This window comes from uncultured Eudoraea sp. (assembly GCF_947258925.1).
In the GTDB taxonomy this organism is placed as follows: Bacteria; Bacteroidota; Bacteroidia; order Flavobacteriales; family Flavobacteriaceae; genus Eudoraea.
Genome location: NZ_CAMYKG010000013.1, coordinates 1 through 57,671, shown reverse-complemented (window position 1 = coordinate 57,671; position 57,671 = coordinate 1). Strand labels below are relative to the sequence as shown.

The window sequence follows — 57,671 nt, the reverse complement described above, 5'->3', positions numbered from 1 at the left end:
AAATAAACTAACATTAGAAGTATTTCTAAAAGTTTCATTTCCTTACCCACTCCTATCACCAGAAATAAATTCAGAGTAATAATTAAAGTATTCATCCCTGTTAAATAAAAAGAAATGGCTAAATATTCCGCCAGGGAATATCTCTTATAGAAGAATAATTTCGAAAATAAGGCCAGTGTAAATACCAAAATAAAGAGGAGATTATTGATGTTGAACAACATAAAATCACGTGCCTTGGTTAAAAGCTGCCCATCCTGAGTGCTTTCAACTTCAAATACAGTATCCTTAAAAGGATCAAAACCAATTGCCGAACGAATAACCAGATATACTACCGTTGTAATTATAAAAAAGGCAACAGGCTTATAATATTTCCTTCGTTTACCCTCAAGATACTCTCTTAGTATAATCCCCGGATTTACGACAAGCTGTTTTAATGTAATAAAAAGTGGGCCATTTAATGAGAAAGCAGCATCAATAAAATCGTGGATAGTCTCTTTAAAGCTAACTTTATATACAGAAGTGCGTTGTCCACAATTTTCACAATATTTTTTTGTAACCGGGGTTCCGCAATTTCTGCAATATTTTGATTCAGAAGTCAATACTGTTTACTTTAACCGATCTTCATTTTGTTTTACAAATGCAGACCATCCGGTATAACTTTTACCTGCATCCACTTTTCCTTCATTATAGAAATGGCAAACTGCTGCCGCCAGACCATCTGTGCTGTCCAGGTTTTTAGGGAGTGATTTTAATCCCAGGGTAGTTTGAAGCATTTTCGCTACCTGCTCTTTACTGGCATTACCATTACCGGTAATAGCCATTTTAATTTTCTTGGGCATATATTCCGTGATAGGGATTTGCCCGTCCAAGTTTTAACATGGACTGTACATTTTTACCATAAAAAGGGGCTTCAATGGCAATTTCATCCGGATGAAAAGTGTCTATAAGTTCTATAGTCCGTTCAAAAATAAGTTTGAGTTTAGTAAAAGGGTCGCTATACTTTTTAAGCATTAATTCGTTCATTTGAATAAACGTCATTTTCTTCCCTGTCACTTTGATAATCCCAAAGCCCATGATGGTCGTTCCGGGATCAATCCCCAATATTATTTTCTCGTTTTGCAAAATACTTGGTTTAGGCTGAATTTAAATTAATGGGGATTCTGAATTTCGTATTTACAGGGATTCCCCTTTTTAAAGCTGGCTGTAACCCGGGTAAACTTTTTAAACAGCGACTTATAATCCCGTCAAACTCCGGGATCTGTTCCTGTATGATACTGTTTTTTTCAATATTTAAAACAGTGATTTTTCCTTCTTTATCAACAAGGAAATCTACATATACCTTTTCATCAACAGTGGTATCCAGAATAAATTCGAATTCCTGTAAAATCTCCGAAAAATGTAACAGAAATGTATTCTCAAAGCATGCTCTCTGTTCATATTTAGATGCTGTCTCATCACAATCATCAAAAAAACAAATCACAAGAAGATAGCAGACAAAGACAAATCAAAATTAGCAACTTCCTCATATAAGCTGTATTCTTAGCGGAAAATTACGACTTTTTCGGGCAATTCAATCCACCGCAAAATGAATTTCTTCTTTTAACTCTGCTACACGTTTTCTTGCAAATTCTGAATAATAGGTTCTTTGCATACCAAACTTTTCTAAAAAGTTTTGATAGTACTCCAGTTTAATTTTAGGATTCTTATAGAGTTGATCGGCAAGAACACATATCTGATAATAAACGTGTGAATTACCAGCATCCTCCAAATATGCTTTTTTATAATAGTTCATCGCCAATTCTAATTTGTCCTGCTCCCTGGCTAATTGTGCCAAGGCAGTATATTCATTTAACAGATTTGGTTTTTGTTCGGTAATAGACTTTTTAAAATAGTAAGCAGCACTATCTAGTTTTTTTTCACGCCAATAGGTATTTCCCAAACCATTAAGTGCTTCCCTGATGGCCTGATCATAATTCAGAAGTAGAAAATAATTTTGTTTTGCTTCAGGTAATTTCCACGTCTTAAAATAACTGAATGCGAGCTTCTCAATTATATATGGCTGACTTTCTCCCATATCGATCAGTCTTTCAAATAGTGGAATGGCATTTTCAAAATCATTATCATTATATAAAGCTAATGCGTTTAGGTTGATAAGGCTTACATCATCCGGATAATACCGGAGTCCTTTTGAAACATAAAACAATACAGAATCAGGAAAATTTTGAGCCAAATAGTATTTGCTTAGCTGGAAAATACTACGCAAATGAGTGCTATCCTTTAAAAAAGCGGTTTTAAAAGATCGAATCCCCTTTTTGCTATCATCTAGTCCTAGCTGGGCCATTCCCAAATAAAAATTGTATTCAGGATTAGATGCTTGATCCAGAGTCAGATCTGAAAATAGGACAACGGCATTCGAAAATTTTTTGAGTTTAAGAAATAGTTTGGCTAGTTCGAATTTAGCGATCTGTGAAGCATCATTTTTAGATATTATATCCGAGTATTGTAATATTGCTTTATTATAACTTCCGATAGCATTGTATGATCTTGCTATTTGAATACTTGCGCTTTGTGAATTAACTTTTGCATACAGATTAATGGCCTCTGAATAAAAGCCAATGGTATAGAGACTGTCTGCTTTTTTCATAAAGGAATTCTGTGCACTGCCAAATTGGATCGAAAAGAAAAGTAGAAGAGTGACAGAAATTCTCATAAAGGTTTGAATAACAGGCCTGAATAATTTGTTTCTTTAATTCTGCAGAATTTAGTTTAATATTTATGATTTTAAAAACAAAAAATCCCTTTATTGCTAATTTACTGTAACAAATAGCCATTATCTTCGCCTTATAGGAAATAGTTTTTATGGACATAGCTTTATTCTTACTGGGATTTATCTTTATGCTAACCGGAATATTGGGGAGTTTTTTACCGGTATTACCCGGACCCCCCTTAAGTTGGATAGGCCTGCTTTTATTGGTGCTTACCAGGGCGGTACCGAATGATTGGTGGTTTTTGGGGATCACATTTGCAATTGCAGCAATTGTTTTTGCTTTAGATTATATCATCCCGGCAATTGGTACCAGGAAGTTTGGTGGAAGTAAAGCCGGAATGATCGGCACCGTGGTAGGGCTACTGGTGGCAATTTTTTTCCCAATCCTTGGGATCTTTGGCATCATTTTTTGGCCTTTTATGGGGGCGCTAATCGGAGAGTTTATTAACAAGGCCGATAATAAAACTGCACTTAAAGCAGCTTTTGGTTCTTTTATTGGATTTCTCTCAGGAACTTTTTTAAAATTCGTGGTGACCATTATTTATATGGGTCTTTTTATAGCTAAAACCTGGGAGTATAAAGAGGGGCTATTTCCGTTTTTATTTTAGGATTCAATCATACCAGGCCACTTTATCCTGATAGGGGTTTCTTGTTCCTGCAGGTATTTCTCCGCTGTAATAGCCCATATATAAAAACCCGAGGCAACTTTCCCCGTCTGCAAGATCTACGAATTCATTCATATATTTTATCAACCCGGGAGAACTCCAGTAACATCCAATTCCCATTTCGGTACAACAAAGCCACATATTCTGTACAGCCATTGAAGTTGCTGCTATTTCCTCCCATTCCGGAAGGCTTTCATTTGGATCTCTTTGCATAAAAATAGCTATAACAGCAGCAGACTTCGCCGGATTTTCCCTGAGTTTTTTAACCTTAAATGCCTTTGGGTTTGTTTCCGTTTGCTTATACTTCCCTGCAAGGAAATCCCCCAGTTCAACTTTAGCATTTCCTCTAAAAACCCTGAACCTCCAGGGTTCTGTTTTTTTATGAGTAGGCGCCCAATTTGCAGCTTCCAGGATTTTTTCAATATCTGATTTTGCTATCTCCCGGTCTGTATATTGGGCCGGAAAAATAGATCGCCTTTTTTTAATTAAATCTAATACCATTCAAAACATTTTAGTCGGGCAAAGTTAAAATTTATATTTACGATTTGGTATTATAATTAAAGTAGCGGTTCAATTCCTGTTTTCTAAAACTTAATGAATACATTTATAGTACTAAAATACTAGATAATGGTTTCATCAACTCATACATTTCTGTATGGCGAAGAAGAACTAAGTAGCAGTATCGCTCTGGCTATTGCAAAAGGGGCAATTCATGGAAAACTATCAGATACTGCCCGAAAAAGGGTTCGTAAAAGCAAGCTTACCGTTGAAAAAATCGTTGAAAATGGAGAAGCCGTTTATGGGATCAATACCGGATTTGGCCCTTTATGTACCACAAATATTTCCAAAGAAGAAACAAAAATACTACAAACGAACATCCTGAAGAGTCATAGTGTAGGTGTTGGAAAGCCAATAGCAGCTGAAATAGCAAAACTGATGCTGATCTTGAAAATCCATTCTCTGGCCAAAGGGTTTTCTGGTATTGCAGAAGAAACTTTGGAAAGAATAATTTGGCATATAGAAAATGATGCTATCCCTGTTGTGCCCTCACAAGGTTCGGTTGGCGCCTCAGGTGACTTAGCTCCCCTCGCTCATCTTTTTTTACCGCTCATTGGTTATGGCAAAGTGCTGTTTGAAAATAAAAAAATTGACACCAAAGAATTATTTAAAATAACCGGACTGAAACCACTGGAACTTGGTCCCAAAGAGGGATTAGCCCTAATCAATGGCACACAATTTATAACTGCACATGCCATTAAGGTCTTGGAAAAATTACACAATTGCCTTTCACATGCAGATATTATTGGGGCCATGATGATTGAAGGCTTGCAAGGTTCAATCAAACCATTTTACAAGGAATTACACAATCTGAGGCCGTTTAAAGGAAATATTCATGTAGCCGAAAGGGTAAAGTTACTCCTTAAAGGTTCTGAAATAATGGAAAATCATATTGATTGTGAACGAGTGCAGGATCCTTATTCCCTCCGTTGTATTCCGCAGGTACACGGTGCTTCAAGAAATTCTTGGCTACACCTCAAGGAATTGCTGCTGATAGAGCTCAATGCCGTAACAGATAATCCCATTATAATTGATGAAGAGCTAACCATTAGTGGGGGTAATTTTCATGGGCAACCTCTTGCAATGGCTTTGGACTATGCATGTTTGGCCGCTTCAGAGCTTGGCAATATTTCAGACAGGCGTATTTACCTGGCACTGGAAGGCAATAGTCCCGGGGTGCCTGAGTTGCTCATGGAAGATACAGGGATAAACTCGGGGTACATGATCCTCCAATATACCACAGCGGCTTTGGCAAGTGAAAACAAGGGGCTTTGTTTCCCTTCCAGTGCAGACAGTATTCCTACTTCAATGGGTCAGGAAGACCATGTAAGTATGGGGTCTATCGGAGCAAGAAAAGCTTTAAAGGTCCTGGACAATCTGGAAAAAATATTAGCTATTGAATTGCTAACCGCCACCCAGGCATTTGAATATAGAAAACCCCTGAAATCCGGAATACTCCTTGATGAAGTTCATAAGAAAGTTCGTGAAAAAGTGGCGTTCGCCAAAAAGGACAGGGTTTTTGCAGATGATATTGAGCAAGGGATAGCAATGGTAAGAAACCAAACCATAATAGATTGTATAAACCAGGTTTGTGAACGAAAAAACCTTTCCTTACAAACAACTTTTTCAGAAGAGTTTGAAAACTTTTAATGAATATGGAACAGCTAACTCTTATAGGACCACTAAGCCAGATAATCCCCATGACAGGAATGTCGTTAAAAGGTCCCCTCTCTGATGATAAGCTTCATATCATTGAAAATGGTGGAATTCTTTATGCTGATGGACTTGTCAAAAAAGTTGATGTTTATAAGAAACTCCTATCCGAGGTAGAAAATCTGAATGTTCATATGATTCGGTTAGAAGGTAATCATATTTGCATGCCCGGATTTGTGGATTCTCATACGCATATATGTTTTGGCGGATCCAGGGCCAGGGATTATGCTATGAGAAATGCCGGTAAAACCTATTTACAAATTGCAGCAGAAGGCGGCGGTATATGGGATACGGTAATTCAGACCAGAAAAGCTTCCCAAAAAGAACTCATTAAAGGCATTCTCAAAAGGGCTAAACAGCATCTTAAAAATGGGGTTACCACCATAGAAGTAAAAAGTGGTTACGGCCTAACTGTAGAAGAAGAACTTAAAATGTTACGGGCCATTAAGGAAGCCGGTGAACAATTTCCATTGAATTTTGTTTCCACCTGTTTGGCAGCTCATATGCACCCAAAGGATTTTACAGGGGATAAGACAGCATATCTGACTGAAATTAGTGAACAGCTTTTTCCAATTCTGGTTAAAGAGAAATTGACAAACCGGATTGATGCTTTTATTGAATCCGGGGCATTTAGTCCAACAGAAATCTCACCGTACCTTTCCAGGGCAGTTGAAATGGGTTTTGACATCACCATACATGCAGATCAGTTCTCAGTTGGGGGTAGTGAGGTTGCCGTTAAATTTAAGGCTGTAAGCGCCGATCATTTGGAGGCCAGCTCTGCCCATGAAATAGAATTGTTGGGTAAAAGTAATGTGATAGCCACAGCCCTACCGGGGGCTTCATTGGGTTTAGGTTGTGATTTTACTCCTGCCAGGAAAATTCTGGATGCCGGTTGTGCTTTGGCTATCGCCAGTGATCACAATCCTGGTTCTGCACCCATGGGCGACCTGCTTACGCAGTCGGCTGTCCTGGGTACGATGGAAAAATTGACAAATGCGGAAGTATTGGCAGGAATTACCTACCGCGCAGCAGCGGCACTGAAATTAAGCGACAGGGGTCAATTAAAAGCGGGTTTTCTTGCTGATTTTAGTTTATTTCATACCACTAACTATAATGAAGTGCTCTATAATCAGGGGGCTTTTAAACCTTGTATGGTTTTTAAGGATGGAAAATTGATTTATGACAAACATAACTCACAGGAAAGATGAAAAGCACCAAAACACATCTAAGTTTCAATGATGCTATCTTACAAGGTATTCCCAAAGATTTGCCTGCACCAAGACAACGAATTCCTGAATTAAACCATGCCCCTAAGAGAAAGGAAATATTAAGTCCGGCAGAAAAAAAATTGGCCGTACAAAATGCGCTTCGCTATTTTCCACCGGGATGGCATGCAGAGTTGTCCCGGGAATTCGCCAGGGAATTGGAAATATACGGACGGATATATATGTATCGATTTAAACCCGATTACAAAATGTACGCGAGGCCAATTACAGTATATCCGGCTAAAATCCCGGAAGCTGCCGCTATAATGCTAATGATCCAAAACAATTTGGATCCTGAAGTAGCACAACATCCCGAAGAATTAATTACTTACGGAGGCAATGGAGCCGTTTTTCAGAATTGGGCGCAATACCTGCTCACCATGCAATATTTGGCTGTTATGACGGATGAACAAACGCTGCATATGTATTCCGGGCATCCAATGGGACTATTCCCTTCTTCAAAGGAAGCACCTCGGGTTGTGATCACCAATGGTATGATGATTCCCAACTATTCCAGTCAGGATGATTGGGAAAAATTTAATGCCCTTGGAGTAACGCAATACGGTCAAATGACCGCGGGCTCGTATATGTATATTGGTCCCCAGGGTATCGTCCATGGGACGGCCATTACCATAATGAATGCTTTCCGAAAAGTTTTGGCAAAGTCTGAATCGCCTACGGGCAAAATTTTCCTGACAGCAGGTTTGGGTGGCATGAGTGGTGCTCAGCCCAAAGCAGGAAATATTGCAGGTTGTATAACGGTTTGTGCAGAAGTAAATGAGGCTGCAGCATCTAAGAGACATGTTCAGGGTTGGGTGGATGAACTCCATACCAGTCTGGATACCCTTATTGCCAGGGCCCGGGAAGCAAAAAAGAATAACGAAATTTTATCCCTTGCGTATGTGGGAAATGTAGTTGATGTCTGGGAACGTTTTTATGAAGAAAAGTTATTTATTCATCTCGGTTCCGATCAAACCTCATTGCATAACCCGTGGGCAGGAGGGTATTATCCGGCCGGATTGTCCTTTGAGGAATCGAATATCATGATGACTGAAAATCCGGAAAAGTTTAAGGAGAAGGTGCAGGAATCACTACGCCGACAGGTACTGGCAATAAATAAACATGCGGCAAAAGGAACCTATTTCTTTGACTATGGAAATGCCTTTCTACTGGAAGCTTCCCGTGCAGGAGCCGATGTAATGTCTGAAAATAAGATCGATTTCAGATACCCCTCTTATGTTCAGGATATTTTGGGTCCGATGTGTTTCGACTTTGGATTTGGCCCGTTCAGATGGGTGTGCACTTCCGGGAAGGATGAAGATCTGCATAAAACAGACGAAATAGCTCTAAGGGTGATGGAAGAAATCAGTAGCTCGGCACCCAAAGAGATTCAACAACAAATGCAGGATAATATCAAGTGGATTCGTGAAGCAGATTCTAATAATCTGGTAGTAGGTTCAAAGGCTCGCATCCTGTATGCTGATGCAGAAGGAAGGATCAAAATAGCTGAGGCTTTTAATGCCGCTATAGGTTCCGGGAAAATTTCTGCCCCGGTAGTCCTGGGAAGGGATCATCATGATGTCAGCGGCACAGATTCCCCTTTCAGGGAAACCAGCAATATCTATGATGGAAGCCAGTTTACGGCAGATATGGCAATCCACAATGTAATTGGGGATAGTTTCAGGGGAGCAAGCTGGGTTTCAATTCACAATGGCGGTGGTGTTGGTTGGGGTGAAGTAATCAATGGCGGATTCGGGATGGTTCTCGATGGTTCGGAAGAAGCCGATAAACGATTAAAAAATATGCTTTTTTACGATGTAAATAACGGAATATCACGCCGAGGCTGGGCCAGAAATAAGGAAGCACTATTCGCTATTAAAAGAGAAATGAAACGAAGTCCTAATTTGAAAGTAACATTGCCAAATCTCGTAGCTGAGAAAATATTGGATGGCTTATTTGAATGATCGAATGAATTTGTACAAACCAACAGATGAGAATATTTGGACAGGTCGAAAGACCGATCAGGATTTATATGTTTACCAAAAAGTAACTCAAATTGATCTGGAGCTTCAGAATGTACCGGTCTCAGAAGAAAAAAGTTTTGTGTTCCTGGGTTATGAATGCGATGAAGGTGTAAAGAGAAACAAGGGAAGACTGGGGACAAAAGAGGGTCCGCGCGCTGCCCGAAGACAGTTGGCCAAACTGCCGCACCATTTAAGTGAAAGCATTGCCGTTTTTGATGCCGGCAATGTAATATGCATAGGAGATGATATGGAGAATGCCCAAAGCATATTAGCTAATAAAGTAGCTCAGATTTTAAGTAATAAAGGCACGCCATTATTGTTAGGTGGAGGTCATGATATGGCTTATGGCCATTTCAACGGGATCAGGGAATTTGTCGGAAATGATCAAAAAATAGGGATTGTAAACCTGGACGCCCATTTTGATCTGCGATCTAATGAAAACGGCAATAATTCCGGCACCCCATTTTATCAAATTGGAATGGACTCTTTTAAGGATGGTAATTTGGACTTATCATACTTATGCCTGGGAATAAGAAATGATGCCAATGACAGGCTGTTATTCCAAAGGGCGCGTGAATGGGACGTAAAATATATTGAGGCCGAACTTTTTCATAAGCAGAATACATCTTATGTAATTAATAAAATTAATGAGTTCTGTAAGGAAGTAGATTTTGTTTACCTGACCATTGATTTAGACGGGTTTTCTTCGGCTTTTGCACCTGGTGTTAGCGCTGCTTCCCCTATGGGTTTTTCGATAGATATTGCTCTTGTGGTATTGGATACACTAATCACAACAAATAAATTAATAAGTGCGGATGTGGCAGAGCTCAATCCAACCTATGATAAGGATGATCAAACGGCCAAACTGGCTGCAAGCCTGCTTCATTTTATTATACACAAAGTTGCCTTACTCTAACCAGGACTGATAGTAATTTCCATCATCAATATCAAGAGCCAACTGAGTGATTTGCAACGGCTTAAACGTATCTACCATTACAGCATATTCCTCGGTTCCGCTTTTACCTATGCTGGCTTCATAAGTGCCCGGATGCGGGCCATGAGGGATCCCTGCCGGATGAAGAGAAATATATCCCTGATCAATGTTTTTGCGGCTCATAAAATCACCTTCAACATAATAAAGAACCTCATCGGAATCAATATTTGAATGATTGTAGGGTGCCGGTATAGCCTGGGGATGATAGTCGTAAAGGCGCGGACAGAAGGAACATACCACGAAGGCACTTGTCTCAAAAGTCTGATGGACAGGCGGGGGTTGATGTACCCGCCCGGTAATAGGTTCAAAATCATGTATAGAAAAAGCATACGGATAGTTATAACCATCCCAGCCCACAATATCAAATGGATGAGAAGCATAAACTAAATGGTGTAGTTGACCTTGCTTCTTTACCTTTATTAAAAAATCTCCCAACTCATCATGGGTCTTTAAATTTTGTGGAAGTCTAAAATCGCGTTCACAAAAAGGTGAATGTTCTAAATGTTGTCCAAACCAATTTCTATAGCGCTTTGGGGTATAAATAGGATGATAGGATTCCGTAATAAATAATCTATTCTCTGCACCTTCAAAAGTAATTTGATAGATCATTCCGCGAGGGATTAAAATATAGTCCCCATTGGAGAACGCAATTTCACCCAGCATTGTTTTCAGGATTCCCTTTCCTTTATGTATAAAGAGCAATTCATCTGCATCCGCATTTTTATAAAAGTAATCTGTCATAGATGTTTTAGGAGCGGCCAGAGCGATGTGAACATCATTATTAAACAGTACCACTTTGCGGCTTTCCAGAAAATCATCCTCAGGTACTACTTGAAAACCTTTCAGTAACCTGGATTTTATGTTATAAGTAACTGCGGCTTTGGGAGAAATATCCAATGTCTTACCAACCTCTTTAACCATAGTTGGTCTGTACAAATGATACATTAAAGAGGACATCCCGTCAAACCCAATAGTCCCAAATAACTGTTCATAGTGTAAACTACCATCTTTCTTTTTAAAAACGGTATGTCTTTTATGCGGTATGTTTCCTAATTTGTGATATAATGGCATGATGATATCTCTTTAAAAGTCAACCCTAAAATTACGATAAATTGAAGGTTTGGTAAAATATAGGGCGATAAATATCCGGTAATTTCCTGATGCCTTAATTAAGGGGATAAGCTAAACAAAAAAAGCCTCCCAAATTGGAAAGCCTTTCATTGGCATGAACCGAATCTATCGGTATCTACACATATGCATCCTATTAAATGATGCACAACACAACACTACAAAGATATAAAAGGATTCTAAAATAGTTGCTATTATTAGGGGTTTTATGTTTTTGACTTAAAGGGCCTGACTATTATCGGCCAATTCAAAATTCCGGAGCATTAGACTTCTGATATTTAAGGCATCTGAAACACTCTTAATGGGCATCGCGTTTTTCTCAACTGTAGCTAGTCTGAAATAGAAATTACGAAGTTTTTTTAAAATCTTCCTGATAGGATATGCTATGGAATCCGGTTCTAAACCTACGGTAGATACCTGGTACAATAGGGGTTGAAATGTATGGTGGTTGTGTTTATCAATAACAACAACCTGAAGGGGCAGTTTCTGAGTTTCTTAGCCAGGGAAATCCCGGTAAAACCGGCGCCTATAATGACAACTCTTTTTTTTGTAGAATCGGGAAGATTCATAAAATGATTTATTACAAAAATATGTAATCTATTACCGTTCGTCGATGTTTTTTAACCCTGATAAATAGACCTGGTTTAAGTCAAAAAACACATTTACAGGATTAAAGGTGCTTAGCATAGGTACTTGTCGGACAAACCTTTCATTGGTCGTAAATAAATTAAAGGCCGGTAAATGCGTATTAATTTTATGATTGGATTTCCCCAAATCCCTAAACCACTGACAACATGCTTAACAAGTTACTTTTTTATACAATCCTGGGAATTTTACTGCTCTCTTGTACAAATGATACTACTGAAGTATACGAAGATCTGATACTCATTGAAAATGGCATTGTTGATTTGCCTGAGGACAATTCAGATGGAGAATTAGTAAACGAAACTTTTCTAATAGCTGAATGGATTGAGAATATGCAACTTGTCAATGGATTACTGACAAGTTCCGAAAGAACAGATTACGTCTCATTATATGACAATTCCCTGGCGGCTTTGGCATTCATGGCGGAAGGAGAAATTGATAAGGCAGAAGCAGTCTTTGACTATTTTAATGACCGAATCTATTCAGAATTTACCCAGAATAATGGAGGGTTTTTCCAGTTAAGAAACAGTGATGGTTCCAATGGCAGGCGAACCTGGCTGGGAGATAACGCCTGGCTTTTAATAGCTCTTAACAATTATCACTATATAACCGGAAATACCAAGTATAACGAAATGAGTGAATTATTGGAAAATTGGTTCAGGAGTTTACAAGATGAAGATGGCGGTCTTTGGGGTGGGTATAATGAAGATGGAACACAAATACACAAGGTTACGGAAGGTATTTTAATGGCGTATAATGCGGTGGAGGGATATGATGATTTTCATAAGGGCATATTGAATTATCTTAGCCAGGAACGCTGGGATAGCAATGAAAATCTACTTGTGGCATGGCCTGAAAATGAAGCTCATTACTATGCGATGGACCTGCATTCACTTGGTTATTTAATTTTTGAAAACTTCCCAAAAGAAGTACTTTTTAAAGCAGACAGATATATAAACACACAGGTCGCCAGTTTTAGTGGCCAAGAAATTTCTGGTTATTGTTTTGATGAGGATAAAGATGTCATTTGGTTGGAGGGCACAGCACAAATGGCCTTAGCATTTAAAGAAGCTAACTTGGGAAATGAAGCAAATAGTATTCTTAAGGAACTACAGAAAGCTCAAATGAATAATTCAGCAGAGCTAAACTCCCTTGGTATCCCCTATGTAACTAATGCAGGTACCAGTTATGGTGCTTCGTTATTGTGGGAAGATGCTCCAAACACTCCGGCTCTTTCCTCAAGCATTTGGTATTTGTTTAATATGCTCAACTATAATCCTTTGGATCTCGGTAGACTTAAGAATATTCCTGCCGAAGATAGATTCTGGCTTCAATGATATAGTATGGATTTATAATTGTATTAACACAGTCCTTTAGTAATTTTAAATAATTTTAAAACAAAAAATGAAATCTACTGCTATGTTCTGGGTTGGTGCAACTACCATTTTATTAATTATGGTGACTATAATGGCCACTATGAACTTCTCCTTTAGTTGGGTTTTTTATCTAACGGTTCTGGGACAAATAATGATAGTTTATATGGTCTATAAAGTGCTGACGGATAACTATAAAACTTCCAAAACATTTGAAGACTTCTATGAAGACTACCCCATAAGGAAATAAATGTTAACCCTTCATGGGTAATAGGTTAACAAATATTCTTGGATTAATCCGGCAATACCAGGAGTGGAATTTGAGCATGAAAGGCAATGCGTTTTACAACGGGCTCTTTAACCAGTTCTTCTAAAAATCCATGTCGGTAGTGAGCTAATGCGAGCATTTGTATTCCATATTCCTTTATAAAGAATTCGATCACATCAGATTTACTGGCAAAATATGGCATCCTATGTAGTCTATATGGAGTGGAAGATATATACTCCAACAAAATATCCCTATTAGATTTTTGATATTTGCTCAATTTCTCTTCCTCATTGATATGCATGATATTAATTCTTGCTCCAAACTTCGAAGCTAATTGAACAACAGGTTCGAAAACTTCTGAGCTAAAATTTCTCTTAAAATCTGTCGGGAAACCAATTTCAACAGGCTTTTCAAACTTAAATTCATCGGGAACTACCAGAATCGGACAATCTCTGACAGCTTTTATTATTCTAACTGTATTGCTTCCTAAGAAAACCTCATCAAAGCCAGATGCTCCTTTGGTACCTGTTACTATAAAATCAATATTTTCTGATTCCACAAGTTCTTTGATTTCTTCAGTTAGCAGGTTAAATGAAGAAACACACCTGAAATGATGTTCCGGATTTTTGTCATAGGTATTCATTTGAATCAATAGTTCTTCCAAACCCCGTTCAGATTCTGATTTAACATTATCTTCCAGCAAGCCACCATGAATAGTAGCAGCCATAAAACGGCTGTGAACAATAGCAGGAGTATAAGTGTTTAAAAGATGAAACGTACATGCTTCCTCTTCGAAAAAATCAACTGCAAATTTTGCAGCGTTCAAGGAGTTCATTGAAAAATCCGTTGGTAATAATATATTTTTCATACACCTGATTCAAGAAATAACGGTGTAAAAATAAACCTGTGAATAGGTGGAAACAATGATATATGTCAGGTTTTTAAATCCCTTATCTGTAATGACAGGCTCCCATCTAGGCCAGGGTGGGACTTTAAAGGCGTTCAGTTAAAATCCTTCAGCAAGATCTTTTAATTTCTTTTCATCCAGGATTCCCAGTTTCTTGCCTGAACTCTTTAACAAGCCCTTCTTTTTAAATTCAGAAATTATTCGGATACAGGATTCTGTAGCGGTCCCAACCACGTTGGCTATATCCTCCCTGGATAAACTGAGGGTTAAAAAGCCCTCGGCATCCTCACCATAATTTGCTTTGAGATAAATGAAGGCTTCTGCAATACGTTGTTTTACGGTTTTCTGGGAGATATTTACAATCACATCATCCGCTTCCTTAAGGTCATGCGCCATCAGACGCAGGACTTCAAATGTAAAATCGGGATTCTTATGTAAGGTATTAACGATAACTTCTTTGGGGATAAAGCAAAGTTCCATATCATTTACGGCAACAGCACTAAGATTGGAAGTCTCTTCGGCAATGACAGAACGTTGACCCATAACTTCGCCTTTCGTAGCCAGCTTCACTATTTGATCTTTTCCATTAGAGCTTAACTTGGATAGTTTGGAAACTCCTTCCCGAACGCAAAAAACACCATTCAGTTTTTCACCTTCTTCAAAAATCGCTTCGCCTTTTTTTATCGTTTTTGAAGTCTTTGAATCCGATACCTGCTTTAACTCTTCCTTACTCATAGCCCTCAAAGAATTAAATTGACGAATTATACAATTCTCGCACCTATTTTCAGAACTCATGGATTTTAATTTAGACTAAAACAAAATTATTGAAAAGGTGACAATTATCATATATATTTTAAGTAAATTACTTGAATTTCGCATTCAGGTATAAAGCAAATGTTTTAGAATATGACTAAATGTTACCACTGTGGTGATGATTGTAACATCACAGCGATAGTATTTGACGATAAAAATTTCTGTTGCAACGGCTGTAAAACGGTTTATGAGATTTTTCAAACTAATGATCTCTCTTATTACTATGATCTTCAATCTGCTGCAGGATCTACTCCCTTGGAAATTGAAGGAAAATACGATTTTCTCGATTCCGAGAACATAGCTCAGAGACTAATTGAATTTGATGACGGAACAAATCAAATAGTAAATCTTTTTATCCCCGGAATTCACTGTAGTTCATGCATCTGGGTACTCGAAAATTTGAAAAAATTACATCCGGGAATTACCAATTCCCAGGTAGATTTTCCCAAAAAAACAGTTAGAATAACATATAACCGGGAACTGGTTTCATTAAAAGAACTGGTTATTGTTCTGGCCAGAATTGGGTATGAACCCTATATCTCACTTGATGATTATGAAAAAAGGAAAAGTAAAATAGACAGAAGTATCCTGTACAAACTCGGGGTGGCCGGTTTTGCTTTCGGGAATATTATGTTCCTGTCATTTCCCGAATATTTTGAAGTAGGGGAATTTTGGCTAGATCAATACAAAGGGTTGTTTAGGTGGCTGATGTTTGCTTTTTCGCTTCCCGTAGTTTTCTATGCAGGCAGTGATTATCTTATTTCGGCTTACAAAGGTCTTCGTTCCGGACTTCTTAACATTGACGTTCCCATTGCCCTTGGAATTCTGGTTCTGTTTCTTCGCAGTAGTTTTGAAATATTCTTTGATCTTGGATCAGGTTTCTTTGATAGTCTTACCGGTTTAATTTTCTTTCTGCTTGTGGGTCGGTTTTTTCAGCAAAAAACATATGCTTTCCTTTCCTTTGAACGTGATTATAAGTCATATTTTCCAATTGCGGTCACCAGAATAGATAATAAAAGAAATGAGGAGACCGTACAGGTATACGACATAAAAAGCGGCGACAGATTACTAATAAGGAACGAGGAATTAATTCCTGTTGATGGCATTTTAATCAGCGGCAAGGGTCAAATAGACTATAGTTTTGTAACCGGAGAATCAGAGCCTGTCCAAAAAAACTCGGGTGATAAAGTATTTGCTGGCGGGCGACAATTTTTTGGAGCCATAGAAATAGAAGCACTAAAAAGCGTTTCTCAAAGTTATCTGACGCAACTCTGGAGTAATTCTGTATTCCAAAAAGAAGGGTCTACCCCTTTCCAGACTTTAACTGACAGCATAGGAAAACGATTCACAATAGCTGTATTGATGATAGCTTTTGTAGCCGCTTCTTTCTGGATGTTCCATGATAGCAGTAAGGCCTTAAATGTTTTCACCGCGGTACTTATCATAGCCTGTCCATGTGCAATAGCCCTCGCTGCACCTTTTACTCTTGGAAATATGTTACGAATATTTGGACGTAAGAAATTCTACCTCAAGGATAGCAGCATCATAGAGAAATTGGCGCGATTAGATACTGCTATTTTTGATAAAACAGGTACAATAACCACGGCTCATTCCAATACAATCAGTTATGAAGGTATGGTGCTATCTGCAGAAGAAGAGTCCCTGCTAAAAAACACTTTGAGAGCATCAAATCATCCTTTAAGCAGATCATTATACAGTCTCTTAAAGGAGTACGACATAGAAACTCTTGATGACTATAAAGAATATACCGGGAAAGGTGTGCATGGTATTAAGGATAATAGCGAGGTAAAAGTTGGATCGGCAGATTTTGTAGGGCATCAACAGCAAACTGATTATAATAATACCTCTGTTCACATAAGTTCAAATGACACCTATAAAGGTTGTTTTGTTTTTCATAACAATTATAGGGAAGGGGTCTCAGAAGTATTTAATAAAATGGGGCGCCATATGGATTTGGCAGTGCTCTCAGGAGATAATGCCGGAGAAAAAAAGAGGCTTGAAAAGCTTTTGCCAAAGTTAACTCCTATGTATTTTAATCAAAAACCAACAGATAAACTGGAGTTTATAAAAGAACTTCAAGCCAGTGATAAAAATGTGCTTATGGTAGGAGACGGCTTGAATGATGCAGGGGCGCTGGCTCAAAGCAATGTGGGTCTTGCTATTTCGGAAGACATAAATGTTTTTTCTCCTGCATGTGATGGAATTCTTGATGCTACTAAATTTAAAAACCTTAACAATTATATTTTAGCTTCTAAGAAGGCTATAAAAATTATTAAATTGTGTTTTGTACTCTCTTTAATGTATAATATAGTGGGGCTTTATTTTGCCGTGACAGGGCAGTTAGAGCCGGTGATTGCAGCTATTTTAATGCCGTTAAGTTCAATTAGCATTGTGGCCTTTGCTACCCTCGCCACGAATGTTGTAGGAAAAAAAATTAATTAATTAATAAACCTGACATATGTCATTTTTTGAAATTTTTAACCAATGTAGTTTTACGCGAGAATTCAGGTAGGTATGAGTGTTATTTATTTATTGCTTACGATAAGTATTATTGTAGCATTGGTCTTCTTTGCTGCATTTATTATTTCTGTACGAAGTGGGCAGTATGATGATTCGTATACGCCATCAGTAAGAATTTTATTTGAAGATGAAGTTGTTAAAAATACACCCGAAGAAACTGACACCAAAATTAAAAAATCAATCCAACTAAATAAAAAGCAAAAATTGTAATTATGGAAGTACAACAGTTCTATTACGATAACAAAATCGTAAAAAAATTCCTCTACGCTACCTTATTTTGGGGAATCATTGGTATGCTGGTAGGGTTACTACTGGCATTTATGTTTCTTTTCCCTAATATAACAGATGGGATTTCATTTCTAAGTTTTGGACGACTTCGGCCTTTGCATACCAATGCTGTTATCTTTGCCTTTGTCGGAAACGCGATCTTTGCGGGAGTATATTATTCTACCCAGCGCTTGCTCAAGGCTCGTATGTTCAGTGATTTCCTTAGTAATTTTAACTTCTGGGGTTGGCAAACCATAATAGTGGCAGCTGCTATTACACTTCCACTGGGTATCACAACATCCAAGGAATATGCAGAATTGGAATGGCCAATAGATATTGCTATTGCACTGGTGTGGGTAGCATTTGGGTGGAATCTGATAGGAACAATGGTAAAAAGAAGACAACGTCATCTTTACGTGGCCATTTGGTTCTATTTGGCAACCTTTGTAACCGTTGCTGTGCTTCATATATTCAATAGTTTAGAATTACCGGTTAGTGCTTTAAAAAGTTATTCTGTTTATGCTGGCGTTCAGGATGCCCTCGTACAATGGTGGTACGGTCATAATGCCGTTGCTTTTTTCCTTACTACTCCTTTCTTGGGATTGATGTACTATTTTGTACCCAAGGCCGCCAATAGACCTGTATACTCTTACAGATTGTCTATAGTCCATTTCTGGTCCCTTATTTTTATATACATATGGGCCGGACCCCACCATTTACTTTATTCGGCTTTACCCGATTGGGCTCAGAATTTAGGAGTAGCATTTTCAGTGATGTTAATAGCTCCGTCCTGGGGTGGTATGATAAATGGCTTGTTAACACTGAGAGGCGCATGGGATAAGGTACGTACAGATCCAACGCTCAAATTTATGGTGGTTGCTATTACGGGATACGGGATGGCCACTTTTGAAGGCCCTATGTTATCCCTTAAAAATGTAAATGCCATTGCGCATTTTAGTGATTGGATTATTGCTCACGTACATGTGGGAGCCCTGGCATGGAATGGCTTTCTGGCCTTTGGTATGATCTATTGGCTTGTGCCAAAAATGTTTAAAACCAGATTATATTCAATACCTATGGCCAATTTCCATTTTTGGATTGGAACACTGGGAATCATATTATATGCTCTGCCAATGTATGTAGCAGGCTTTACACAAGCCTTAATGTGGAAAGATTTTAATCCGGACGGATCCCTGGTTTATGGAAACTTCCTGGAAACCGTAAATGAAATTATCCCAATGTACTGGATGCGTGCTATAGGTGGAAGTTTATATATTGTAGGGTTTATTGTCATGCTGTATAATATTGTGGTTACCGTGCGCTCTGGAAGCCAGGTAGAAGACGAACTTGCAGAAGCAGCGGCACTTACCAGGGTGTCCAGGAAAAGAACAGCAGGAGAAACTTATCACACCTGGCTGGAGCGGAAACCTATTAAATTAACAATCTTTGCGACAATTGCTATTCTTATAGGAGGTATTGTGCAGATAGTTCCAACTATTCTTGTTAAATCCAATATACCAACTATAACAAGTGTAAAACCCTATACCCCTTTAGAATTAGAGGGAAGAGATCTTTATATACGTGAAGGTTGCGTTGGTTGTCATTCTCAAATGGTTCGCCCTTTCAGAAGCGAAGTAGAACGTTATGGGGAATATGCCAAAGCAGGTGAGTTTGTTTATGATCATCCTTTCCTTTGGGGTAGTAAACGGACCGGACCGGATTTATTAAGAGTCGGAGGCAAATATTCTGATAGTTGGCACCTTAACCATATGTATGACCCGCAAAGCACCTCATCAGGTTCCATTATGCCGGCGTACCAGTGGATGGTGCTTGATAAGCACGACAGAAGTGGTGTACAGGCGAAAATGGAAGCCATGGTTACTCTTGGTGTCCCTTATACCGAGGAAGACATTGCAAATGCTGCCGCTTCCATGGAAGAACAGTCCATACAAATCGAAGAAAACCTCTATGCTGATCCGGATTTTGTCAAATCTTATGAAGCAGATAAAAAATACGCTGCTGAGAACGGATTGGAATTTGTAGAAATGCGAGATCGCGAGATCGTATCACTAATCGCTTACTTACAGCGCTTAGGTACAGATATAAAAGTTAAGGAAACCGACGAATTATTGTCCGAAAACAAATAGATCATGCTAAAATTTGTAAAAAATCACATGGAAAGTATGGAAGGCATTGCCACCTATCCCATGATATCGCTACTTATCTTCTTCGTGTTTTTTGCCATTCTTTTCTGGTGGGTATTTTCCGCCTCTAAGGAACATATAAAGGAAGTAAGTGAAATCCCATTAGAAGATAATCAACCAAAACAATAAGAACCATGAAAAATATGTCACCCTGGTGGATCAGGATCCCGGTAGTATTCTTTATCATCTTCGGACTGATGGAGTATTTTATAGACTCAGGAGAAAAACCTGCATTTATTGAATACCCAATAACACAATTCTTTTTATTAATGGTGTTATTGATATTAATTGCCATTGAACTTATTTTAAAATCCATTGAAAACGTTATGTTTCAAACCCTTTCTGAAGAAGGGAAAGAAAGGTATTTGGAATCTAAATCAAAACAATTGGAATGGAGTTGGGGCAAGAAAATGTACCAAAAACTATTAGGCTCCAAACCTATTGAAGCTGAAGGTGAAATAATTTTAGACCATAACTATGACGGTATAAAAGAGCTTGACAACAAGCTGCCGCCGTGGTGGGTATACCTTTTCTATGCCACAATTATTTTTGGAGTAATCTATTTGGTTAGATTTCATATTTATGGTGATTATGATCAGGATTTGGAATACGAGCAGGAGGTAGCAGCAGCGCAAGCCGAAATAGAGGCTTATAAAAAAACAGCTAAGGATTTGGTAGATGTAAATACTGTTGAATTATTAACAGATGCCTCTGATATCAGTGCCGGAAAGGCCATATTTGAAGCCAATTGTGTTGTGTGCCATATGGCAGATGGCGGAGGAGGAATTGGGCCAAATCTTACAGATGAATATTGGATATTGGGTGGTGGAATTAAAAATGTATTTAATACCGTTTCAGAAGGTGGTCGAGCGGGTAAAGGAATGGTTTCATGGAAGCAAACCCTTAAACCGGCAGAGATGGCACAGGTTTCGAGCTATTTACTGACTTTCCAGGGCACTACACCCGCCAATCCAAAAGCAGCTGAAGGCGATCTATGGGTGGATGAAAATGCGCCTAAACAAGAAGAAGCCCCCAAACAAGAATCCGATTCTACTTCGGTGGTTATGAATTAGGATTGTATTTGGGTATAAACCTTGAATAGAAATTTGCTATGGAAGAAAATTTCAGGGATAGCATTGGGACCATTAATGAAGAAGGAAAACGGGCCTGGGTATTCCCTAAAAAACCAAGTGGCCGATATTACGAATACCGAAAATGGGTTAGTTACGGCTTACTTATTTTCCTGTTTGCCTCACCATTTTTTAAGATAAATGGCAACCAGTTCCTTATGTTTAATGTTTTGGAACGAAGGTTCAATATTTTTGGATTTCCTTTCTGGCCTCAGGATTTTCATCTTTTTGTAATCTCTATGATCATAGGGGTTATTTTTATAGCTCTTTTTACCGTTGCATTTGGCCGTATTTTTTGTGGATGGATGTGTCCCCAGACTATCTTTATGGAAATGGTCTTTAGACGCATTGAATACTGGATTGACGGTGATCGTGGTGCACAGATACGTTTGGATAAACAGTCGTGGAATGCAGAAAAAATTCGGAAACGTTTGCTAAAATGGTTTGTTTTCTTTGTAATATCCTTCTTAATTGCCAATGTTTTCCTGGCCTATCTTATTGGGAGTGACAGATTAATACAATATGTCTCAGATGGACCGCTTGCCCATATGAGTACTCTGGTTTCTCTACTTATTTTCACAGCAGTATTTTATTTTGTTTTTGCCTGGTTCAGGGAACAGGTATGTATTATTGCCTGTCCCTATGGAAGAATGCAAGGCGTATTATTAGATAACAAGTCTATCGTCGTTGCTTATGACCATAAGCGCGGTGAAGGTGAAAATGGTCGTAAAAAGTTTCGGAAAAATGAAGATAGGCAAGCGCTCGGTCATGGAGATTGTATTGACTGCTTTCAATGTGTAAATGTATGCCCTACTGGTATTGACATTAGAAATGGCACCCAATTGGAATGTGTAAATTGTACAGCTTGTATAGATGAGTGTGATACAATTATGGAAAAGATTAATCTTCCAAAAGGTCTTATTCGTTACGCAAGTGAAGACAATATTGAAAAAAAGGCAAAATTTACATTTACACCCAGATTAAAGGGATATGCTGCCGTATTAACTATTTTAATTGGAGTGTTTATTGGAATGCTATTCCTGCGAAATGATCTGGAAGCCAATATTCTAAGATTGCCAGGACAACTCTATGAACATAAAGAAGGAAATATTATAAGCAATGTTTACACCTACAAGCTTATAAATAAAACTTCCCGAAACATTGATAATGTAAGTTTTAAACTCCTCTCACATAAAGGACAGATTAATCTTGTTTCATTTGACAGTTTTCAAGTCCCGGCACAAGAATTAGCCGAGGGTACGTTGTTTATTGAAATTAATAATTCTGCTTTAAGCGGGGATAAAGATAAACTGAAAATTGGGGTATATAGCGGAGATGATTTAATTGAAACAACATCTGCCAGGTTCCTGGCGCCAAGAAGTTATAATTAGGAACATTCGATATTAAGAAAAAGGAAAATATATGAAACTTAATTGGGGTACAGGAATAGTTTTGGCATTTATCGCATTTATTGCTTTTATAATGTATTTCGTCATTCTTGCCAGTACAGACAATAGTGCAGATCACGATCTGGTTACTGAAGATTATTACAAGGAAGAACTGGCTTATCAGAATGAAATTGATGCACTTGCCAATGCTAAAACTTACGCTTCCCAAATTAGCTATATTCGCGTGGACGAAGGATTAGAAATCTCCTTCCCAAAGGAAATGAATTATAATGAAATAGAAGGTAAAGTGTCCCTATACAGGCCATCCAATAAACACTTGGATTTTGACTTTCCTATAAGTTTATCCAATAAACATTTGCTCATACCTGACAAACGCTTGTTGGATGGTCGTTGGGACATAAAAATATACTGGAATTATCAAGACAAAGATTACCTGATAAAAAAAAGTATCACTTATTAATTAGTTATATGTTATTATCTGCCTTATTATTGGGCCTTTTAGGGAGTTTACATTGCATAGGCATGTGTGGGCCCATTGCATTTATGCTGCCCGTAAGTAAGGATAAGCAGTTTAAAAAAGCAGGTCAGATTTTTATTTACCACTTTGGTAGACTAATGGCATATGGTATTATAGGTTTATTATTCGGACTATTAGGTAAAGGACTTTACATTTTTGGTATACAACAAAAACTATCAATATTTATTGGTGTACTAATGATATTAGTTGTAATACTGCCTTATAAATATTTGAGCAGACTTACCTTTTCCAGACCTGTGTACCGCATTATAGGAAGAATTAAAAGCGGTTTAGGTAAAGCTCTGAAGAAGAAAACGGCCGATACTTTTCTCACAATTGGCTTTCTCAATGGGTTCCTGCCCTGCGGCCTTGTTTATATGGCGCTTTTGGGAGCAATTGCTATGGGAAATGCTGTTGAAGGGTCATTATATATGATCTTGTTTGGCTTAGGTACAGTTCCATTAATGACCGCAGCTGTTTATCTGGGGGGTGTATTAAAAGATTCGGCAAAACAAAGAATACGCAGATTAATTCCGGTTTTTGTAGTTATTATCGGGTTACTTTTTATTCTAAGAGGAATGGGTTTAGGAATACCATATGTATCCCCTAAACCAATGGGAGAAGTGGTAACTACTGAATTAGAATGTCATTAGCCTTAAACATTATGTTCACAAGGCATCTTATAAAACCTATAAAAAAACTAACATGAAAATTGTTACCGCAGCAGAAGCTGCCGCCATTGTGAAATCCGGGGATCGGATTTTTCTTCAGGGAGCTGCCATGACTCCTAATACTTTAATCAATTGTATTTGCGAAAGATATGAGGAATTAGAGGAGGTAGAGATTATTTCAATTCATACCGAAGGGGAGGTTAAATATGCGTTACCCCCGTATAATCAAGCCTTTAATATTAATAGCTGTTTTGTTGGAGGGAATGTCAGAAGAGCGGTGAATACAAATAAAGGTGATTATATTCCCATATTTCTAAGTGAGATACATTTTCTGTTCAGGCGTAATATTTTACCCCTTGATGTTGCGGTAGTTCAGGTTTCACCACCTGACAGACATGGATACTGTTCTTTAGGGGTTTCTGTTGATATTGCAATCCCTGCCATACAGACCGCTAAAAAAGTAATTGCCCAGGTTAATCCGCAGGTTCCAAGAACTCATGGTGACGGCATTATTCATAAAAGCAGAATTGATATGGCCATAGAAGTAGATGAACCTATACACGTTGCACCAATTACGCAAATAACAGATATAGAGCATAAAATTGGAAAAAATGTAGCTGAACTTATTGAAGATGGTGCTACTTTACAATTAGGGATCGGAAATATTCCGAATGCCGTTTTAACAAACTTATATAACCATAAAAGACTGGGGATACATACGGAAATGTTTTCTGACGGTCTTTTACCTTTGGTTGAGAAAGGCGTCATTACGGGAGAAGAAAAGGAAATAAAAACCGGTAAAATTGTGACTTCATTTGCCGCAGGCAGCAAAAAATTATATGATTTTGTGGATGACAACCCCGTTGTGCATTTCAAAGAAGCCGGATATACAAATGATACTAACATAATTGCGCGAAATCCTAAGGTAACTGCGATAAACAGTGCAATTGAAATAGATCTAACCGGCCAGGTTTGTGCTGATAGTATTGGCCAGCGACACTTTTCCGGCGTAGGGGGGCAGATGGATTTTATACGTGGAGCAACAATTTCTGAAGGGGGAAAACCAATTTTTGCAATTTCTTCAGCCACGCCTAAAGGAATTAGCAAGATTACCCCCACCTTAAAAGAAGGTGCAGGGGTTACAACAACCAGAGCACATGTACACTATGTAGTTACAGAATATGGAGTGGTAAATCTGTTCGGCAAAAATTTATATGAAAGAGCTAAATCACTAATCAGCATTGCGCATCCAGACCATCGTGAAATGCTGATTAAAGCAGCATATGAACGTTTTGAACGCCAGTAAAATATACTCATGCAAATAGAGCGGTTTATTGATCATACATTATTAAAACCAACGGCAACGCCGAAGGCAATAAGACAACTTTGCACAGAAGCTAAAGATTTTAAGTTTTATGCTGTTTGTGTCAATAGCTGTTATGTCCCTCTGGTTGCTGAGGAACTAAAGGGTACGGGTATTAAAATTGCGTCCGTGATTGGTTTTCCCCTTGGTGCGATGTCTTCAGAAGCCAAGTTATATGAAGCAGAATACGCTATTAAACATGGAGCAGACGAAATAGACATGGTTATAAACCTGGGGTTGTTAAAATCCGGGGAATATGAGCTGGTGAAAGAAGAAATATCTAAAATAAAACATGGAATAGGTCCAAGGGTTTTGAAAGTAATCATTGAGACCTGCTATTTAACTACGGAAGAAAAAAAGACAGCCAGCAAGCTTGTTTTAGAGGCAAAAGCAGATTATGTGAAAACTTCAACAGGTTTTGGCACCGGAGGTGCTACCTTTAAAGATATTGAATTAATTAAAAATGTAGTTCAAAATAGAATTAGAATTAAAGCTTCGGGGGGAATAAAGGACTTAATATCAGCGGAGCGTTATATAGATATGGGTGTATCCCGTCTGGGAACTTCCTCTGGAATTAAACTGGTTCAGGAGTCCAAGCAGTAATTTATGAGTTTACATATTGATGCAAAGAAAAATGAGATTGCTGAAACGGTATTAATGCCAGGTGATCCCCTGCGTGCCAAATGGATCGCAGAAACATTTTTGAAAGATCCGTATTGTTACTCAAATATACGAGGCATGCTTGGTTATACCGGAGAATATCAAAATCAGCGTATTTCTGTACAGGGAAGTGGTATGGGTATCCCGTCTGCTATGATATACTACCATGAACTTATAGAAGACTTTAATGTGAAACGTATAATCCGCGTCGGAACTGCAGGTTCTTATCAGGAGGATATAAAGGTAAGGGATATCGTTTTGGCAGTGTCTGCTTCTACAAATTCAGGAATCAATAATGCTATTTTCAATGATGTTAGTTATGCTCCTACCGCTAACTTCAATTTACTAATGAAGGCTGCTTTATACGCTCAGGAGAATAATATTCCTGTCCGGGCGGGAAATGTCCTTTCCTCGGATCAATACTATGAAGAAGATCCGGAAGCTTTCAAAAAATGGGCCAAATATGGGGTTTTATGTGTTGAAATGGAGGCAGCCGGACTTTATACTATTGCCGCTAAACATGGTATTGAAGCTCTAACTATACTTACTATTTCCGACTCGTTAGTTACCGGAGAGAAATGTAGTTTTGAAGAGCGTGAACGAACATTTAAAGAAATGGTTCAAATAGCCTTGGACATTTGCTAATTACAAATGAACACAACTTAACCGGTGATTTACAAACATATTCCTGATGTAAGAGTTAAAGCTAAATTTTCGGATTGTAAGAAATTCAGGTATCAACTCACCATAGAGAACAAGCTAATAGAAAATGGAACTGCCTTATGCGTACTAATGCAAAATCCAAGCATTGCGGATGATAAGATAGCTGACAAATCGGTCCAATTTTTAGAAACTCTAATATTTCACAAAAATTACCCTGAATTTGAAAAGGTTAGTCATTTTACGATCGTAAACCAGTTTGCCCGTATTCAAACGAAAGACTTTGAAGGTAAAGACAAGGATATTGGCCCGGATAACGACCTGTATATTCGCAAGGCGATTCAACAGTCCAATATTATACTAATTGCCTGGGGAAAGTCCAACCCGTATTCAAAACGACAACAAGACATCCTCAGCATGATAACTTCGTTTGAGCGTAAAAAGGTTTTCATGACAAAGAAACATCCATCCCGGGGTACTTATCACGATTTTTTAAGGCCCTTTAAAAACTAAAAATCCTTTCTTTTGGATTTGTATACCAATCGCCAGATCGGTAAAATGGTCCAGAGGATCAACATCAGTATTGAGACTACCAAACCCTTGTTAGTGCCAAAAAATTGCTTAAATATTGCGCCTGTGTAACCTAAAAGTGCGGAAATATCCAATTTTAAAAGAATCAGGGTCCTCGATAGATCAATTGGATTTAACAATATGGCGGCCAGGGAAAACGAATCTAAGGGATATTCCTCAAAAAGGATCAAAGACATCAAGAACAGACCGTCATATATTACGGCTAAAAAAAGCCACAACAATACGGCATATCCAAATCCCTTGATTTTGTTTTCATTAGATAGCGCAATATTGAAAGATAAAGCAACAAAAATGAATGTGAGAAATGCTCCTGTTACCAACAATAGTGAAAAATCCCATATAGCATCACTCCTAAACAAACCATATAGAATAAAAGGTATTCCCAATCCCAAAATTAAGCTCAGGGTTAAGGAACCGGCTACGCCCAGATACTGCCCCAGGAATATTGAACTCCTTTTTAAAGGCTGAGCAAGAAGTAGCTCGGTGAATTCCTTTGAATTATAGAAATACATGACGCCAAAAATGGTACCTATAAGCGGGACTAAAACAATGATAACATTCATTAAGGTAATTACAGCTTTTGAAAGATCGTTGTTAAGAAACAAAAGGACAAAGCCCAGAGCTAAATAAAATAGAAAATACACATAGCTCCATCGACTGCGCATTAAATCGTAAAAACTATATTTTAAAATCTTAAGCATCAGTGGTCTGAGTTGATATGGCCGCTATGGCATGTTCAAAATCTGTTTGGTTGGTCCTGGTCATTAGTTGCTTAACATTCCCCTTGAAAAAAATGTTGCCTTCTAAAAGATATACTATTTCATCCGACATCTCTTCAACAAACTGCATAATATGGGTTGTAATCAATATGGTTTTGCCTTTGTTTTTTTCCTGGAGGATCAATTCCTTCAACTTAATAAGTGATCCGGGATCTAAGCCGGTAGTGGGTTCGTCAAGAATTAGCAATGGGCTATCAAACATGAAAGTCAAAACAATATTTACCTTTTGTTTCGTACCACCGGATAGTGTGCTTAATTTTTTATCCAAAAAAGGTTCCAAACCAAAAAGTTTTATCAACTCTTCTTCCTTACTTTGCTTTTGACGCAGGTCTTTGATCATCCGGATTAGTTCCTTAACCCTCAGGTTACCGGGGAAGTTAGCTATTTGAGGGAGGTAATTTATTTCTTGTCTGTATTTCCAATGCTTTTTTATGGTTTTACCCTGAACTTCAATATCACCCGATGAAGGAATTACCATTCCTAAAATACATTTTATCAATGTGGTTTTACCTGAGCCGTTGGGGCCCAGCACGGCAAATATTCCACTCCCATGAATGTCAAGATCCAGATTGGTGAGCACCTTGTTTTTTCCAAATCTCTTATGCAAATTTTCTATCTGTATCATTCGGATCTTTTCATTAAAGGCATGTTATCCAATAAGTTATCAGGTGTAAAAACAGGTGATACTTTTTCGGAAAAATCAATTATATCCATAAATATGCTGCGCAAAAGTATAATCGTTTCCGGTGTGCGGTTTACAACATATGAAAACAATTTAACTGGTCGATAGGGTACATCACCTATTCCATCCTTGTCCAGATCATAGCCCGTATAATTGCTCCAATAATTTTTTTCAAATACATTATCGTTCAATTTGCTATTATAAGAAATATCAAAGGAGTTGTAAAGGAAATTATTATTGATAAATGAATTGGCATAACAGGCTCCCAATACTTTTACTGCCCACCCGTTGCTAATAAAGTCATTGTTTTTATATTCAATGCGATTTGAACCTTCGATATTGATGCCAATGGTATTTTCCTCAAAGGTATTTCCAATAATTTCAGCATCGTTAATTTCCTTAAGTAACATCCCAAATGAAGCCGTGCCCCAATTTTTTTTAAATAAATTACCTATCATCTTGATGCGTTTAGAAAACATTACGGCCACACCTGCGCCATTGTTCTCAAAGGTATTATCTGTGTATACATCATCGTTGGAAAACATAAAATGAAGGCCATACCTAAGGTTATTTATGCTTGTATTGTTATTGATTGTAATATTATCAGAAAACTCCAGGTAAATACCATCACGTGTACCTTGCACTATATTGCGGTCTACCTGAACATGGTGAGAATACCATAATTGAATACCGTTGCCAGAATTATACTCATCTACTGCATCGCCAATAATCTTATTGTTGTACACTCTTCCGTGGTTGGATCTTTCGAGATATATTCCAAAAAATAGCTTTTCCAACACCACGTTTTGTATCAGGAAATTATCGCTTTTAACGACCCGGATTGCAGCGTAATCGGTAGTGTAACTGGTGCCAACATTGATAATATGCAGCCCATCAACAGTCACATTATCGGCGATAATACGTATAATCTCACCACGGTCTTCCCCGTCGACTACCGGGTAGTTTTCTCCCTTAAGGGTTAAGGGTTTGTCAATAACGATATTAAATTCTTTGTAGTTGCCTTTTTTTATCAGCAAGGTATCAAAATCAGCGGCAATGGCAATTCCTTCTTTTATGGACTTCACTTCACAGGTTGCGCATACCTCAATGGTTTTACCCCAGAGTGAAGTTCCAATAAAAAATACAATAACCAATAACTGAAGTTGAGTTCTGTACATTACCTTATAATCAAAAATTTGGAATTCTCAATGGCTTTAACGGTATGCGGGGTAGCTTTAGGGAAATTAAAATTCTGATGTGTTTTTAGTTGGTATGTAGTGTTATTAATGTGAAAAAGGATTTCGCCCTCTAATACAATCAATTGCGCTTCCCTGGGTGAGCTATGTTCCGGAAATGTTGCCTCTTTTTCCAAACTAATACTGAGAATCTCCAACGAATCTGTTTTTGCTATTTTCACTATCTGCAAATTGTCGAACGTTAGCTCCGCTATTTGATTGCCTTTAGTATACATCATTGTTTATTCTTTTTAAAAAAATAATGGTTAACAGAATTTAACGGGCATTAAATGACCGCATACCATTAACCATTAAATTTAATCTTTTTACTGCACCTTAAACCTGGTCAACAACTCGTCCCAGGAGTACAATTTCCCGCTATTCTCCGCTTCAATTTGCTCAGCTTCAACACTGGAGCTAAATGCTGACAAGTATTCACCCATAGGACTCGGAATTTCCTTACTTATTAAAAAAGTAGCTTTCTTGGCATCGATCAATTCACCCGGTGCCTGGAAATCATTCACCATAAAAAGTTCAACAGAAGCCATATCTAAATCCCTTAAATGGTTCATCATACATTCTACCGCATCAAATTTAAAAGCCTTTCCCTTTTTTGTAACAATTTGAGCTGCATGTTGTTTATCTACAATGGTCATCGAACAAAAGTGACAGCCATCGGAACCATAATTAATTGGTTTCGGACTTATCTCACATGAAGCACAAATCAATAGGATTAAACTTACGAAAATAAATCTATTTGTCATTAGCTTTTACTTTGATCGGCTTTGCAGGGTGGGTACCGCCTTTAGGTTGCCATGCTTTTTTACCAATAAAAAAGGCTACCACCGTTAACATCATACCGGTAAACATCAACCAAGCACCGGTAGACGGTAAAGAGGTCACGTCAAAATTTAGCATTTTTACATGACCAAAAAGCGGTGGTTTATAGCTCACTGGAGTACCATCTTCGTTGGTGAGTTTCATAATAGCGTTAGGATCTAAATTGGTTCCGTAATCTACCATCCAGGCATTAAAATCATACATGCCCAACACGCCCAAAATACTCATAAGAACAAACCATCCTAAAAACCATTTATAGCTGACTTTCCCAAGGAATCCCAGCAGGCCTATCAAAACACCCAGGGCCACCATTACTCCAATTATAATAGGAAAGGCACTAAACTCCCACATATCCTCGGGTTTTGGCAAGGTACGCATACCAATGTAGTGGTTAAGGCCATCAATGTTTTGAATGTCAAATTCATTCACTCCTTTGATACCATCAATAAAAATATTCATGCCCAGGGGTTCCGGGTATTGAGGTGCTCCTAACATAATGTTCCAGAGTGGGAGAACATACAATCCCAAAAGGAACAAAGGACCGATGATCATCAGGATACTTGCTTTTTTCATTGTTTCTGCTTTTTTAATGGTTAACGAAGCAAACTTTACTTTAAAAGGATTTTCTAATTCGAGATAAAAGCGGACAATGTCTTGGACCTGCCCGCTTTTATTTGTGAACTAAAATAATTTACCAGAGTACTTTTATTCACCTAATGACCAGGAAAGGTCAATATTTGAATTAGCAGGAGATACTCTAACATAACCTTGCATTTCTTGGTGTAAGGCAGAACAAAAATCTGTACAATAGAATGGCCAAACCCCAACTTTTTTAGGTTCCCATAACGAAGTCTTGGTCTGTCCCGGCATTACTAAAATTTCGGAAGTTCCCTGACCAATGATTGAGAAACCATGTGGCACGTCAAAATCCTGCTCGTGATTTGTAATATGGAAATATACCTTATCACCTACTTTGATACCCTCAATATTATCGGGTGTAAAATGACTTCTGATAGTAGACATATAAACATGTACTTCATTTCCATTACGCTCTACACGGGCATCATCAGGGCCTATTGTTGCGTATTCATGCTTATTTTCATCCAAGCGATAGATTTTTTTCGAATTTTCGGTTAACAAATCCGCAGGGCATCCGGCAGCATAATGAGGTTCACCATGAGTTGGGAAATCATAAATCAATTCCATTTTTTCTCCGGAAATATCATAAATCTGGGCAGAGTGCTCCATTTCAGGACCTGTAGGAAGATATCTGTCTTTGGTAATCTTGTTCATAGCTACCACGTACTTACCGAAAGGCTTCCTTGAGTTTCCTCCCGGAATCATCAAATGCCCTACGGAATAATATGTCGGCTTTCTGTCAACAACCTCCCAGGTTCCTACTTTCCATTTAACAACTTCTGAAGAAATAAAGAAGGTGGTGTAAGCATTACCTTTGTCATCGAATTCGGTATGAAGTGGACCTAAACCTCCACTTTTAACTGTACCCGCCAAGACCTCCTCAAAATTGAGAATAGGAATGCCATACGCTTCTCCATCAAATTTTTCACCTTCTATTGCTGCCAACATTTTGTCAAATGAGTGAACCGTAATGTCCGCAGACAGTTTTCCGCTACCAATAATATATTGCCCGGTTGGATCTACATCACAGCCGTGTGGCGATTTAGGAGTGGGAAGGAAGTACAAAGATCCCGGTACTTTGGTTGGATCTACCGTAACAACTTCTTTTATCATAGTAGAAGTTCCTGTATGAGTCTCTTCATCATAGACATTGTGTGCATAGTTAGCAGGCATTTTAGTTCCGCCGCCATTTTTAACATACTCCTCTATTTTCTTCCAGTTTACAGCAGCTATAAAATCCTTATCGTTTTGCGAAGCCATAACCTCTAATAAAGAATTGGCCTCTTCCGTGTTATAAGTTGAAAAGAAGAACCATCCATGAGATTTTCCGCGGCCCGGGTGCGAAAGGTCATAATTGAAACCCGGCATCAATATCTGGAATTCCAGATTTAATCGTCCATTATCCGGAGCTACACTAATAAAAGACAAAGCGCCTTTGAAATTTCCCTTATATTCATCGATTGGCATATCGCGCTGAGGTACGGGAACTGAAAATCTGGTGCCGGCTACTACATACTCCGTATTTTCGGTAATAAAAGACGAACTGTGGTTACCCGCACTGTTGGGAACCTCAATTATCTCTTCAGTCTCAAACGTACTCAAACTTACACGTGCTATGCGGGGAGTGTTGTTACCGTTAACAAAAATCCATCGGCCATCCAATTCACCATTGGTTTGTGAAATATCCGGGTGGTGTAAATCATCCCAGGGAACAAATCCAAAAGAAGTGTTCAACATCGGTTTAGTTTCTTCGGAATAACCATATCCGGAAGTTGGGAATTGTGAGAAGACCGGGATCTCCTTGAACATCCGTCCGGATGGAAGTCCGTATACTGTAAGGTTACCACTATATCCTCCTGAAAGGAAAGCGTAATACTCGTCTTGTTCCCCGGGTGCTACATAAACTTTTTCAGCAGCACTTGAAGACAAAGCTCCATTAGACTTCTGGGATTGATTATTGCAACTGCTCAAGGTAATACCTAACCCGAAGAGGATACAAATTAAATAGCTTAAATTTTTCATTGTTTTGTTTTTAGTTTTAATTGATTAATGTCTTATTCTTCCGGTGGCAACATTACCTTATCTACCACATGTACAATTCCATTTCCTGCTTTTACACTTCCGATAATTTTTGCACCTCCTACAAAAACATCATCTCCTTCTACTTCAATCATCACATTTTGATCGTTAGCCTGTCCTAATTTTTTAAACTTCTTCAGAAAATCTTTGGAATAATTTCCAGGCGTCACATGATATTTTAAAATATTCGCCAGAGCATCTTTATTTTCCGGCTTTAATAAATTGTCTACCGTTCCTTCAGGAAGTGCATCAAAAGCTGCATTGGTAGGTGCGAATACCATTAAAGGACCGGCATTTACCAAAGCATTTTCAAGGTCAGCAGCCTGCACGGCAGCAACTAGGGTTGTGTGATCCGGAGAACCAATGGCAATCTGCAATACGTTAGGTGTTGATCCATCATCTTCTATAAATGCCTGACCAGATTCCTTGGTTTGCGCATCAGACTGAGATGTGGCAGAAGTATCAGTTTCGGTTTTAGCTTCATTTTTACAGCCAACAATTAAAGTCAGCATAAAAAATGAACCCACTAATAGTCTTAAAATAATTCTTGTTTTCATATGATTGTTTATTATGTTATAAGGTTCTAAAATACTCTACGATAGCACGTGCCTGATCTTCGGTAAGACCTTGATTAGCCATCGGTGATCCATTGAACTCTACCAACAAATCTTTGGCTAATGGGTCTTCTTTCACCATCTGTTCAGGGTTGAGAATCATATTCATAACCCATTCCGGCGTACGCCTTTCGAGGATACCATTGGGGGCCGGACCAATAAATTTTTTGCCGATTCTATGACATGCCAAACACATTTGGTCGTATACTTCTTTTCCTTTATTTGCCATTTCCTGATCAATTTCAGCATCCAGGTTTACTGAAGTCACAGGTCCTATACCTTTGTTGGTTAAATCTATTCGCTCTGAAGCTTTGGTCACTTCAGTATCTGGTGTGGTCGCTGTTGTCTCTGTTTCAGTCTTTTGTCTGGTAACACTAAAACCTTCTTTTTTCTTTTCTTCTTTACCTCCACAACTCAGCAAGAGTAAAGTGAGAAGGAATACGGTAGTCTTAATTAGTTGTCTCATTCGAATTATTGTTTAATTTAATGGTCAAAAATAGCTTTGAAAGCAATGAAAAAACATGATATTAATCATATAAAAGATAAATATGTCTTTTTAATATTGTATTTGATTCTTACACTCCAATAAATGCTTTCAAATTCATCGAAATACGCCCTAAAAGCAGTTATATATCTAGCCTTGCATACAGATGTAAATAATAAAATGCTGGCTAAAGATATCAGTGAAAGAATTAATGTTCCGAAAGCATATATGGCCAAATTGTTACAAGGACTAGCCAAGCGTAAAATTATCTCGTCGGCTAAAGGACCTAAAGGGGGATTTTACAGTAATCCATCAAATAAAAATGTAACCCTATTAGAAGTTGTTGAGGTAATTGATGGGGAAAAAAAGTTGGAATCCTGTTTCCTCGGTTTGGATGACTGCAATGAACATAAACCTTGTCCCATTCATAGTTTAATAAGTCCTTCAAGATCAAAAATGATTGCTCTCCTGGAAAGTACAACTATATATGATCTTTCAAAGGATTTAGAACTAAACAAGGTTTTTCTGCCCGTCTAATTCTGTGCTTGGAGTACTTCCTAAAAAAACGTAATTTAAGCTTCTTTAAACAGAACATCATAACCATATTCTCTATCATGAAAAAGAATCAATCACGAAGAGTCTTTTTAAAACGAGCAGGCTTGGGGGCAGCAGCAATTTCCGCAGCACCACAAATTTTAGCCTCTTCCTATCAACAAAAACTAGTACTCAACAGAACCTATAAAGAAAATTCCTATGCTGTAAATGATCAGGTAAATCTGGCATTAATAGGATCCGGTATACAGGGAATATACGATACCACCTCAGCGCTGAAAGTACAGGGTGTGAAACTTGTAGCCGCTTGTGATCTATACGTGGGGAGGCTAGACAGGGCAAAGGAACTTTGGGGTAGTGATATTGCTGTTACCAGGGATTATCGTGAGATCCTTAACCGTCGTGACGTGGATGCCGTTATTGTTGCAGTTCCTGATCATTGGCATAAAAAAATCACTATTGAAGCTATGCAAGCGGGGAAAGCCGTTTACTGTGAAAAACCCATGGTTCAAAATTTTACAGAAGGTCATGAAATAATCAAAGTTCAAAAAAACACTGGTATGTTATGCCAGATAGGTAGTCAGGGGATGTCATCTTTAGGTAACGAAAAAGCGAGGTTACTTTATGAGGATGGTGCTATTGGGGACCTTGTTATGCTGGATATGTATAACGATCGTTATTCTTCTGAAGGTGCATGGCAATACCCCATACCACCGGATGCCGATCCTGCTACGGTAGATTTTGATACTTTCCTGGGGAACGCTCCAAAAGTTCCATTTGATACTACCCGCTTTTTCAGGTGGCGGAATTACCGGGATTATGGAACAGGTGTAGCCGGTGACCTGTTTGTGCATGCTTTTTCAACACTAAATTATATAATAAGTTCCAATGGCCCCTCGAGAGCATTGTCTACAGGCGGATTGCGCTATTGGAAAGATGGACGCGATGTGCCGGACGTCACCTTAACATTTTATGATTATCCTAAAACTGAGACTCATGCTGCTTTTAATGCCTCATTCAGGGTGAATTTTATTGCCGGATCCGGAGGTGGTGGTGGTTTCAGGTTAATAGGAACTGAAGGTGTAATGGAAATAGGCTACAACTCTGTAAAACTCAAACGTTCCAAATTAGGAATGGCACCAGGTAGCTATTCTATGATTGCCTATACAGAGGCGACTCAAGCTAAAATCAAGGCAGAATACGCTACTAAGAACCTGACTAGCAGAAAATCTGAATTGAATATAGGGGAAACTATTTGGGAAGCTCCTGATGATTATAAAGGCGGACATTATGACCATTTCTATAACTTCTTCCAGGCTATCCGTGGTAAGGGCACAATAATTCAGGATCCGAATTTTGGACTAAGGGCAGCGGGAGCAGCCCTTTTGGCCAATGAAAGTTATTATAAGAATAAATCTATTGACTGGGATCCAAATACCATGCAATTAATCTAACTCATAAATCATGAAAAATCTGATTCTCTGTTTCTTTATTGCTTTCTGTGTACAATTCGGTACTTCCCAGACTGATCCGATAAATGTAATTGTTTTTGGAGCACACCCGGATGATTGTGATATAGATGCCGGAGGAACCGCTATACTATTGGCAAAAATGGGCCATAAAGTGAAATTTGTTTCCCTTACCAATGGGGATGCAGGGCACTATAATAAAGGGGGTGGCGCATTGGCCAAAATAAGGATTGCCGAGGCAAAAGAAGCAGGTAAACGATTTGGTGTTGAATATACAGTTTTGGATAATCATGACGGAGAACTTATGCCTACCCTGGAAAACAGGCTAAAGGTAATCCGTGAGATTCGAAATTGGAATGCGGATGTGGTAATAGCTCCCAGGCCAAATGATTACCACCCCGATCACCGTTATACAGGAATTTTGATTCAGGATGCGGCTTATATGGTCATCGTCCCTAACGTAGCGGCAGATACGCCACCACTAAAGAAGAACCCTGTCTTTCTATATTCTGAAGATAGTTTTGTTCGTCCAAACCCTTTTAATCCGGATATTGTTATAAATATTGATTCTGTTTTTGATCAGAAGATTTATGCTATGGCCGCACATGAATCGCAATTCTTTGAATGGCTCCCATGGACTTCAGGGAATCTTGATAAGGTGCCTGAAGGGGAAAAAGAACGTTTGGAAATGCTCGCTAACTGGCGCACCTCTGCCCCGAAGAGCGCAACTATGGCATCTCTTAAAAAATGGTATGGTGATAAAGCTTCACAAGTAAAGCATGTAGAGAGTTTTGAAATTTGTGAATACGGTAAGCAACCTACAGATGAGGAACTGCAAAAGTTGTTTCCAATGCTTAAAAATAAATAAGGGAGAATCCAAATAAGATTCTCCCTTAACTATCAACTAAAACGTTAACCTAAAACTATAATTTGAATGTTATTACAGGAATTTTAGAATGATTGGTAATATCCTCTCCAATACTGCCCATAAAGAAATGTGATAGCCCTTTTCTGCCATGCGTAGGGATTCCTATTACATCGGCTTTGATACTTTCACTAAAATTTAAAACCCCCTTTTCTACACTATAATCATTGTAGATATTTACTTCTTTACCGGCACCAGCTTTTTGCAAATACTTGTTTACTTTTTCGTAGGCATCCTGAGTACTTAGAAAATTATCTCCGGGAGTATTTATATAGACCAAATGCAGTTTTGCTGATAATTTGTCTGCGAAATCCTTGGCTTTTTTAAATGCAATAAGGCTTTCGTCTTTAAATGCACAGGCAAATACAAAATTTTCAGCCTTAAAATCTTCCATTTCATCTTTAATAACAAGAACCGGAATATCCGAATTTCTAACTACTTTTTCGGCATTGGAACCTACGAATATTTCCTTAAGACCATCGCTCCCATGAGATCCCATAATGATCATGTCAGCACCATGTTTTGCCGCAACATCATTGACTTCACTAAACACTTTAAAATGCTTAATAATGGGAGTTACCTTCTTAACTCCTTTTAAATAAGGTTTATCCAGGAACTCAGAAATGCGTTTTTCGGCCATTTTAATAAGAAAGACTGTTTGTTCAGGATGAAACCCTTCTGAAGATGAAATCATTGCTTCATTTAATTCTAGCATATGTAGTGCAATGATCTCTGACCCGTGTTTTTTAGACAGGGAAGCTGCAGCTTTTAAGGCAAATTCAGATTGCTCAGAAAAGTCGATAGGTACTATAATTGTTTTCATGATCTTAGTTTTAAGGTAAATTAAACACTATTAAATGGTCATGGAAAACAGCCTGGTTTGAGGCGCCTTCCTATGTAATAACAAATCAAATGCCATACATATATTTCTTATAAAGGGTCGTCCCTTTTCAGTAACTCTAACACTATTAACGTCAATTTCGACTAATTCGTCTTTTTCCATTTCCCGTAGTCTGGATATAACCTCTTCTAAAAATTCAAATTTTTCGTTTTTTGCATCCCAACCAGTCTCAAAGCTACACATTAAATTCAATATATGCCTTCTTATGATTTGATCTTCATCAGTTAAAATATGCCCCCTGTATATTGGGATAATATTATTTGCCACAAGGTGTTCATATTCCTCAAGACTTTTTACGTTCTGAGCAAAACTATACCAGCTATCGCCTATACTGGAAACACCGAGACCGATCATCAGCTGTGTTTTGGAAGCGGTATATCCCATAAAATTTCTATGCAGTTCTCCGGTCACCATGGCTATATACAAAGAATCACTTTCCATAGCAAAATGATCCATCCCAATTTCATGGTAACCTACCTGTGCCAATAATTCCTTTGCACTTTCATACTGCAACCGCTTTTCCTCTGCTGTTGGGAGATCACTATCCCTGTACCCTCTTTGCCCGTTACCCTTAAGCCAGGGTACATGAGCATAACTGTAAAGTGCCAAACGATCTGGCAAAAGTGATTTTGTTTTTAAGATGGTATCCTTTATGTGTTCCCGGGTCTGATGTGGAAGTCCGAAAATTAAATCGTGACCAATAGAGGTATAACCAATTTCGCGCGCCCATTCGGTAACATCCCTGACTTTTTCAAAAGGCTGGATACGATGGATTGCCTTTTGTACAGTATCGTTGTAATCCTGTACACCAAAACTCACCCTTCTAAACCCAAGATCGAATAAAGTCTGTAAATGTATCTTTGTTGTATTGTTGGGATGACCTTCAAAACTGAATTCATAGTTTTCCGCTTTATCCGCAAACCTGAATATGCCATTGATTAATCTTTTTAGGTGCTCGGCAGAAAAGAAAGTCGGGGTGCCTCCTCCCAAATGTAATTCTTTAATTTTGGGCCTGGCCTCAAAAAGCGCACAATACAAGCTCCACTCTTTTAATATGGAATTTATATAGGGCTTTTCTACTTCATGCCTTTTTGTAATGCGTTTGTGACAACCACAAAACGTACACATCTGTTCACAAAATGGCAAATGGATATAAAGGCTGATTCCTTCTTTAGCATTACTTTCAAAAAAACTTCGCTTTATTGTAGCTTTCCATTGCTTTCCGGAAAAGGTTTCCATATTCCAATAGGGAACTGTAGGATAACTCGTATAACGGGGACCTGGGATATTGTATTTGCGCACTAAGTTGGACATCAATAAAGTGTTTTAAACAAATCTATTTGATTTAAGTTCAATATAATATGACATAAATCAGTTTTAATTTTAGGTAAAATTATGATCCCATTTACTATTTCACGTATAAAAACTTATTTTTGCGGCCATAATATCAGATATATGACTCTTTTACTTATGGCAGCCGGAAGAGGTAGCCGTTATGGAAAACTTAAACAATTCGATGGCTTGGGGCCCAAAGATGAATTTCTTATGGAATTCAGTATTTATGACGCATTGGAGCATGGTTTCAATCATATTGTTGTAATCACCCAAAAGGACAATGTTGATTATTTAAAGGATTACCTGACCCCAAAATTACCAAAGGATGTAAAGATCGATGTCCTTTCGCAAGAGCTAACGGACCTGCCGGAAGGTACAGGCTATAAAGGGGAAAGAAGTAAACCCTGGGGAACTGCCCATGCTGTTTGGACTGCAAGACATGTCATTAAAACTCCATTTGCTATAATAAATGCGGATGATTACTATGGCAAAGGAGCTTATAGAAATGCGTCCAATTTTATCAAAACAAGAGATAACAAAGATGAATATGCCCTGGTTGCTTATACACTTGAGGATACCCTTTCAGAATATGGTTCCGTTTCCAGGGGGGTTTGTAAAAGGGATGGAAATAAATTACACTCGGTAGTGGAACGCACAAAAATTCAAAAAGCTAACGGAGGCCTCATCGACACAGATTCGGGAATTGAATTTACCGGGGATGAATTGGTTAGTATGAATTTTTGGGTTTGTAATCCTTCTATTTTTGACCATATTGAGCAGGATATACGTATTTTTCTTGAGAATGAGGACAACATTGCAGGAGGTGAAGTATATATTCCTTTTGTTATTCAGAAAATGTTAGAACAAAATAAAGTTAATGTCGCTGTAATACCTTCAGATAGTAAGTGGTTTGGAATAACCTATGCTGATGATAAGGAAAAAGCCATGAAAGAGTTATTAGACATGACCAATACCGGGGCATACAGTTCGCCACTATGGCCAAATTAATCTACATAGATTAAAGAGAAATGGAAAGCAATAGTCCAAGTGCTGTATTGACCCATTTTTCCATTGAGCCAAAAGACTATACCATACAACCTTTAAGACAGGGGTATATCAATGATACTTTTACGCTCCTGCATGATGGTGTACCTTCTTATATATTGCAGCGTCTTAATACAAAGGTTTTTAGCAATATTGATGTATTAATGCAGAACATTGATCATGCCCTTCCCTATTTAAACGACAAAAATTACTACGGAATATCCCTTATAAAGACTACTGATGACCAGCCTTATTTGAAAACGAACAATAGTGAGTACTGGCGAATGCTGACAATGGTCCCAAATAGCATTGCTTTTAATACCACTCAGGACGAAAACATTGCATTAGAAGCAGGTAAAATCATCGCAAAATTTCACTCCCTGTTGCAAGAAGCGCCATTAGATAGCTTCGAAGACACCATACCCGGATTTCACGACCTTACTTTGAGGAAACAGGAGTTTAAAGAAGCCCTGGCAGGTGCCAGCTCAGAAAAATTAACAGAGGCCCAAAAGGCCATTCTTTTTGCAAAAAGCACCCTTGAGGAATTTCGTTTTTATGACCCTGGTAAATTGCCACTCAGAATATGTCATAATGATACCAAATTAAATAATATTCTTTTTGATAAAGAAAATAAACGCGCACTATGCCTTATTGATTTAGACACCTTGATGAAAGGATATTTCCATTTTGATTTTGGTGATGCAGTGCGCACCATAGTCAATACTGCAGATGAAGATGAAAAAGACCTCAGTAAAATAACATTTAACAAAAGGCTCTTTGAAGCTTTTATTGATGGGCTCAGCACTAACTCAGATTTCCTGACTGAGGCAGAAATTCAGCATTTGGCCTTTGGTGTAAAGTTCATGCCTTTTATACACGGAATCAGGGCGTTAACAGACTATTTAAAAGGAAATATCTACTATAAAGTAACTTATGAAACTCAGAATCTGGATAGATGCCTAAGTCTGTTTGCTTTTACCAAAAAAGCCATAGAGCAAATGGAATATATGCAAGAGGCGATAAAAAAGAGAATCTGAAGTCAGGAATTACTTAAAGGCGCTATGACCTGTAATATCGGCACCAGTAATTAGTAAATGAATATCGTGTGTCCCTTCATAAGTGATTACACTTTCGAGGTTCATCATATGACGCATGATACTATATTCTCCCGTAATACCCATTCCACCAAGAACTTGTCTTGCTTCCCTTGCTATTTTTATAGCCATTTCAACATTGTTACGTTTGGCCATAGAAATTTGAGCAGTCGTAGCTTTTCCTTCATTTTTTAATTGCCCCAGTCGGAATGCCAGGAGTTGCGCCTTGGTGATTTCAGTAATCATCTCCGCCAATTTCTTCTGCTGCAATTGAGTTGCCGCAATGGGTTTTCCAAATTGGACTCGTTCCTTTGCGTAACGAAGCGCTGTATCGTAACAATCCATGGCCGCTCCAATCGCACCCCATGCTATGCCATATCGGGCAGAATCCAGACAACCTAAAGGAGCACCCAGTCCATTTTTGCCCGGCAGTAGGTTTTCCTTTGGAACTTTAACATTATCAAAAATCAGTTCCCCGGTTGCCGAAGCCCTGAGGGACCATTTATTATGGGTTTCCGGAGTTGAAAATCCCTCCATTCCCCTTTCCACAATTAATCCGTGAATTCTTCCTTCTTCATTTTTAGCCCAAACTACAGCAATATCAGCAAATGGTGAATTTGAAATCCAAAGCTTGGCTCCATTTAATAAAAAATGATCGCCTTTGTCCTTAAAATTGGTCACCATCCCACTAGGATTAGATCCATGATCAGGTTCTGTAAGACCAAAACAACCCATATATTCTCCGGTGGCCAATTTAGGTAAGTACTTCTTCCTTTGATCTTCCGTTCCATATGCAAAAATTGGATACATTACCAGGGAAGATTGTACTGAGGCAGTAGAACGAACACCACTATCTCCACGTTCAATTTCCTGCATAATAAGTCCGTAGCTTATCTGATCTAGACCAGCCCCTCCATACTCCACAGGTATATACGGCCCAAAGGCACCAATCTCTGCAAGTCCGCCTACAATTTGATCTGGAAATTCCGCCTTTTGTGCAAAATCTTCAATGATAGGAGAAATATCGCGTTTCACCCACTGCCGAGCAGCATCGCGCACTAACTTGTGTTCATCGCTTAAAAGTTCGTCTAGATTGTAGTAATCCGGTGCTTCAAATAAGTCTGGCCTCATTCGTAAAATTTTTTGTCAAAGGTAATTAAAGGAATATAACAAACCAATGCGAATAGCCGACATTTTATAACACTATATAGTAGGATAAAAAAGAATTATGAATTAATAAATTCTGCTAAAAGTCGATGAAAATGATGTACTCCCTTTTCACGTGTAGGTGAAAATCTGCCGGTCTTATAAAATTGTGATCGAATCCCTTTTTGTACACCTTCCACCACGGCCTCATCTTCCATTTCTACATTATCCAGACCGGAACCAGCACCTTTACCAAGTTTGGCAGGGTCATAAACATAACTATAAAAAGACACTTTGGTTTTGTTAATTTCGAGCGGTTGAACCAAATTTACCGAAACCCCCCAGGGATAGAAATTAAACATCATATTTGGAAATATCCAATAATAGTACGCCGCAATCTTCTTACCTGCATCCGGATGATTTTCCGGAAGATCAAAGATCTCCTCGGTACCTTCGGCATATCCAATTTGAAGGCTCATATGATCATACAGAATGGTATCATAATTTCCGTAATCTAAAACTGCATTCAAATCTTCGTGTACAAAAGGGATGTGAAAGCCTTCTAAATAGTTGTCACAATACAGCGCCCAATTGGCATCAATTAAATAGTCTTTACTTCGTTTTACATTTAAGACAAACTCATGTAATGGTAAAAATCCAACTCTTTCGTTCATAGCGTTCAAGACCCTTTGTATCTCAAATGCAGGATTGAGTCCAACAAATAAAAAGGGACCCCAATGCCTTAAAGGAAAACTGTACAGATTGTCACATGATCTGGGAAAATTCTCAGCCTCTTCAAATTCAGGCATATGCTGCATTTCACCTTGAAGATTAAAGCTTCTCCCATGGTAACCACAGATGAGTTTTTTAACTTTTTTCGTACTATCAATAACCAAATTCCCACGATGTGTACATACATTGCTGAGACAGTTTATTTGCCCTTCCCTATCCTGCGTTAAAAGCATAGGTTCGGTTAAAAAGCTATCGAGCAAAATAAATGGGTAGGCATTGCTTGTAATATCTACTAGACCTTTATGACCTATCCATTGCCAGGAACGATAAAATACCCGATCCTTAACGGCCATAAAAACTTCCGGAGTTCGATAAAAATGGGCCGGTAAAGTTTCTGCCTTAGCGATATCCGGGTCGATTTTAAATTTTTCAGTCACGAGTTATTTAATTTGTACATTTAAAAATATATAATTCTTTTCAGAACCAACCAAAACGAATGAACCAAAGCAAGAATAAAAAAAAACTAGGGTTATGGATGAGCACTTCCCTGGTGATTGGCAACATGATTGGTGCCGGTGTTTTTTTAATGCCTGCTGCCCTTGCAGCCTTTGGAGGGATTAGTATTATCGGATGGATGGCTTCTTCATTGGGTGCTCTTGTCCTGGCTGTCGTTTTCAGTAAGCTCAGCAAGTTATTCCTCAACAAAAGTGGCGGTCCCTACGCATATACAAGGGCTGGTTTCGGGGACTTCGCGGGATTTTTAGTGGCCTGGGGATATTGGATTTCCATTTGGGTGGCCTTGGCAGTAATAGCAATTGCCTTTGTAAGTGCCTTAACAGTCTTGTTTCCCGTTTTTGAAGAAAATTCCCTAGCTGCGGTCTTAACCGGACTAAGTACTATTTGGTTACTAACCTGGATAAATTCAAGAGGAGTGAGAGAATCGGGAAAAATACAGGTTGTAACGACAATACTGAAACTGACCCCTTTATTAATAATTATTATTGGGGGGTTTTTCTTTATTAATATTGAAAACTTTACACCCTTCAATGTCAGTGATTCATCAAATTTTGAAGCGATAGCCATAACTTCAACCATGACACTTTATGCTTTTTTGGGGTTTGAGAGTGCAACTATTCCTGCAGATAATGTAAAGGACCCCGGAAAAACTATTCCCAGAGCCACGATGTTAGGAACAATCATAGTTACTGTGGTTTATATATTGGGAACAGTGGTGGTCATGGGGATGGTTCCCCTTGAGGAACTTGCGGTGTCACCAGCACCTTTTGCTGATGCCATGGGGATATTAACCGGAAAATTTGGGCGTGGGTTGGTTGCTTTTGGCGCAGCAATTGCCGCTTTTGGAGCCCTTAACGGATGGATATTAATAGTTGGTCAATTACCGAGGGCGACCGCAAAAGACAAACTATTTCCAGGAATTTTTAAGAAGGAAAACAAGCATGGTGTACCTGTTTATGGAATGGTCATAGGCAGTGCCTTAGCTTCGGGGGTAATGCTAATGAATTACACAGAAGGTCTGGTAGAGCAATTCAAGTTTTTAATTTTGCTCGGCACCTTAACGGCTTTAGTTCCCTATCTCTTTACTGCCGCAGCCTATGTGAGTATCCTTTTAGAGAAAAAATTGCCTAACCAACCATGGTTGGGAATATATGGAACGGGAAGTTTGGCTTTTTCCTTCTCCCTTTGGGCTATTTTCGGAGCAGGGGAAAAAGCTGTTTTTTGGGGATTTATATTATTGATGGTTGGAATACCATTTTATGTTTTTGTAAAGTGGAGAAATAAAGACACCACTTAATTATAAAAATAATCCAATGATTTATACCTGTCATTCCGAATATCACAGACTTTCCCGGGTTTGTATAAAACCAGTGGCAAACGCATTTATCAACACAAAAAAACTTGCAGAAGAATGGAAATCTCTAAATTATCTTTCACAGCCTGATTTCAAGGAGGCTCAAAAAGAGTATGAAGGCTTTATTTCGTTGTTAGACCAGGCAAAGTCGGATATGATGATATTACCCATCGATTCGAAGCTTACCTCAGATGCTATTTATTGCAGAGATGCCTCAATTGCTACAGATTATGGTATGATTATGTGTAATATGGGGAAAGGCGCAAGAAAAAAGGAACCTGCAGCCCAAAAAGAATTTTTTGCGGCAAATAATATTCCAATTCTTGGAACAATAAAAAATCCGGGCACTCTAGAAGGTGGGGATGTTGCATGGTTAGATAAAAATACCCTGGCTGTCGGGCATACCTATCGAACAAATCTGGCCGGAATCGCTCAGTTAAAAGAATTACTGGCTCCTTATAAAATTGAAGTATTGGTAGCAGATCTTCCTCATTATAAGGGCCCTTCAGATGTCTTTCATTTAATGTCGATCCTAAGTCCGGTTGATAAAGATCTTGCTGTTGTTTATTCTCCACTGATGCCCATATCATTTAGAAATATGCTACGCCAGAGAGGTTTTACCCTGATAGAGGTTCCGGAAAACGAATTTGAATCTATGGGCTGCAATGTTTTGGCCGTTGCGCCCAGAAAATGCATTATGGTAAAAGGCAACCCACATACAGAAAAGCTATTAAAAGATGCAGATTGTGCTGTTTTTACTTATAAGGGAGAGGAAATCAGTTTAAAAGGTGGAGGAGGTCCTACATGCCTTACCCGGCCAATTCAAAGAATGGAATAAACCTCACATCTTGAGGTAGAATTCTTTGGTCAGATTTATATAGTCTTGGGTATACTGGTGCCTCGATTTTTCAATAATCAATTCATTAGTTAAAGGCTCGGTATTTTTAAAATGGAATTCCATAAGGCTTCTTTTTACCTCTGAATCCGGATGACCTTTTACACGTAGCAGACGTGCGGGGTAAAGCCCATATTTTAGTGCTTCCCGGAGTACTCGGGTTTCCTCTTTAATTGGAATTATAAGCGCAAAGATGCCCTTCTCAGTAAGCATTTCAGACACTCCTTTTATAAGTCGGTCAAATGGAAGAGAGTTATTCTGCCTGGCTATATCGCGTGAACTATCACCGCTGGTAACCCCTTCAGAATAAAAAGGCGGATTAGAAACAATCAGGTCATATTTATCTTCAACCTCCTCAACAAATTCATCAAGAGAGGCGTGGTAACAAAACAACCTGTCTGGCCATGGTGAAGCCTCAAAGTTTTCCATACATTGTTCAAACGCATCTTCATTTATTTCAAGGGCATCAATGGTTTCGGCATTAGATCTTTGAGCCAGCATTAACCCAATGATTCCCGTGCCTGCACCAATATCAAGTATTGATTCCGGCATATGAGCATTGCTGGCCCAGGCACCTAATAAAACCCCATCGGTACCTATTTTCATAGCACAGCGATCCTGATGAACCGTAAATTGTTTGAATTTAAACGTCTTATTCATTCTATAGTACCCACAGGTCTGTTTTCAGTGCCTTCCAATTCCATTAATGAATCCCCCAATTTATATCGCATAGCATTAGCCAGTTGTTTTATTTTTTCTACAACCTCCGGATAATCACTGGCTACATTAGTGGTTTCTCCCAAATCATTAGAAAGATCATAGAGCTCAATTTCTTTTACGTCTAAGTGTATGTAATTGCCGGGAAGACCATCTTTGCCCGGTTGCTGACCTTCCATAGTCCTGTAATTATGGGGAAAATAAAGTTTCCATTTGCCATATCTGACACCGTGAAGTTCGTTTACCCTGTAATAAAAATAATAGGCCTCCTGAGGACTCTCTTTAGTCTTGCCTTTTAATAATTTTAAAACACTTTTCCCATCAATGGTATGAACTGGTAAATCCGATCCGGTTAGTTCGGCTATGGTGGGTAGAATATCTATGGCCATAACAGGAGTATCAATAGTACGTTCTCCTTTTAAACCTTCAGGGTATCTTATGATAAAAGGTTCCCTGTGGCCCCCTTCCCAGGCTGTTCCTTTACCTTCACGAAATGGTAAAGCACTACCTGCATGATTCCCGTACGACAACCAGGGTCCATTATCCGAGGTGAAAATTACAATTGTATTATCGGTGAGATTATTAGCTTTTAAAGCTTCCAAAATTTCCCCAACAGACCAATCGATCTCCATGATGACATCGCCATATAAACCCCTGCCGGACTTTCCCCGGAACTTATCCGATACAAACAAAGGCACGTGAGGTTGCGGATGAGGAACATAAAGAAAGAAGGGGCGATCTTTATTTCGGTTTATAAATTCTATACTTCGCTCGGTAATTTGAGTAGTTAATTGAGACTGGTCAGTTAAAGTATCCACAACCCGTTCATTTTCATATAAGGGCAATGGTCCAAAATTAAAAACAGGACCCTGTTGCGGGTGAAAAGGCCACATGTCGTTAGAATATGGAATTCCAAAATACTCGTCAAAGCCATGATTAGTAGGTAAAAAATCGGGGTGATCCCCTAAATGCCATTTCCCAAAAATCCCAGTTTTATATCCCTTTTTTTTGAGCATTTCCGCGATAGTGGTTTCAGACGGATGCAGTCCAATTTTACTATCAGGCATAAAAGCATTGTGAATCCCAATTCGATTAGGGTAACAACCAGTTAATAAACCAGCTCTTGAGGCTGAACAAACTGCCTGAGCAGCATAAAAACTGGTCAATAGCACGCCTTCACCAGCCATGCGATCAAGGTTTGGTGTTAGGATGTCATCAGCTCCAAATACACCGACGTCCTGATAACCCTGATCATCAGTAAAAATTAAGACTACATTTGGAGGTATTAGCTCCTTCGAATCAATCTCTTCTGTTTTAGTTTTACAGCTGGTCAGTAGAATGATCAGGATAAATAATGATAGGCTACGAATCATTGATAAGGCGAGTTTTTCAACAAGCTGTTTTGTAAAGTATTGCAAAATACTTGTAAGTTGGGCTTAATATAATTAATTTTTATTCATTAAGATAAAGGTCCACCAGTCCTTCAGGGGTAGTTACATAAAGGGTTTTATTGTCCCTGTCAACTTTATCAATAATATTATCAGCCACCGGTATCAGTAACTGTTTGCTGTCCTTTTCTACTTCAAGGAGTGCCTGGGAAACAGAATCATTTACTCCTTTAATAATTCCAATATAGCCATGATCCTTATCCATGACCTGGAACCCGATAATCTCATGGTAATAGAATTTGTTACCGGAAAGTTTAGGAAGAAATTCCAAAGGAAGATATAAATGGGAACCCATAATCCTGTCTGCATCCTGTTCAGTGGAAACATCTTCAAAACGAATGCGCAACAGATTTGATCTATGGAGGTAACACTTCTCAATAAAAAATGGAACCAGGTTGTTTCCTATTGAAACAAAAACTGATTCCATGTTTTCGTATATCCCGGGTTCATCGGTATCGAGCTTTACAAGTACCTCCCCCTTAAAACTATGTTTTGAAACTATTTTGCCCAGGTAGAAACAATCTTCCTTTTGCATAATGTTCCTATCAACTACTCTTTTTCTTCCTTCTTCTCAGCGGCTGTTTCAGGTTCTTCTGCCTTTACTTCTTCAGCAACTTCTTCTGCTTTAGCAGGTGCAGCTTCTTCCGTCTTGGCTTCCTCAACAACTTCTTCTGCCTTAGCAGGTGCAGCTTCTTCTGTCTTAACTTCTTCAACAACTTCTTCTGCCTTAGCAGGTGCAGCTTCTTCTGTCTTAACTTCTTCAACAACCTCTTCGACAACCGATTCTTGAGCACCGCCTTCTTCTGTAACCTCAATAGGCGACTCAGCTATTTCTGCTTCTTCAGTAGCTACTTCGGCAGCGGCCATAGCTCTTTTTTCATTTATCTCTTTCTCAGCTTCTAATGCCTTCGCTTTTGCATCAGCCTTTTCTTTATCTAAACCGGCCGTTTTCTTGGCAATAGCTTTCTCTTTTTCTGCAACCCAAGCATTGAATTTTTCTTCTGCCTGTTCTTCAGTTAGTGCTCCTTTTCGGACGCCTCCCAACAAATGATGCTTGTACATTACCCCTTTATAGGATAATATTCTTCTGGCGGTATCTGAAGGTTGTGCCCCATTGACTAACCACTGAACCGAGTTATCTACGTTTAATTCAATTGTTGCCGGATTGGTGTTGGGGTTGTATATCCCTAACTTTTCAAGAAACTTCCCATCTCTTTTTGAGCGAACATCTGCTGCTACTACCCAATAAAATGGTTTCCCTTTTTTTCCGTGTCGTTGTAATCTAATTCTAACTGGCATATCACATTAATTTTGTAGGGTGCCCGACCCTCGATTATTAATTCTTTTAATTTTTCCCGTAAATGGGCTGCAAATATACGTGTTTTCTATAAACCACCAATATTTTTAAACGAATTCCTTTTATTCTATTTCTACCAATTGATCCTCACCAATTACTAATTTAGAACGGTGGTCGGAAATAAGTGAATTAATCTCATTAATAACATCCGGATTTTCTTTAGATACATCGAATCGCTCTTCCGGATCAGTACTTAAATTATAAAGAAGTGGAGGTTCGTGTACCTCTTTTTTACCAAATTGACCATATTCCCCCTGGGTAATAAAATGCGCCTTGAAATCTCCTAAACGTACGGCATAAATATCGGTCCCCCTGTAATAAAAAAGCTTCTTACGGGGACTAGGTTTACCATGCAGCAAAGTTTCACTTAAATCGTACCCGTCAATAATTCTGTCCTCAGGAATTTTGGCTCCAGCCAAACGACTAAATGTCGTAAATAGATCCATTGTAGAGCCCAGGCCGTTTACCAATCCAGGTTTAATTAAACCAGGTCCCCAGAATATTCCCGGTTCCCTCATACCCCCTTCCCACGTAGTTCCTTTACCGGCTCTTAAAAGTCCGGCACTACCGCCATTAAGCTTAAAACTTAACCATGGCCCGTTGTCTGAAGTAAACACCACTATGGTATTATTCTCGAGACCTTCTTCCTTCAAAATGGCAATTATTTTTCCAACCCCATGATCAATTTCTTCCAATACATCGCCGTATAAACCTCGCTTGCTTTTACCTCTGAATTCTTTTGAAACAAATAAAGGTATGTGGGGTAAGTTATGTGCCAAATAAATAAAGAATGGATTATCCTTGTTTTTCTTTATAAACGAAATAGTTTCATTAGTATATCTGAGAGTAATTGTATTTTGGTTAGCAGGGCGTTCTATGATCTCTGTATTCCGCATTAGAGGAACATTAAAATGATTTGTTTTAATTGCCTCATCGGGTTGGTTCCAGTACTCCCAATAAGGAATATCTACTACCTTATCCATATCATTGGAATATGGAATCCCATAATAATAGTCAAAACCATTGTTGGTTGGGAGATATTGTTCCTTATGCCCCAAATGCCATTTTCCTATGCAGGCTGTTTTATAACCAACCTGCCTGAGTTGTTCGGCAAGAGTGATTTCAGATGCAGGCAACCCATTTTTAGAATTGGGATAAAGCACTCTTCTTTTATGGCTAGACATGCCACTCCTTACAGTTAATCTTCCCGTTAGTAATGCGGCCCTGCTAGGAGTGCAAACACTGGCGGCTGCGTAGAAATTTGTCCATTTTTGTCCCTCGTATGCCATTTGGTCCAGGTTGGGTGTTTGTATAGTAGGATGGCCATAAACCCCCAGGTCTCCATAACCAAGATCGTCTGCAAATATTATTATAAAATTGGGTGGCTTCTTATCTTGTCCGAAGGTTTTTTGCAATACTGTTGAGCATACCAAAATGCTCAATATTAACTGTAAACCTAAACATTTGACCTTAAAATTCATTTCTTATAACTTTATGTATTAAAGATATGTAACTCAATAGAACTTAAAAAATGATATCTGTGCCGGCGTTAATAACTCGTGACAACTCTGCTCTTTATAAATGTTGTTTTTGATTATTTTTAGCTACTTTTTTTTAAGCTGATACCTAACTACTATGTACCTCATTTTTGATACTGAAACTACTGGCCTGCCAAAGAGATGGGACGCTCCGGTAAGTGATACTGATAATTGGCCCCGTTGCATTCAAATTGCCTGGCAATTACATGATCTACTGGGAAACTTAATAGATCAACAGGATTACCTGATAATACCTGATGGGTTCAATATTCCTTATGATGCCGAAAAAATTCATGGAATTTCCACTGAACTTGCACTTGAAAATGGAAAACCTCTGACCGAAGTATTGGAAAAATTTAATGATGCCCTTTCTAAAACCAAATTCGTGGTTGGCCAGAATGTAGGATTTGACATCAACATTATGGGGGCCGAATTTTACAGGGCAAATATAAAAAGTGATTTAGCGCAATTACCCGTCCTGGACACCTGCACAGAACATACCGCCACTCTATGTGCGCTACCAGGCGGACGAGGCGGCAAGTTTAAACTCCCTACCTTAACCGAGCTGCATCAGTATTTATTTAATACCCCTTTTTCGGAGGCACATAATGCCACCGCCGATGTGGAAGCAACCACCCGTTGTTTTTTGGAACTATTAAGACGACAGCAGTACACAAAAGAGCAACTGGGTGCAGGTACCGGCTATTTCGAGGAATTCAAGGAAGCTAACCCTCAGGAAATCCAGTTAATAGGATTAAAACATATCAACTTAAGGAAGGCCTCTGAAAAAATAGCCAAACGTCTTAAAAATCTGGAAGTATCGGGCGTTTCCGAAGAAGACCTTAATCAAAATATAAAATCGCTGGAAGATGCTGATTTTATTCATTTACATAACCATTCTCAATTTTCGGTACTACAATCAACAATTAAAATTAAGGATTTGGTTGCATCTGCCGCAGCAAACCAAATGTCTGCAGTAGCTCTTACCGACCATGCCAACATGATGGGAGCATTTCATTTTGTTAAAGAAGTGAATGCTCATAATAAACTGGCAAAAGAAACTACCGAAAATGAGAATGAAGACCAAGTTCAAAGAAATTATATAAAACCTATTATAGGTTGTGAATTTTTTGTTTGTGAAGACCATACCAATAAAAATGTAAAGGATTATGGGTATCAAATGGTCTTGCTGGCCAAAAATAAAAATGGCTATCACAATCTGGCAAAAATGTCCTCTCTTGCTTACACTGATGGTTTCTATTATGTTCCCAGAATTGATAAAAATATTATCACCCAATTCAAAGATGATATCATTGTCCTCAGCGGAAACCTTTATGGTGAAGTAGCTTCCAAAATACTGAACATTGGGGAAAATCAGGCAGAAGAAGCTCTGCTATGGTGGAAATCTGTATTTAAAGATGATTTCTATCTTGAAATAATGAGGCATGGTCAGGAAGATGAAGAACGTGCTAACAAAGTAATGGTTGACTTTGCCAAAAAACATGAAATAAAATTAGTAGCTACTAATAATACCTACTACTGTTCTAAAGAAGATGCTGAAGCGCATGATATTTTACTTTGCGTTAAAGATGGAGAAAAACAGGCCACCCCAATAGGCAGAGGCCGTGGATACAGATATGGTCTTCCCAACCAGGAGTACTACTTTAAGAGTGCTGCTGAGATGAAGGAATTGTTTAAAGACCTACCAGAATCTATTCTAAATATTAAGGAAATAGTAGATAAGGTTGAACCTTTTGAGCTGGCAAGGGACGTTCTGTTACCCCAATTCGAAATTCCGAATGAATTTAAGATAGAAGAGGATGAAGCAGATGGAGGAAAACGCGGTGAAAATGCTTACCTCAGACATATTACCTATGAAGGAGCCCTTAAAAGATACGGGGAGATTACTGATGAAATTAGGGAACGTATTGATTTTGAACTCAAAACAGTTGAGAATTCCGGTTATCCGGGCTATTTTCTAATTGTAGAGGATTTTATAAGGGAAGCCCGAAACATGGGCGTTTCTGTTGGCCCAGGAAGAGGATCTGCCGCTGGTTCAGTAGTGGCCTATTGCCTCTGGATTACCAATATTGATCCATTGAAATATGACCTTCTTTTTGAAAGATTTCTAAATCCGGACCGGGTTTCCATGCCAGATATCGATATAGATTTTGATGATGAAGGTCGTGGGAAAGTAATGGATTATGTCATTAACAAATACGGAGCCAACCAGGTAGCACAAATAATTACCTACGGCACTATGGCCGCAAAATCTTCTATCAGAGATACAGCCAGGGTTTTGGACCTTCCCCTGAATGATGCAGATCGCATTGCGAAATTGATTCCCAATATGTCTAAGTTGAACAAAATATTTGGGGTTCCGGAGGCTGATCTTAAGAAGAAATTTAGGGCAGATGACTTGGCAAAGGTGAATAACCTGCTTAATATTTCGGAAGGGGATGATCTGGAGGCCCAAACAGTAAAAATGGCTCGTGTCCTGGAAGGATCCTTGAGAAATACAGGTATCCATGCGTGTGGGGTAATCATTACTCCGGATGATATTACAAATTTTGTGCCTGTGGCAACCGCTAAGGATTCTGACCTTTATGTTACCCAATTTGACAATTCTGTTGTGGAAAATGCAGGCTTGCTGAAAATGGATTTCCTTGGTCTTAAAACCCTGACCTTAATTAAGGATACTGTTAAAATTGTAAAAGCCAGGCACGGAGTAGAATTAATTCCTGATGAATTTCCTTTGGATGACCCGGACACTTATGAACTATTTCAACGTGGAGATACCGTAGGGATATTTCAATATGAATCCGTGGGGATGCAAAAACACCTTAAAGATCTGAAGCCTTCTGTTTTTGATGATCTTATTGCGATGAATGCCCTCTACAGGCCCGGTCCTATGGAATATATCCCCAGTTTTATTGCCCGTAAGCATGGGGATGAAGAAATAAGCTACGACCTTCCCGAAATGGAGGAGAATTTAAAGGAAACCTACGGGATAACAGTCTATCAGGAGCAAGTAATGTTATTGTCACAAAAACTGGCGGGTTTCTCAAAGGGTGAAGCAGACATCCTGAGAAAGGCAATGGGTAAAAAAATATTTTCCCTGCTTCAAAAACTTAAACCACAATTTCTGGATGGAGGTGAAAAGAATGGGCATCCCAGAGAAATTTTAGAGAAGATATGGAAAGACTGGGAAGCTTTTGCCTCCTATGCTTTTAATAAAAGTCATTCTACCTGCTATGCTTACATCGCCTATCAAACGGCTTATCTAAAGGCGCATTATCCGGCGGAATATATGGCTGCTGTATTGTCCAACAATATGAACGACATTAAGCAGGTTACGTTCTTTATGGAAGAATGTAAGCGAATGGGTCTGGAGGTTTTAGGTCCTGATGTTAACGAGTCCTATTATAAATTCGCGGTGAACAAAAATAATGCGGTTCGCTTTGGCATGGGGGCTATTAAAGGGGTAGGACGTTCAGCGGTTGAGACCATTGTCGAAAATAGAAAAGAGAACGGGCCTTATAAATCCGTATTTGATTTAGCCAAGCGGATAGATTTAAGGGCAGCCAATAAGAAAGCTTTTGAAAACCTTGCACTTGCCGGGGGATTCGATTCATTTGGAGATACGCACAGAGCACAATATTTTCACAAGGAGGGAGATGGGAATACATTTCTTGAAATGGTCATAAAATATGGCGCTAAATTTCAGGAAAGCGAAAACTCCTCGCAGGTTAGTTTGTTTGGCGATACCAGTGAAGTTCAGATCCCGGAACCACAGGTACCACCTTGTGAAGGATGGGGCACTATGGAGAAGCTCAGAAGGGAAAAAGAAGTAGTAGGCATATATATTTCCGGTCATCCTTTGGATGACTTCAGAACTGAGATCAATGCCTTCAGTAATGCCAGTGTTTCCTGCTTTAACAATTTGGAAGAGTATGTAAACAGAGAGCTTTCATTTGCCGGCGTAATCACGGATGTGCAGCATAGGGTATCCAAAAACGGAAAGGGATGGGCCCTGTTTACCATGGAGGACTATACAGACAGTTTTGAATTTCGGATTTTTGGCGAGGAATATTTAAAATTCCGTCACTTTCTTATGATCAATTCTTTTGTTTACGTCAAAGTATTTGTACGCGAAGGATGGACCAACAGGGAAACGGGAAAAAAGGGAGACCCACGACTGCAATACAACAATTTTATGTTGCTGCAGGATACCATGGAAAACTTTGCAAAAAAATTGACCATAAAATTAAATATCGCACAGCTTAAAGAAAATGCTATTCATGATCTGAAGGACACACTCATCTCCTATAAAGGGAAGCACTCGCTTAATTTTGTGGTTTACGAAATGAAACAGGAAATAAAAGTAAACTTATCAAGTAGAAAACAAAAAGTAGAGATTACAAGTGAGCTCTTGCATACTTTAGAAGAAAAAGAGGTACACTATAAATTGAATTAAATAAGCTTTTTCAATGAATGCATAAGAAAAATGAATGATCTTGAAGTAATGAAACAGTGGAATAATTGACTAAATTTGCATAATTCTAAATAAAAACAATATGGCTTTAGAGATAACAGATGCTACTTTTGATGAAGTAGTTTTAAAAAGTGATAAACCCGTAGTGGTGGATTTTTGGGCTGCATGGTGCGGACCTTGCAGAATGGTAGGACCTATTATAGATGAAGTAAGTACTGAATATGAAGGTAAAGCCATTGTAGGAAAAGTTGATGTGGATTCCAATCAGGAATTTGCTGCTAAATACGGTGTTCGTAATATTCCAACCGTCCTTGTATTTAAAGACGGTGAAATTGTAAACAGACAGGTTGGTGTATCCCCTAAGAAAGTATATACCGATGCTATTGAGGCGGTTCTTTAATTAAAAAAAGAAACTTGTATTTTAAAAAAGGTTTAGCAATTGCTAAACCTTTTTTAGTTTATCTTGCTACTATGGATCTGCGTTCAGAATTACATAAAGCCCCTTTGTTCCAAAATTTGGAATTATTGGCCAATCAAATTGTTGAAGGTTTTATCAGCGGAATTCATAAAAGCCCATTTCACGGCTTTTCAGCAGAATTCGCGGAACATAAAATATACAATACCGGAGAGAGCACCAAGCACATAGACTGGAAGTTGTTTGCAAAGACTGATAAGCTTTATACTAAAAGATATGAAGAAGAAACCAATCTGAGGTGCCATATGATTTTGGACAATTCAGCGTCCATGTATTATCCGGAAGTTCAGAAACTTTCTATAAGTCATTTAAATAAAATAGGTTTTGGCGTATTGGCAATTGCGGCCTTAATGAACATTCTGAAAAAACAGCGTGATGCTGTCGGGTTAAGTGTATTTTCGGATTCCTACTCATTTTATGCCTCAGAGAAAGGGAGCGAAAGGCAACATCAGATGTTATTGGCAAAACTCAGTGAAATAAGTCTTGATACAAAACCGGCACAACAGTCCAGGATATATACCTATTTGCATCAGATTGCAGAAAAGATTAAAAGGAGAAGTCTTGTTTTTCTTTTTACCGATATGTTTCAAACAGCTGCTTCAGATGAAAAACTTTTTGATGCCCTGCGCCATTTAAAATATAACAAACATGAAGTTGTACTGTTTCATTTACTGGATAATGAAACCGAATTGCATTTTAACTTTGAGAACACACCAAAAAGATTTATTGATGTAGAAACAGGAAGTCATATAGACCTTTATGCGGATACCATAAAGGATGCTTACGAACAGGGAATCAGTGAATATTTGGCGGATTTAAAATTAAAATGCGCACAGTACAGCATAAAATATGTAGAGGTTGATATCAAAGAACCGTTTACCAAGGTATTAAACACCTTTATGATAGAGCGACAGAAATTTCTATAACCCTAACGGAATTTTAAAAAAATTGTTTGTGGAATTCATTTAGCAACGTATATTTGCACCCACCTTCACTTCAGTAGAAGTTTTGGTAACCAAAGCACGCTATAAAAAAGCAATGTAACAAGGTTTGAAGCTGACTGTTGTCAGCGTCCGCCTGAGGCGGATAAAATCATTGGTCTGGTAGTTCAGTTGGTTATCCCGAGTACTCGGGACTGCCTGTCACCAGGCAAACACGTTCTTAGAAGTATGTTTTTTGTATATATCATTGAA

54 protein-coding genes and 2 pseudogenes (1 of these 56 running past the window's edge) are annotated in these 57,671 nt (G+C 38.5%); 29 read left to right on the top strand and 27 right to left on the bottom strand.

Features of this window, described 5'->3' with window-relative positions:
• From Q0X77_RS06150 to Q0X77_RS06135, 4 genes and pseudogenes are all read right to left on the bottom strand, one after another.
• Window positions 1-599, bottom strand: the 5' portion of a protein-coding gene (locus tag Q0X77_RS06150) for a DUF3667 domain-containing protein (protein ID WP_297794604.1). 145 nt of this gene lie to the left of the window's left edge; only the first 599 of its 744 coding nucleotides appear in the window; the start codon lies at window positions 597-599; its stop codon lies off the left edge, out of view.
• 6 nt (window positions 600-605) lie between these two features.
• Window positions 606-1,122 (bottom strand): annotated as a pseudogene (ruvC, locus tag Q0X77_RS06145) (crossover junction endodeoxyribonuclease RuvC).
• A gap of 10 nt (window positions 1,123-1,132) precedes the next feature.
• Window positions 1,133-1,480: a hypothetical protein gene (locus Q0X77_RS06140; RefSeq protein ID WP_297794599.1), complete on the bottom strand. Its 348-nt coding sequence runs from the start codon at window positions 1,478-1,480 to the stop codon at window positions 1,133-1,135.
• A gap of 90 nt (window positions 1,481-1,570) precedes the next feature.
• Window positions 1,571-2,644 carry a hypothetical protein gene (locus Q0X77_RS06135; RefSeq protein WP_297794595.1) on the bottom strand — a complete coding sequence of 358 codons (1,074 nt, stop codon included), beginning with the start codon at window positions 2,642-2,644 and terminating at the stop codon, window positions 1,571-1,573.
• 215 nt (window positions 2,645-2,859) lie between these two features.
• Between Q0X77_RS06135 and Q0X77_RS06130 the strand changes: the two genes are divergently transcribed.
• On the top strand, window positions 2,860-3,375 hold the full coding sequence (locus Q0X77_RS06130) for a DUF456 domain-containing protein (RefSeq protein ID WP_297794593.1): 516 nt from the start codon (window positions 2,860-2,862) through the stop codon (window positions 3,373-3,375).
• A gap of 3 nt (window positions 3,376-3,378) precedes the next feature.
• Here Q0X77_RS06130 and Q0X77_RS06125 read toward each other — a convergent pair whose 3' ends face one another.
• Window positions 3,379-3,933: a nitroreductase gene (locus tag Q0X77_RS06125; protein ID WP_297794590.1), complete on the bottom strand. Its 555-nt coding sequence runs from the start codon at window positions 3,931-3,933 to the stop codon at window positions 3,379-3,381.
• Window positions 3,934-4,059: 126 nt separating this feature from the next.
• On the opposite strand from Q0X77_RS06125, the gene hutH reads away from it, so the two are divergent.
• From hutH to hutG, 4 genes are read left to right on the top strand one after another with little or no spacing between them, the layout of a single operon-like run.
• Window positions 4,060-5,640 carry a histidine ammonia-lyase gene (gene hutH, locus Q0X77_RS06120; protein ID WP_297794587.1) on the top strand — a complete coding sequence of 527 codons (1,581 nt, stop codon included), beginning with the start codon at window positions 4,060-4,062 and terminating at the stop codon, window positions 5,638-5,640.
• 5 nt (window positions 5,641-5,645) lie between these two features.
• Window positions 5,646-6,911 carry an imidazolonepropionase gene (gene hutI, locus Q0X77_RS06115; protein ID WP_297794585.1) on the top strand — a complete coding sequence of 422 codons (1,266 nt, stop codon included), beginning with the start codon at window positions 5,646-5,648 and terminating at the stop codon, window positions 6,909-6,911.
• Window positions 6,908-8,932: a urocanate hydratase gene (locus Q0X77_RS06110; RefSeq protein ID WP_297794582.1), complete on the top strand. Its 2,025-nt coding sequence runs from the start codon at window positions 6,908-6,910 to the stop codon at window positions 8,930-8,932. Before hutI ends, Q0X77_RS06110 begins: the two co-directional genes overlap by 4 nt.
• A 4-nt stretch (window positions 8,933-8,936) precedes the next feature.
• Window positions 8,937-9,908 carry a formimidoylglutamase gene (gene hutG, locus Q0X77_RS06105; protein WP_297794580.1) on the top strand — a complete coding sequence of 324 codons (972 nt, stop codon included), beginning with the start codon at window positions 8,937-8,939 and terminating at the stop codon, window positions 9,906-9,908.
• Here the strand turns inward: hutG and Q0X77_RS06100 are convergent.
• Together Q0X77_RS06100 and Q0X77_RS06095 are read right to left on the bottom strand one after the other, a co-directional pair.
• Window positions 9,900-11,057: a homogentisate 1,2-dioxygenase gene (locus Q0X77_RS06100; RefSeq protein WP_297794577.1), complete on the bottom strand. Its 1,158-nt coding sequence runs from the start codon at window positions 11,055-11,057 to the stop codon at window positions 9,900-9,902. The genes hutG and Q0X77_RS06100 overlap by 9 nt on opposite strands.
• A 297-nt stretch (window positions 11,058-11,354) precedes the next feature.
• A pseudogene (locus Q0X77_RS06095) lies at window positions 11,355-11,683 on the bottom strand (FAD-dependent oxidoreductase); the annotation flags it as partial.
• A 225-nt stretch (window positions 11,684-11,908) separates the two neighbouring features.
• Between Q0X77_RS06095 and Q0X77_RS06090 the strand changes: the two are divergent.
• Window positions 11,909-13,096, top strand: a complete 1,188-nt coding sequence (locus Q0X77_RS06090; RefSeq protein ID WP_297794574.1) for a hypothetical protein — start codon at window positions 11,909-11,911, stop codon at window positions 13,094-13,096.
• A gap of 67 nt (window positions 13,097-13,163) precedes the next feature.
• Window positions 13,164-13,382 carry a hypothetical protein gene (locus Q0X77_RS06085; protein WP_297794571.1) on the top strand — a complete coding sequence of 73 codons (219 nt, stop codon included), beginning with the start codon at window positions 13,164-13,166 and terminating at the stop codon, window positions 13,380-13,382.
• A 43-nt stretch (window positions 13,383-13,425) separates the two neighbouring features.
• On the opposite strand, the gene Q0X77_RS06080 is transcribed toward Q0X77_RS06085, so the two are convergent.
• The gene (locus tag Q0X77_RS06080; protein WP_297794568.1) at window positions 13,426-14,268 is read right to left on the bottom strand and encodes a universal stress protein; all 843 of its coding nucleotides are present in this window, start codon (window positions 14,266-14,268) and stop codon (window positions 13,426-13,428) included.
• A gap of 138 nt (window positions 14,269-14,406) precedes the next feature.
• On the bottom strand, window positions 14,407-15,102 hold the full coding sequence (locus Q0X77_RS06075; protein ID WP_297794565.1) for a Crp/Fnr family transcriptional regulator: 696 nt from the start codon (window positions 15,100-15,102) through the stop codon (window positions 14,407-14,409).
• 111 nt (window positions 15,103-15,213) lie between these two features.
• Here Q0X77_RS06075 and Q0X77_RS06070 point away from each other — a divergent pair, with 111 nt between their 5' ends.
• The 12 genes from Q0X77_RS06070 (at window position 15,214) to Q0X77_RS06015 (ending at window position 27,055) form a co-directional block, all read left to right on the top strand.
• Window positions 15,214-17,583 (top strand): heavy metal translocating P-type ATPase metal-binding domain-containing protein, encoded by a 2,370-nt coding sequence (locus tag Q0X77_RS06070; RefSeq protein ID WP_297794562.1) that lies wholly within the window; start codon window positions 15,214-15,216, stop codon window positions 17,581-17,583.
• 72 nt (window positions 17,584-17,655) lie between these two features.
• A complete protein-coding gene (gene ccoS, locus Q0X77_RS06065) occupies window positions 17,656-17,871 on the top strand; it encodes a cbb3-type cytochrome oxidase assembly protein CcoS (protein WP_297794560.1) in 216 nt (71 codons plus the stop codon).
• 2 nt (window positions 17,872-17,873) lie between these two features.
• On the top strand, window positions 17,874-20,075 hold the full coding sequence (ccoN, locus tag Q0X77_RS06060) for a cytochrome-c oxidase, cbb3-type subunit I (protein ID WP_297794559.1): 2,202 nt from the start codon (window positions 17,874-17,876) through the stop codon (window positions 20,073-20,075).
• 3 nt (window positions 20,076-20,078) lie between these two features.
• On the top strand, window positions 20,079-20,261 hold the full coding sequence (locus tag Q0X77_RS06055) for a CcoQ/FixQ family Cbb3-type cytochrome c oxidase assembly chaperone (protein WP_297794556.1): 183 nt from the start codon (window positions 20,079-20,081) through the stop codon (window positions 20,259-20,261).
• A gap of 5 nt (window positions 20,262-20,266) precedes the next feature.
• Entirely contained in the window at window positions 20,267-21,205 is a 939-nt protein-coding gene (locus Q0X77_RS06050; protein WP_297794553.1) for a cbb3-type cytochrome c oxidase N-terminal domain-containing protein, read from the top strand.
• Between the two features lie 38 nt (window positions 21,206-21,243).
• The gene (gene ccoG, locus Q0X77_RS06045; protein ID WP_297794551.1) at window positions 21,244-22,653 is read left to right on the top strand and encodes a cytochrome c oxidase accessory protein CcoG; all 1,410 of its coding nucleotides are present in this window, start codon (window positions 21,244-21,246) and stop codon (window positions 22,651-22,653) included.
• A 31-nt stretch (window positions 22,654-22,684) separates the two neighbouring features.
• Window positions 22,685-23,131, top strand: a complete 447-nt coding sequence (locus Q0X77_RS06040; protein WP_297794547.1) for a FixH family protein — start codon at window positions 22,685-22,687, stop codon at window positions 23,129-23,131.
• Between the two features lie 8 nt (window positions 23,132-23,139).
• Complete coding sequence (locus Q0X77_RS06035) at window positions 23,140-23,841, top strand: sulfite exporter TauE/SafE family protein (RefSeq protein WP_297794544.1); 702 nt, start codon at window positions 23,140-23,142, stop codon at window positions 23,839-23,841.
• Window positions 23,842-23,893: 52 nt separating this feature from the next.
• The gene (locus Q0X77_RS06030) at window positions 23,894-25,165 is read left to right on the top strand and encodes an acetyl-CoA hydrolase/transferase C-terminal domain-containing protein (RefSeq protein WP_297794542.1); all 1,272 of its coding nucleotides are present in this window, start codon (window positions 23,894-23,896) and stop codon (window positions 25,163-25,165) included.
• 9 nt (window positions 25,166-25,174) lie between these two features.
• The gene (gene deoC, locus Q0X77_RS06025; protein WP_297794537.1) at window positions 25,175-25,825 is read left to right on the top strand and encodes a deoxyribose-phosphate aldolase; all 651 of its coding nucleotides are present in this window, start codon (window positions 25,175-25,177) and stop codon (window positions 25,823-25,825) included.
• Window positions 25,826-25,828: 3 nt separating this feature from the next.
• Window positions 25,829-26,527, top strand: coding sequence for a purine-nucleoside phosphorylase (gene deoD / locus Q0X77_RS06020; protein WP_297794535.1), 699 nt, complete (start codon window positions 25,829-25,831; stop codon window positions 26,525-26,527).
• 24 nt (window positions 26,528-26,551) lie between these two features.
• Window positions 26,552-27,055: a DUF1643 domain-containing protein gene (locus Q0X77_RS06015; RefSeq protein WP_297794532.1), complete on the top strand. Its 504-nt coding sequence runs from the start codon at window positions 26,552-26,554 to the stop codon at window positions 27,053-27,055.
• On the opposite strand, the gene Q0X77_RS06010 is transcribed toward Q0X77_RS06015, so the two are convergent.
• The 9 genes from Q0X77_RS06010 to Q0X77_RS05970 all read right to left on the bottom strand — a co-directional run bounded on the left by Q0X77_RS06010 (window position 27,052) and on the right by Q0X77_RS05970 (window position 34,467).
• Window positions 27,052-27,834 (bottom strand): ABC transporter permease, encoded by a 783-nt coding sequence (locus tag Q0X77_RS06010; RefSeq protein WP_297794529.1) that lies wholly within the window; start codon window positions 27,832-27,834, stop codon window positions 27,052-27,054. The genes Q0X77_RS06015 and Q0X77_RS06010 overlap by 4 nt on opposite strands.
• Window positions 27,827-28,537, bottom strand: a complete 711-nt coding sequence (locus tag Q0X77_RS06005; protein WP_297794526.1) for an ABC transporter ATP-binding protein — start codon at window positions 28,535-28,537, stop codon at window positions 27,827-27,829. Before Q0X77_RS06005 ends, Q0X77_RS06010 begins: the two co-directional genes overlap by 8 nt.
• Window positions 28,534-29,772 (bottom strand): nitrous oxide reductase family maturation protein NosD, encoded by a 1,239-nt coding sequence (locus tag Q0X77_RS06000; RefSeq protein WP_297794523.1) that lies wholly within the window; start codon window positions 29,770-29,772, stop codon window positions 28,534-28,536. Before Q0X77_RS06000 ends, Q0X77_RS06005 begins: the two co-directional genes overlap by 4 nt.
• Window positions 29,772-30,068 carry a cupin domain-containing protein gene (locus Q0X77_RS05995; protein ID WP_297794521.1) on the bottom strand — a complete coding sequence of 99 codons (297 nt, stop codon included), beginning with the start codon at window positions 30,066-30,068 and terminating at the stop codon, window positions 29,772-29,774. Before Q0X77_RS05995 ends, Q0X77_RS06000 begins: the two co-directional genes overlap by 1 nt.
• Window positions 30,069-30,155: 87 nt before the next feature.
• On the bottom strand, window positions 30,156-30,593 hold the full coding sequence (locus Q0X77_RS05990) for a nitrous oxide reductase accessory protein NosL (RefSeq protein WP_297794519.1): 438 nt from the start codon (window positions 30,591-30,593) through the stop codon (window positions 30,156-30,158).
• A complete protein-coding gene (locus Q0X77_RS05985; protein WP_297794516.1) occupies window positions 30,583-31,242 on the bottom strand; it encodes a hypothetical protein in 660 nt (219 codons plus the stop codon). Before Q0X77_RS05985 ends, Q0X77_RS05990 begins: the two co-directional genes overlap by 11 nt.
• Window positions 31,243-31,374: 132 nt before the next feature.
• Window positions 31,375-33,330 carry a Sec-dependent nitrous-oxide reductase gene (nosZ, locus tag Q0X77_RS05980; RefSeq protein WP_297794513.1) on the bottom strand — a complete coding sequence of 652 codons (1,956 nt, stop codon included), beginning with the start codon at window positions 33,328-33,330 and terminating at the stop codon, window positions 31,375-31,377.
• Between the two features lie 32 nt (window positions 33,331-33,362).
• Complete coding sequence (locus tag Q0X77_RS05975) at window positions 33,363-33,944, bottom strand: fasciclin domain-containing protein (RefSeq protein ID WP_297794509.1); 582 nt, start codon at window positions 33,942-33,944, stop codon at window positions 33,363-33,365.
• Between the two features lie 16 nt (window positions 33,945-33,960).
• Complete coding sequence (locus tag Q0X77_RS05970; RefSeq protein WP_297794506.1) at window positions 33,961-34,467, bottom strand: cytochrome c; 507 nt, start codon at window positions 34,465-34,467, stop codon at window positions 33,961-33,963.
• Window positions 34,468-34,590: 123 nt separating this feature from the next.
• Between Q0X77_RS05970 and Q0X77_RS05965 the strand changes: the two genes are divergently transcribed.
• From Q0X77_RS05965 to Q0X77_RS05955, 3 genes are all read left to right on the top strand, one after another.
• Window positions 34,591-35,022 carry an Rrf2 family transcriptional regulator gene (locus Q0X77_RS05965; RefSeq protein ID WP_297794504.1) on the top strand — a complete coding sequence of 144 codons (432 nt, stop codon included), beginning with the start codon at window positions 34,591-34,593 and terminating at the stop codon, window positions 35,020-35,022.
• Between the two features lie 77 nt (window positions 35,023-35,099).
• Window positions 35,100-36,491 carry a Gfo/Idh/MocA family oxidoreductase gene (locus tag Q0X77_RS05960; protein WP_297794502.1) on the top strand — a complete coding sequence of 464 codons (1,392 nt, stop codon included), beginning with the start codon at window positions 35,100-35,102 and terminating at the stop codon, window positions 36,489-36,491.
• Window positions 36,492-36,501: 10 nt separating this feature from the next.
• Complete coding sequence (locus Q0X77_RS05955) at window positions 36,502-37,374, top strand: PIG-L family deacetylase (RefSeq protein ID WP_297794500.1); 873 nt, start codon at window positions 36,502-36,504, stop codon at window positions 37,372-37,374.
• Between the two features lie 55 nt (window positions 37,375-37,429).
• On the opposite strand, the gene Q0X77_RS05950 is transcribed toward Q0X77_RS05955, so the two are convergent.
• Both Q0X77_RS05950 and hemN read right to left on the bottom strand, forming a co-directional pair.
• A complete protein-coding gene (locus Q0X77_RS05950) occupies window positions 37,430-38,254 on the bottom strand; it encodes a universal stress protein (protein ID WP_297794497.1) in 825 nt (274 codons plus the stop codon).
• Window positions 38,255-38,284: 30 nt separating this feature from the next.
• On the bottom strand, window positions 38,285-39,646 hold the full coding sequence (gene hemN / locus Q0X77_RS05945) for an oxygen-independent coproporphyrinogen III oxidase (protein WP_297794494.1): 1,362 nt from the start codon (window positions 39,644-39,646) through the stop codon (window positions 38,285-38,287).
• 141 nt (window positions 39,647-39,787) lie between these two features.
• Here hemN and Q0X77_RS05940 point away from each other — a divergent pair, with 141 nt between their 5' ends.
• Complete coding sequence (locus tag Q0X77_RS05940; RefSeq protein ID WP_297794491.1) at window positions 39,788-40,675, top strand: sugar phosphate nucleotidyltransferase; 888 nt, start codon at window positions 39,788-39,790, stop codon at window positions 40,673-40,675.
• A 20-nt stretch (window positions 40,676-40,695) separates the two neighbouring features.
• Entirely contained in the window at window positions 40,696-41,748 is a 1,053-nt protein-coding gene (locus Q0X77_RS05935) for an aminoglycoside phosphotransferase family protein (protein WP_297794488.1), read from the top strand.
• Window positions 41,749-41,757: 9 nt separating this feature from the next.
• On the opposite strand, the gene Q0X77_RS05930 is transcribed toward Q0X77_RS05935, so the two are convergent.
• Both Q0X77_RS05930 and Q0X77_RS05925 read right to left on the bottom strand, forming a co-directional pair.
• Window positions 41,758-42,936 carry an acyl-CoA dehydrogenase family protein gene (locus Q0X77_RS05930; RefSeq protein WP_297794485.1) on the bottom strand — a complete coding sequence of 393 codons (1,179 nt, stop codon included), beginning with the start codon at window positions 42,934-42,936 and terminating at the stop codon, window positions 41,758-41,760.
• Between the two features lie 95 nt (window positions 42,937-43,031).
• A complete protein-coding gene (locus tag Q0X77_RS05925) occupies window positions 43,032-44,120 on the bottom strand; it encodes an SRPBCC family protein (protein WP_297794482.1) in 1,089 nt (362 codons plus the stop codon).
• A 59-nt stretch (window positions 44,121-44,179) separates the two neighbouring features.
• Between Q0X77_RS05925 and Q0X77_RS05920 the strand changes: the two genes are divergently transcribed.
• Together Q0X77_RS05920 and Q0X77_RS05915 are read left to right on the top strand one after the other, a co-directional pair.
• Window positions 44,180-45,496: an amino acid permease gene (locus tag Q0X77_RS05920; protein ID WP_297794479.1), complete on the top strand. Its 1,317-nt coding sequence runs from the start codon at window positions 44,180-44,182 to the stop codon at window positions 45,494-45,496.
• A 16-nt stretch (window positions 45,497-45,512) separates the two neighbouring features.
• Window positions 45,513-46,391, top strand: a complete 879-nt coding sequence (locus Q0X77_RS05915; protein ID WP_297794477.1) for a dimethylarginine dimethylaminohydrolase family protein — start codon at window positions 45,513-45,515, stop codon at window positions 46,389-46,391.
• A 3-nt stretch (window positions 46,392-46,394) separates the two neighbouring features.
• Here the strand turns inward: Q0X77_RS05915 and Q0X77_RS05910 are convergent, their stop codons facing one another.
• From Q0X77_RS05910 to Q0X77_RS05890, 5 genes are all read right to left on the bottom strand, one after another.
• A complete protein-coding gene (locus Q0X77_RS05910; RefSeq protein WP_297794474.1) occupies window positions 46,395-47,108 on the bottom strand; it encodes a methyltransferase in 714 nt (237 codons plus the stop codon).
• Entirely contained in the window at window positions 47,105-48,538 is a 1,434-nt protein-coding gene (locus Q0X77_RS05905; protein ID WP_297794471.1) for a sulfatase, read from the bottom strand. The genes Q0X77_RS05910 and Q0X77_RS05905 overlap by 4 nt, the downstream gene beginning before the upstream one ends.
• A 79-nt stretch (window positions 48,539-48,617) precedes the next feature.
• The gene (gene rimM, locus Q0X77_RS05900) at window positions 48,618-49,148 is read right to left on the bottom strand and encodes a ribosome maturation factor RimM (RefSeq protein WP_297794468.1); all 531 of its coding nucleotides are present in this window, start codon (window positions 49,146-49,148) and stop codon (window positions 48,618-48,620) included.
• Between the two features lie 14 nt (window positions 49,149-49,162).
• Window positions 49,163-49,912, bottom strand: a complete 750-nt coding sequence (locus tag Q0X77_RS05895; protein WP_297794466.1) for a 30S ribosomal protein S16 — start codon at window positions 49,910-49,912, stop codon at window positions 49,163-49,165.
• Between the two features lie 120 nt (window positions 49,913-50,032).
• Complete coding sequence (locus Q0X77_RS05890) at window positions 50,033-51,451, bottom strand: sulfatase (protein WP_297794463.1); 1,419 nt, start codon at window positions 51,449-51,451, stop codon at window positions 50,033-50,035.
• Between the two features lie 154 nt (window positions 51,452-51,605).
• Here Q0X77_RS05890 and dnaE point away from each other — a divergent pair, with 154 nt between their 5' ends.
• The 3 genes from dnaE (at window position 51,606) to Q0X77_RS05875 (ending at window position 57,404) form a co-directional block, all read left to right on the top strand.
• On the top strand, window positions 51,606-55,985 hold the full coding sequence (dnaE, locus tag Q0X77_RS05885) for a DNA polymerase III subunit alpha (protein WP_297794461.1): 4,380 nt from the start codon (window positions 51,606-51,608) through the stop codon (window positions 55,983-55,985).
• A gap of 100 nt (window positions 55,986-56,085) precedes the next feature.
• Complete coding sequence (gene trxA, locus Q0X77_RS05880; RefSeq protein ID WP_297794457.1) at window positions 56,086-56,403, top strand: thioredoxin; 318 nt, start codon at window positions 56,086-56,088, stop codon at window positions 56,401-56,403.
• A gap of 71 nt (window positions 56,404-56,474) precedes the next feature.
• Window positions 56,475-57,404: a DUF58 domain-containing protein gene (locus Q0X77_RS05875; protein ID WP_297794454.1), complete on the top strand. Its 930-nt coding sequence runs from the start codon at window positions 56,475-56,477 to the stop codon at window positions 57,402-57,404.
• Window positions 57,405-57,671: the final 267 nt, after the last annotated feature.

Bases quoted from the DNA above. Each gene is read 5' to 3' on its own strand.
- Q0X77_RS05990 (WP_297794519.1), bottom strand. From the start codon at position 30,593: ATGACAAATAGATTTATTTTCGTAAGTTTAATCCTATTGATTTGTGCT.
- hutI (WP_297794585.1), top strand. From the start codon at position 5,646: ATGGAACAGCTAACTCTTATAGGACCACTAAGCCAGATAATCCCCATG.
- Q0X77_RS05985 (WP_297794516.1), bottom strand. From the start codon at position 31,242: ATGAAAAAAGCAAGTATCCTGATGATCATCGGTCCTTTGTTCCTTTTG.
- Q0X77_RS06050 (WP_297794553.1), top strand. From the start codon at position 20,267: ATGAAAAATATGTCACCCTGGTGGATCAGGATCCCGGTAGTATTCTTT.
- deoC (WP_297794537.1), top strand. From the start codon at position 25,175: ATGCAAATAGAGCGGTTTATTGATCATACATTATTAAAACCAACGGCA.
- Q0X77_RS05910 (WP_297794474.1), bottom strand. From the start codon at position 47,108: ATGAATAAGACGTTTAAATTCAAACAATTTACGGTTCATCAGGATCGC.
- Q0X77_RS05890 (WP_297794463.1), bottom strand. From the start codon at position 51,451: ATGAATTTTAAGGTCAAATGTTTAGGTTTACAGTTAATATTGAGCATT.
- Q0X77_RS06085 (WP_297794571.1), top strand. From the start codon at position 13,164: ATGAAATCTACTGCTATGTTCTGGGTTGGTGCAACTACCATTTTATTA.
- hutG (WP_297794580.1), top strand. From the start codon at position 8,937: ATGAATTTGTACAAACCAACAGATGAGAATATTTGGACAGGTCGAAAG.
- Q0X77_RS05965 (WP_297794504.1), top strand. From the start codon at position 34,591: ATGCTTTCAAATTCATCGAAATACGCCCTAAAAGCAGTTATATATCTA.
- Q0X77_RS05970 (WP_297794506.1), bottom strand. From the start codon at position 34,467: ATGAGACAACTAATTAAGACTACCGTATTCCTTCTCACTTTACTCTTG.
- Q0X77_RS05905 (WP_297794471.1), bottom strand. From the start codon at position 48,538: ATGATTCGTAGCCTATCATTATTTATCCTGATCATTCTACTGACCAGC.
- Q0X77_RS06075 (WP_297794565.1), bottom strand. From the start codon at position 15,102: ATGAGTTCTGAAAATAGGTGCGAGAATTGTATAATTCGTCAATTTAAT.
- Q0X77_RS06080 (WP_297794568.1), bottom strand. From the start codon at position 14,268: ATGAAAAATATATTATTACCAACGGATTTTTCAATGAACTCCTTGAAC.
- Q0X77_RS05920 (WP_297794479.1), top strand. From the start codon at position 44,180: ATGAACCAAAGCAAGAATAAAAAAAAACTAGGGTTATGGATGAGCACT.
- Q0X77_RS06110 (WP_297794582.1), top strand. From the start codon at position 6,908: ATGAAAAGCACCAAAACACATCTAAGTTTCAATGATGCTATCTTACAA.
- Q0X77_RS05960 (WP_297794502.1), top strand. From the start codon at position 35,100: ATGAAAAAGAATCAATCACGAAGAGTCTTTTTAAAACGAGCAGGCTTG.
- Q0X77_RS06135 (WP_297794595.1), bottom strand. From the start codon at position 2,644: ATGAAAAAAGCAGACAGTCTCTATACCATTGGCTTTTATTCAGAGGCC.
- Q0X77_RS06030 (WP_297794542.1), top strand. From the start codon at position 23,894: ATGAAAATTGTTACCGCAGCAGAAGCTGCCGCCATTGTGAAATCCGGG.
- Q0X77_RS05915 (WP_297794477.1), top strand. From the start codon at position 45,513: ATGATTTATACCTGTCATTCCGAATATCACAGACTTTCCCGGGTTTGT.
- Q0X77_RS05975 (WP_297794509.1), bottom strand. From the start codon at position 33,944: ATGAAAACAAGAATTATTTTAAGACTATTAGTGGGTTCATTTTTTATG.
- Q0X77_RS05950 (WP_297794497.1), bottom strand. From the start codon at position 38,254: ATGAAAACAATTATAGTACCTATCGACTTTTCTGAGCAATCTGAATTT.
- ccoS (WP_297794560.1), top strand. From the start codon at position 17,656: ATGAGTGTTATTTATTTATTGCTTACGATAAGTATTATTGTAGCATTG.
- Q0X77_RS05895 (WP_297794466.1), bottom strand. From the start codon at position 49,912: ATGCCAGTTAGAATTAGATTACAACGACACGGAAAAAAAGGGAAACCA.
- Q0X77_RS06070 (WP_297794562.1), top strand. From the start codon at position 15,214: ATGACTAAATGTTACCACTGTGGTGATGATTGTAACATCACAGCGATA.
- dnaE (WP_297794461.1), top strand. From the start codon at position 51,606: ATGTACCTCATTTTTGATACTGAAACTACTGGCCTGCCAAAGAGATGG.
- Q0X77_RS05875 (WP_297794454.1), top strand. From the start codon at position 56,475: ATGGATCTGCGTTCAGAATTACATAAAGCCCCTTTGTTCCAAAATTTG.
- Q0X77_RS05995 (WP_297794521.1), bottom strand. From the start codon at position 30,068: ATGATGTATACTAAAGGCAATCAAATAGCGGAGCTAACGTTCGACAAT.
- ccoG (WP_297794551.1), top strand. From the start codon at position 21,244: ATGGAAGAAAATTTCAGGGATAGCATTGGGACCATTAATGAAGAAGGA.
- Q0X77_RS05935 (WP_297794488.1), top strand. From the start codon at position 40,696: ATGGAAAGCAATAGTCCAAGTGCTGTATTGACCCATTTTTCCATTGAG.
- Q0X77_RS06010 (WP_297794529.1), bottom strand. From the start codon at position 27,834: ATGCTTAAGATTTTAAAATATAGTTTTTACGATTTAATGCGCAGTCGA.
- Q0X77_RS05930 (WP_297794485.1), bottom strand. From the start codon at position 42,936: ATGAGGCCAGACTTATTTGAAGCACCGGATTACTACAATCTAGACGAA.
- ccoN (WP_297794559.1), top strand. From the start codon at position 17,874: ATGGAAGTACAACAGTTCTATTACGATAACAAAATCGTAAAAAAATTC.
- Q0X77_RS06005 (WP_297794526.1), bottom strand. From the start codon at position 28,537: ATGATACAGATAGAAAATTTGCATAAGAGATTTGGAAAAAACAAGGTG.
- Q0X77_RS05940 (WP_297794491.1), top strand. From the start codon at position 39,788: ATGACTCTTTTACTTATGGCAGCCGGAAGAGGTAGCCGTTATGGAAAA.
- nosZ (WP_297794513.1), bottom strand. From the start codon at position 33,330: ATGAAAAATTTAAGCTATTTAATTTGTATCCTCTTCGGGTTAGGTATT.
- deoD (WP_297794535.1), top strand. From the start codon at position 25,829: ATGAGTTTACATATTGATGCAAAGAAAAATGAGATTGCTGAAACGGTA.
- rimM (WP_297794468.1), bottom strand. From the start codon at position 49,148: ATGCAAAAGGAAGATTGTTTCTACCTGGGCAAAATAGTTTCAAAACAT.
- Q0X77_RS06125 (WP_297794590.1), bottom strand. From the start codon at position 3,933: ATGGTATTAGATTTAATTAAAAAAAGGCGATCTATTTTTCCGGCCCAA.
- Q0X77_RS06055 (WP_297794556.1), top strand. From the start codon at position 20,079: ATGCTAAAATTTGTAAAAAATCACATGGAAAGTATGGAAGGCATTGCC.
- Q0X77_RS06090 (WP_297794574.1), top strand. From the start codon at position 11,909: ATGCTTAACAAGTTACTTTTTTATACAATCCTGGGAATTTTACTGCTC.
- Q0X77_RS05955 (WP_297794500.1), top strand. From the start codon at position 36,502: ATGAAAAATCTGATTCTCTGTTTCTTTATTGCTTTCTGTGTACAATTC.
- hemN (WP_297794494.1), bottom strand. From the start codon at position 39,646: ATGTCCAACTTAGTGCGCAAATACAATATCCCAGGTCCCCGTTATACG.
- hutH (WP_297794587.1), top strand. From the start codon at position 4,060: ATGGTTTCATCAACTCATACATTTCTGTATGGCGAAGAAGAACTAAGT.
- Q0X77_RS06100 (WP_297794577.1), bottom strand. From the start codon at position 11,057: ATGCCATTATATCACAAATTAGGAAACATACCGCATAAAAGACATACC.
- Q0X77_RS06000 (WP_297794523.1), bottom strand. From the start codon at position 29,772: ATGTACAGAACTCAACTTCAGTTATTGGTTATTGTATTTTTTATTGGA.
- Q0X77_RS06040 (WP_297794547.1), top strand. From the start codon at position 22,685: ATGAAACTTAATTGGGGTACAGGAATAGTTTTGGCATTTATCGCATTT.
- trxA (WP_297794457.1), top strand. From the start codon at position 56,086: ATGGCTTTAGAGATAACAGATGCTACTTTTGATGAAGTAGTTTTAAAA.
- Q0X77_RS06130 (WP_297794593.1), top strand. From the start codon at position 2,860: ATGGACATAGCTTTATTCTTACTGGGATTTATCTTTATGCTAACCGGA.
- Q0X77_RS06035 (WP_297794544.1), top strand. From the start codon at position 23,140: ATGTTATTATCTGCCTTATTATTGGGCCTTTTAGGGAGTTTACATTGC.